A 57,671-nucleotide genomic window follows, 5' to 3' on the forward strand; every position below is an offset into this window, starting at 1 on the left:
CGCTGAAAACGCCATCGAGGCGACGCTGCGCTTTTTCCTGTCGCCGCGCTCGGCCTATGTGTCCGGTCAGGTGGTGCGGATCGCGGCACATGGCGCGCTGCCGCACGACGCGCCCGCGTTCGACTGGCGCCAGCCGCTCGGCGGCCGGCGTGCGCTGGTCACGGGCGCGGCACGTGGCATCGGCGCGGCGATCGCGAGCGTGCTCGCGGCCGAGGGCGCGCATGTGATCGGCCTCGACATTCCGTCCGCGCGCGACGCGCTCGATGCGACGATGCTGCAGCTGAACGGCAGCCCGCTCGCGTTCGACATCGCCGCGCCCGAAGCGCCCGCGCAGATCGCCGCCGCGCTCGACGAGCTCGGCGTCGACATCGTCGTGCACAACGCCGGCATCACGAAGGACAAGACCATCGCGAAGATGACCGACGCCGTCTGGCAAAGCGTGATCGACATCAACCTGAGCGCGCAGGAACGCATCGACGACGCGCTGCTCGCGGGCGGCATCCTGCGCGACGGCGGGCGCATCGTCGCGGTGTCGTCGATCAGCGGCATCGCGGGCAATGCCGGCCAGACCAACTACGCCACGTCCAAGGCTGGCGTGATCGGCCGGGTGCAGAGCATGGCGCCGCCACTGCGCGCGCGCGGCATCACGATCAACGCGGTCGCGCCCGGCTTCATCGAAACGCAGATGACCGCGAAGATTCCGCTCGCGATCCGCGAGGCCGGCCGCCGCATGAACTCGATGAGCCAGGGCGGCCAGCCCGTCGACGTCGCGCAGACCATCGCGTGGCTCGCTCATCCGGGCTCGGCCGGCGTGACGGGCCAGGTCGTGCGCGTGTGCGGTCAAAGCCTGATTGGCGCCTGAACGGGAGCATGGGTATGGACGAACCGCGTGATCCGTTCGGCAGCCGTCAGCTCGCTCCCGCGCCGGGCGACGGCGCGCGGCCGAAAACCGTCGTCATCGAAACGCTGCCCGCGCCGGCCAAGCTGTACGGGCGCGCGCTCACGGGCATCGTCAAGCGCGGCCGCGACACGCGGCTGCCGCCGTTGCGGCTCGTGCGCCCCGCCGTCGTGCTCGAGCCCGGCCCCGTGTGGCGCTATGCGCGCGTGTGCGGCTTCATTCCCGAGCACGGCGTGCCGCTGACCTACCCGCACCTGCTCGCGTTTCCGCTGCATCTGCTGATGCTGACCGACCCCGCGTTTCCGTGGCCCGCGCTCGGTCTCGTGCATCTGGCCAATCACGTGCGGCTGCGCCGCCCGCTCGCCTACAAGGACCTGCTGCGCATCGAGGTCGAATTCGGCGCGCTGCTGCGTCACGACAGAGGTCAGGCGTTCGTCGTGCATACGCGCATCTATCGGCGCGGCGAGGCGGTGTGGGACGGCGACAGCGTCTATCTGAAGCGCGCGGTGCCGGCGCTCGGCCATCCGCTCGAAGCGTTGACGCTCGGTCCCGATGCGCTGCAACGGATTGCGCGCTGGCAGCTCGCGCCGCAACTGGGCCGCGACTACGCGAGCGCGTCCGGCGACTACAACCCGATCCACATCAGCGCGCTGTCGGCGAAGGCGTTCGGCTTTCCGCGCGCGATCGCGCATGGCATGTGGACGCTCGCGCGCGCGGCGTCGTCGCTGCAGCCGCCGAAGCCGCTCGCCGAAGCAACGCTCAGCGCCGAGTTCAAGGTGCCGATGCTGCTGCCGGGCGAAGCGTCGCTGTGGAGCGCATCGCCTTCGCTGATCGAACGCGATCTCGAGGTGCGCGATATCGCCGGGGAAAAGCCGCATTTGCGCGGGCGCATGCAGTGGCGGCTGCTGTGAACCGCGAGCGCGCCGTTCGCATCGACCAATAATCCGGGAACGACCCAAAGGAGCCGAGCATGTCCCACCCGCAACCTGCCGTGCGCCGCGTCGCCGTCATCGGGGGCAACCGGATTCCGTTTGCCCGCTCGAACACCGCGTACGCGAGCGCATCGAATCAGGACATGCTGAGCTTCACGCTGCAAGGGCTGATCGATCGCTATGACCTGCACGGCGTGCGTCTCGGCGAAGTCGCGGCGGGCGCCGTCATCAAGCATTCGCGCGACTTCAACCTGACGCGCGAGTCCGTGCTGTCCACCACGCTCGCGAAGGAAACGCCCGCCTACGACGTGCAGCAGGCCTGCGGCACCGGCCTCGAAGCCGCGATCCTCGTCGCCAACAAGATCGCGCTCGGGCAGATCGACGCGGGCATCGCGGGCGGCGTCGATACCACGTCCGACGCGCCGATCGGCGTCAACGAGCGCATGCGCAAGATCCTGCTCGAAGCGAATCGCGGCAAGAGTACCGCTCAGCGTCTCGCCGCGCTCAGCAGGCTGCGGCCCGGCATGTTGTTCAAGCCGCTGTTGCCGCGCAACGGCGAGCCCCGCACGGGGCTGTCGATGGGCGAGCATTGCGAGCTGATGGCCAAGCGCTGGAACATCTCGCGCGAGGCGCAGGACGTGCTCGCGTACGAGAGCCATCGCAAGCTCGCCGATGCGTACGCGCGCGGCTTCGTCAACGATCTGATGACGCCGTACAAAGGCCTCGCGCGCGACAACAACCTGCGCGCCGACCTGTCGCTCGAAAGGCTTGCGAACCTGAAGCCCGTGTTCGACCGCGACGCGGGCACGCTGACCGCCGGCAACTCGACGCCGCTGACCGATGGCGCATCCGCGGTACTGCTCGCGAGCGAAGCGTGGGCGGCCGAGCGCGGCTTGCCCGTGCTCGCGTATCTGAGCTGGTCGGAAACCGCGGCGGTCGACTTTTTCGACCAGCAGGAAGGCCTTCTGATGGCGCCCGCCTATGCGGTGCCGCGCATGCTCGCGCGCGCCGGCCTCACGTTGCAGGACTTCGATTTCTACGAAATCCACGAAGCGTTCGCGGCTCAGGTGTTGTGCACGCTCGCGGCATGGCAGGATGACGAATATTGCCGCACGCAGCTTGGCCTCGCCGGCGCGCTCGGTGCGATCGACCGCACCAGGCTCAACGTGAACGGCGGTTCGCTCGCGACCGGCCATCCGTTTGCGGCGACGGGCGGACGTATCGTCGCCGCGCTCGCGAAGATGCTGGCGCAACTCGACAAGCCGGCCGGCAGCGCACGCGGGCTGATCTCGATCTGCGCGGCGGGCGGCCAGGGGGTCGTCGCGATTCTGGAACGCTAGCGCGGCAGCGCATACCAACATTTTCAGGAGGCAACCGATGACCGAGCCCACCCAAGCCCCGCTGCACATGCCGGACGCAGGCGGCACGCCTCGTCGAAACCCGGTGCCCCACCCCGCTCCGAACACCGACGGCATCTGGTACGCGTCCTATCCGGACGACGTGCCGCGCGACATCGACGTCACGCAATACGAGTCGATCGATCAGTTCTTCGACGAATGCATCGCACAGTTCCGCGAGCGCGTCGCGTACGTGAGCGTCGGCGCGAACCTGACGTACGGTGAACTGGGCCGCAAGGCGAGCGCGTTCGCGGCGTACCTGCAAAGCATCGGCGTGGAGCCGGGCGAGCGCGTCGCGATCATGCTGCCGAACACGTTCCAGTATCCGGTCGCGCTGTTCGGCACGATCAAGGCGGGCGCGGTGGTCGTCAACGTGAATCCACTCTACACGGTGCGCGAACTCGCGCACCAGCTAAAGGACAGCGGCGCGCAGACGATCGTCGTGTTCGAGAACTTCGCGAAGACGCTCGAAGATGCATTGCCCGGCACCAAGGTGCGCAACGTGATCGTGACCGGGCTCGGCGATCTGCTCGCCGACGGCGCGAACCTGAAGGGCCACCTGCTCAATTTCATGCTGCGTCACGTGAAAAAGATGGTGCCTCCTTACAAACTGCCGCAGGCGGTGCCGCTCCTGACAGCGCTTTCGGCCGGTTATGCGCGGCCGCACACACCGGTGCGCGCGACCCACGAAGACATCGCGTTCCTGCAATACACGGGCGGCACGACCGGCGTCGCGAAAGGCGCGATGCTCACGCACCGGAACATCCTCGCCAATCTGTTGCAGGCGAAGGCGTGGGCCGCGGGGCAACTGTCCGGCGAGGGCGAAACGGTGCTCACGCCGCTGCCGCTTTATCACATCTACTCGCTGACCGTGAATGCGCTGATCTTCATGGGGCTCGGCGGGCGCAACATCCTGATCGCGAATCCGCGCGACATGAAGCGCGTGATGATGATCATCCGTCACGAAAAATTCACCGGCATGACCGCGGTCAACACGCTCTATAACGCGTTCCTCGACAACGAGGAATTCTGTCGGCGCGACTTCTCGGACCTGAAGCTCGCGATGGCGGGCGGCATGGCGACGCAGAAAGCCGTCGCCGAGCGCTTCAAGGCGGTGACGGGCAAGCCGATCATCGAGGGCTACGGACTCACCGAGTGCTCGCCGATCGTCTCGATGAATCCGGTCGATCTGACCAATCTACGCGACTTCGAGGGCTCGATCGGCTTGCCCGCGCCGTCCACGCAGGTGCGCTTCAGGAAAGACGACGGCAGCTGGGCCAATATCGGCGAGGCGGGCGAGCTGTGCGTGAAGGGCCCGCAGGTCATGAAGGGCTACTGGAACCGCCCCGACGAAACCGCGAAGGTGATCGACGACGACGGCTGGCTCGCGACCGGCGACATCGGCGTGATGGACTCGCGCGGCTTTATCCGTCTGATCGATCGCAAGAAGGACATGATCCTCGTGTCGGGCTTCAACGTGTATCCGAACGAAATCGAGGACGTGATCGCCGCGCATCCGGACGTGCGCGAAGTCGCCGCGATCGGCGTGTCCGACCCCGCGCAGGGCGAGCGCGTGAAGGTGTTCATCGTGCGGCGCACGCCGACACTGACCGCCGAGCAGGTGATTGCGTACTGCCGCAAGAATCTGACTGGCTACAAGGTGCCGAAGCTGGTCGAGTTCCGCGACGAGCTGCCGCAAACCAACGTCGGCAAAATTCTGCGCCGTGCGTTGCGCGACGAGGAACTCGCGAAACAGAAGTCCGCCTGACGGGAATAAGCGTTGCTTCAAAGCGTTATTGCTTTGTTGCTTCGCGTTATTGCCTTGCAGGTTGCATGAGCGGCCGCGTCACTTTCTGGAGAAATTCATGAAGCACCGCATGTCCGCCCGTTCGCATCGCCGGCGACAGCGCTTGCTGGGTGCGCTGCTCGTCGCGCTCGGTCTGCTGTCGGTGCCGACGGCCTTCGCCCAGAACGACGACCGCCCGCCCCCGCTCAACACCGCGAGCGCCGTCAAGCCACCCACCACGCCGGCCGCGCAGGTCGGCAAGCTGACGCTCGACCAGCAGGTCAAATGGCTGCGCGCCGCGCAGCAAAGCGGCACGCTCGAAAAGCTCGACGACGCGCAACTGGTCGCGCTGTTCCAGTCGCTCGATCCGCTCGCGCTGCCGCGCTATATCAAGGAAGGGCCGAACGACTACCCGTCGTACGAGTTCACGATGTCGCGCTTCGAGCGCATTCGCGGCATATGGCCCGACAAGCCCGATCACATGCTGGTGCGCGTCGCGCACGACCCGCTGCGCATCTACGCGAAGTGGCTGCCCGACGGCGCGCACGCGGGCCAGGAAATCATCTACGACGAATCGAAACGTAGCGACGAAACCTACGGCCACCTCGGCGGCATCATGAACGTGATGCCGTTGTGGACGTCGCTGACCGGCGCGCTCGCACGCTCGCAATCGAATCACAGCGTGCGCGATCTCGGCACCGAGTACGTTGCCGATCAATACCTGAGTGAAGGAAAAAAATACACCGAGGCCGGCTTGCCGCGTTCGGTGCAGATCGAAGTGAAGACCATCGACGGTGTGCGCGTCGTTGCGTTCACGTTCGAAACACCGGTCGGCCAGCCACGGTTCTACGCGAAAAAGGAAACGCTCGGGCTCGATCTGCGTCATCCGTTCTTTCGCAGCGTCCAGTCTTACGACAACGACGGCAAGATTTTCGAGCAGATCGTGTTCGAGAGCATCACGCCGAGGACATTCGACGATTCGACCTTCGATCCAAAGAACAAGGACTATAAGTTCTAGCGCGCGCTGCGCGGCGTCAGCGCGAAGGCCACGTGGGCGGGTTGCGCGTCCAGCCCCTCGCGCGCTTCGTGACGATGCTCGACGAAGCGTCCCGTGCGAAGCGCGAGGTGTTGCAGGACGAAGTAATCGGACGCGCGCGTGAAGCCGATCAGTGCGGGCATCGCGTGCGGGGTCCGCCCAACGTCGAGCAGTGGCGCAAGTGTGGTGAACCAGAGCGCGCCCGCATCGTCGCCGGTTTCGAAGGTCGGCAAGCGAAGATGCGCGGCATAGCGTGCGAACGACGCGCCGCATTCGAGCGTCGAGTCGACGATCGCGAACGCGCGCGCATCGTCAGCGCACGCGGCGGCTCGTGCGAGCCACGGCCATGCGCCGCCCGCGGCCGTCGCGAGGCATGCACCGGTGAGCATGAAAGTGCGTCGATCCATTGGCGTGTACGTTCCGTTCTGTTTGCGCTTCGGTCTGCCGTGCGTGTCCGCACGCGTCGTTCACGTGTACCCCCGCCGGTCGCGCCATGCCGCCGGCCAGATGCCCTGCTTGCCCGGCGCGAGAATGCCGTTCGGGTCGAGCGCATCCTTCAGCATTTCGGCGAAGCGCAGCGACGCACCGTCGTTGAAGCTGTATTGCGCGGCCGCGAAATCCATGTACGCGAGATGCGCGCGATATTCGCCGTAGCCGGCCGCGCGCGCGTCGCTCATCAGCGAGCGCAGCAGCGCGCCGGCCTGCTCCACCTGGTTCGCGTCGTCGCGATCGAAAATCGCCGCGAAAATATGATGCAGATGCCGCGCGCCCGCGGTGAAGCCACCGTAGTAGTCGAAGCCGTATTCGGCGGCGCGCGCTTTCACCATCGTGTACTGGCGCATCGCGTCGCGCCCGGTCGCCGGACAGATCGGCGCGAAGTCGACGTGCGCGCCCGCGCCGCCGCGCCAGTCGAGCATGCGAAACGCGGTCATCGCGGGAATGCCGGCCATGTTGCGATCGCCGCCGCCAGTCGGCTGAGCATCGCCCGCATAGCGCGCCGCCGTGAGCCGCGCCTCTGGCACCCGCGCGAACGCGCGCTCGATCAGCGCGTAGCGCGCATCGATCAACTCGGGCGTGCCGTACAGCGCGAAATGCAGGTTCCAGCGCCCGACGCCGAGTTTGTCGAGCATCGCCTGCACCGCGCTCCCCGGCATCGGGCCCGCGCCGTCGTACCACTGCCGGCGTGGCGACAGGCTCGCCGCGCGCCGCAATCCGCCCTCGATCACCGCGTGATTGCGGATCGTGCCGTCGAGCCGCAACGGCCGCAGAATCTCGACGATCTCCTCCAGATCGGCCTCGCGACGAAACTGGATTTCGCCGAGCAGATACGCGGGCGGCGCGGGCATCAGCCACACGCCGAGCTTCGTCACGATGCCGTAGTTCGACTGCATGAACATCGCATCGAACGACGGCCCGTAGCCCGGCTGATACAGCTGCCACGCAGTGCCGATCTCGACGCCGCCCATGCCGGTGCGCAGCACGTCGCCGTTGGCGAGCACGACCTCCATCCCGCATTGGGCCGCCGCGTGATCGCCGTAGTCGGTATAGCCGAAGCCGCGCTCCAGCGTGTTGCCGACCACGCTGCCCCAGCCGGCAGCCGGTGGATCAACCCACAGCTTGTAGCCCTTGTCGCGCAGATGCGCGTACAGATCGAAATAGCTGACGCCCGGTTCGACCAGCGCATAGGCGAGCGTTTCGTTGACTTCGAGGATGCGGTTCATGCGCTGCAAGTCGAGCACGACCGAGCCGCTGAGACGCGGCGCCGCGCCGCCGTACGCGAAGTTGCGCCCGGTCGACACGGTCCACAGCGGAATCCGGTACTGATTGGCGATGCGCAGCACCGCGCGGATTTCATCGACCGACGCGGGCAGCAGCGCGGCGCTCGCGACAAACGCCCCCGGCTCACCAGGCGCGAACGGATCGCCATAGGCGGCGAGGTCGGCGTCGGAACGCAGCACGTGCGCTTCACCGACGATCGCGCGCCAGCCGGCGAGCGCCCGGTCGAACTGTGCGGCGGACAGGTTGGGCGGCAGCGTCTGGGGCAAGGCGTCTCCTTGTCGGTCGGGCAATCCGCGGGTGCAGTCGCGCGGGCAGCTATGCGTGCGTCGCCGCTAACGGCCTTGACGACACGCTACCGCCCGCTACTGCTGCCACGTCTCAGGCTTACCACCGAGCTCGCTGCACACGTCGATCGCGACGGCGCGCTTTCGTCGTCGACGGCGATCTCGCGGCGCCCGCGCAGCTGGTCGATGTACAGATGCCGCAGGATCGTCAGCAGCCACGCGCGCAGGTTGCTGTTCGGCCGGAATGCCTACCAGCGCGCAAGCGCGCGCTTCGCCGTATCCTGCACGAGATCGTCGGCCCAGGCGCGGTCGCCCGTCAGTGCGCGCGCATAGCGGCGCAGCTGGGGCAGCCACGCGATCACTTCCGCTTCGAATGTCACCCGGCGTGCCAGGCCCGGTCGCGGCGTTAGTAGCCGCCGCCGCTGCTGTTGCTGTTGTTGCTCGAACCCGACGCGGCGTTGTCGGTATCGGCCGCGTGCGCGAGGGAGCCGCACGCGAGCGCGAGCAGGACGAAGAGCGCTGACAGAATACGGGATGCTTTCATGGTGAGCCTCCTGGCAGATGCCCGGCACGCGATCGACCGACCGGCGCGGCGGGCGGCAGGCCGCGGAATGCGGTACTGCCATACTGGACTTAACGCCGCGATCGCGTGGTTTATTCCATCGCCGTCGTGGCGCTGTTTCGCTGCGCTGTTTCTCCGGGCTTTTTCGCGGCGCTTCGACGCCGCCGCCGTGGTCGCGCAACATGCCCCTATGTTCTTCCTTTTCCGCCAACCATGCCGGCAATGCCTGGAGAGACCGGAAGTAGACGACATTGACCAGCAGATTCGTAACTCAACGTTACAGTCCCGCGTTATCGGATGCTTATGTGCTCACAAGTCGTTATAGTGGACAAAGTTCGCCCCCGTCGACGCGTTCTGCCCCCGCATAGGGTAGAAAGGGTAAAATCGCGGCGAACCACCGTCTACCTAACCTGAATTGTCCATGGCTTCCGCAGAATCGCATCCGCAAAACGACTTCATGAACGCTGCGCGCAAGGAACGAAAGCGCGTCGAAATCTATCTGGTCAACGGCATCCGCCTGACCGGATGCATCGAGTCGTTCGATCAGTACCTGGTGATGCTGCGCACGCCGGTTGGCCTGCAAGGCATCTACAAGCGCGCGATCTCCACGATCCAGCTCGACACCGGCACGCGGCCGGCGCCGCGCACGGGCCGAACGTCGCATGGCGAACATGGCGCGCGCGGTCCCCATGGTTCGCGCGAACATCGCGAGCCGCGCGAAGGGCGTGAATCGTACGGCACGCCGTCGGCGGAACGCGCGCCGAGCGAGCGCAGCGGCAACTCCGAAGGTCCGGTGGTCGTCACGCGGCGGCGGCGTCTGTTCGGCAACGGCGGCGAAAGCGGCAATCATGGCGGCAACCACGGCGGCGGCAGCCCCGGCGGCAATCAGGAATAAATACGAAGAAGCTGTAGCGGCCGCGCCTCGCTACTCCGTGGACGGACCGAGGCGCCGCAGAATTTTCTCCAGTTGGGTCAGCTGACGCTCGGTCAGCTCGAATCTCCCCTTGACCGCCAGCACGCGGCGCCGCCAGTAGCCGGCGTCGAACAGGTGCAGCGCCGGTTGCCGCGTCGCCCAATCCAGGTGTTCCAGTTCGGCTTCCATGACGTGGGCTGCGAGCACTCGTCGCGAGCCCGCCGGCTTTTTCCCGTTCATCTGGTTCGCTGTGTGATGGATCGATGGAGGTGTCGTTCGCGGCTCGAGCGCGGCTCGAGCGCGGCCGGGACACCACTCGGAGAAAGAATCGATGCCGGCCGGCTTTAAACGACGCGCCTGCGCCATCTGGCGGTCGTTCGCCGATAGCCGCGATAGGCTATGCTGAATGATGACCCTCTACCGATGGAGCACGCCATGACCAGCAAAAACCAGCATGCCTCCCGACCGGCGCGCACGCGCCGGACGCCCCCGACGTCCGCCGATACGCGGCTCGACGAAGCGCTGATGGAAAGCTTTCCAGCCAGCGATCCGATCGCCGTCGACGTGACGCAGCCGCCTCGCGAACAGATGCGCAAAACGCAAGCGGATACGCGCAAGCGGCATTGAAGTCGCGCCGTCTTGCGTCGTACGACGGCGGCGCACAACGACGCGGCAACGAGCCGTCAGGGCTCGCGAAAAATGCTGAGTGCAAACGCCGAAAAGCCCGGCGGTAAAAGTGCGATGCGCGGGCTGGCGGGGTGTGGAAAGCACCGATCAAACATAACAACGGTAACGCCCGCGGACGAGCCGGACGGCGCACCGATTTCCGCGCCGTCCCGCCACTCCACCCAGGCTCACACCGTCGTGCTCAATGCACCGGCAAGCCGCTATTGAGCTGACGCTGCAGGTCGCGCACCTGGCGCTGGGCGACGCGCAACTGATCCTGCGCGGCGGCCTTCTGCTGCGCCAGTTCGGTCGCCTCGGCGCGCTTCTGCTCCTGCTGGCTCGCGACGATGCTTTGCTGCTGACGCGCGACGTCGAGGTCGGCCTGCAGCCGGCTCGCGCGTTCCTGCGACAGCGCGACCATGCGCTGCGTGAACGCCTTCTGCGCTTCGAGTTGCGTACGGCGGATCTCGATGTCCGACAGTTGCATCGTCTGCCGCGCGAAATCCTTGTAGATCAGCTCGGCGCGCGCGGCGTCCTGCGACTTGATCACGCGCCAGAAGTTTTTCTGCTGGAACAGCGCGACGTAGTAGGTCATCTCCTTGCCGTAGAACAGCAGGCTCGCACCATAGCTGCCGTTATACGTGGTGCGCAATTCGCTCAGATCCGGGCCGTGGATCATCTGCTGCAATTCAGCCACGTTCCCGGTGGCGGATTGCCGGTTTTCATCCGGCGTCAGTGCAGTGGTTTCCGCCTGGCCGGCCTGCGAGGTGTCGGGCAACGCACTCGTCGTACCCGGCTGGGACACGACCGTACCGCTCGCACCACTGTTCTGCAGAGCCTGTGCATTCGCGCCCTGAAGGGCCCCCAATACGATGCATGCGGCCAGAGCAATCTCTCGTAGCTTCGACTTTCGGTCCATGTGATACCTGTTGAACAGATTTTGTTTTAGTAGAAAACGGGGAATTATTACTCACTTTGGCGGGTTTCGGGCTCTTCGTCGAAAATATGGTATTTGCGCGTTTGCTTCTATAACAGGCACAAGCGTAGTCCCGCCTCACCGGCGCGGCGGTAGACGACGATCCGTTCGATTCCCTGCCGCTGATCGAGGCGCCCCACCGCGGTCCGAACCTGAGCGTGCAGGTCGACGGCGGGAAGTCGATTTCGTTCGACGAAGTCGCGCCACGCTTCACACCGCTCGTCGGCGAGGACATGCCATGAGCCGGGCGATGCGTCGGGCGATTCCGGCTGGGGCGCGACGGTCGAGGCCAACCGGCCGATCACGCTCGGCTTCACATATGCGCACTGCGACAGCCTCGATGTGTCCGTCGGAAAAGCGGTCGGTGATGCGCCGGTGGAGAGCGCATCGCACAGTCCGCGCATCAACGCGAGGTTCTGCTACCAGCTGAATTGACACGCTTCAGAAGTGCCGCGAGCGGATTAGAAGCTCCACTATCAAACGACGCATGCACTTTCGCGTATTCTGCGCTGACGATGCAAACGGCACACCGCTGGCATCGTTGCGCATCGCGAGGGCCGGTACCGCACATCCGACCACGATGCCCATAACGCCGCGCGACCATGATCGCGCTGTCTCATATCAAGGAGGAAGGCAATGACGCAATTCACTCGACGTGCCGGCGCGCTTGCGCTGCGCACCGCCCGTCACGCCGCGCTCGCCGGCGCCCTGCTCGCCAGCGCCGTGACCGCGATGGCGCAGACCGATACACCGATCGGCACGTGGCAAACCATCGACGATCACACCGGCCAGCCGAAGGCGCTCGTGCAGATCGCACAAGACAGCAATGGCGAACTGAACGGCAAGGTTATCAAGGGTCTCGGCGCGAACGACCAGCCGGATCGCCGTTGCACCGAATGCACCGACGCGCGCAAGGATCAACCGGTCCTCGGCATGACCATCATCAACAGCATGAAGAAGGATGGCGACGCGTGGGATCACGGCCAGATTCTCGATCCTGAAAACGGCAAGGTCTACAAATGCAAGATGCATCTCGAGGACGGCGGCAACAAGCTCGTGGTGCGTGGCTACATTGGGGTCGCGCTGCTTGGCCGCTCGCAAACGTGGATACGGCAGCAATGAGGGTCGACGTGCGGCGCATGCGTGGCGCCTGGCACGTCGCCTGAATGTGCGCATGATGCTGCAACGATGCGCGCTCTGCGCCAGGAGGTGCGACATAAAAAACGGCCGGCGATCAAGAATCGCGCGGCCGTTTTCATTGGGGCAAGCTGTTTGCGATGCTCATGCTGCCTGCTTGAGCGGTGCAGCGTAAGCGATCGGCGACGCCGGCACCGACGTGGCCGGTACCGGATTGTATACGGCGGCCGGAACACGAAACGCCGCGGGCACGCGCTTGGACGCGGCGCGCTTGTGCCGCACGCTCGCGTGCGTGCGCATACGCGCTTCCATCAATCTGCAGAAATCTTCGCTCGCGGTGTCGAGCAGTTGCTCCGTGACGTGCTTGAGCACGCCCGATTCGTACCACGACTTGAAGCGGCGATGACAGGTCTGATATGGCGGGTAGCGGCGCGGCATTTTGGACCAGGTGGCGCCGCTATACATGACCCAAAGCACGCCGTTGAGCACCGAGCGGGTATCGGCAAGTGGACGGCCACGCATTTCGGTACGCGGCCGGAGTTCGGGCAGCAGTGGCGCAACGCGCTGCCATTCTTCATCGGTGATTTCGCGATACGGGTTCATGCTTCCTCCTTTGTCAGAACAACGACAAAAGATAGCCAGTTATCCGTGCGCGGAATATCAGACCACTCCGAATCCTGAAAATGTGTCGTGCGCGGTAACTCAGGTTAGGGACGTGTCGACGATCCGGCGCGGCGTGTCGAGATACTCCTTCGACTGCATCTCGACGATGCGCGACACTGTACGCGTGAATTCATTAGCCATCGGACCGTCGACGTACAACTGCTCCGGCGGCACCGCAGCCGACATCAACAGCTTGACCTTGTGGTCGTAGAACACGTCGATGAGCCACGTGAAGCGGCGCGCTTCCGACGCCATGCGCACCGACATCTGCGGCACGTCCGACAGGATCACCGCGTGAAAGCGGGTCGCGAGTTCGAGGTAGTCGTTCTGCGAGCGCGGGCCCCCGCACAGCGTCGCGAAGTCGAACCAGACCACGCCGTCCGCGCGGCGCAGCGCCTTCAGCTCGCGCTTCTCGATATGCAGCAGCGGGCTTTCGTCGGGCACCGCGGCGAGGCGCGCGAAGGCGTCGCGCAGCGCCTTGCCGGCGGCGGCGTCCAGTGGCGTGTGATAGACCTCCACCTGCGCGAGCGTGCGCTGGCGATAATCGATCCCCGCGTCGACGTTGATCACGTCGAGCTTCTGCTTGATCAGTTCGATCGCGGGCAGCATGCGATCGCGATGCAGGCCGTCCGGGTACAGCGTGTCGGGCGCGTAGTTTGACGTCATCACGAACTGCACGCCGTTCTCGAACAGCTTGTCGAGCAAGCGATACAGGATCATCGCGTCGGCGATATCCGACACGTGGAATTCGTCGAAACAGATCAGCCGATAGCGCTTCGCAATGCGCCGCGCGAGTTCGTCGAGCGGATCGGCCCGGCCTTTGAGTTCTTCGAGTTCGCGATGCACTTCGCGCATGAACTCGTGGAAGTGCAGACGGGTTTTGCGATGCAACGGCACGATCATGTAGAAGCTGTCCATCAGGAAGCTCTTGCCGCGGCCCACGCCGCCCCACATGTACACGCCGCGCGGCAGATCGGGGTGAATGATCAGCTTCCTGAACGCGTTCGAGCGGCGCGACTTGTATGCGACCCACTCTTCATAGCACCGCTGCAGGCGGTCGACCGCCGCGCGCTGCGCCGGATCGGATTGATAACCGCGCGTCTGCAGTTCTTTTTCGTAGTATTCGGTGACGTTCATCGTGTTGCTGCAAAAAGAAAGGCGGGAGGGATTGAACCCCGCCCGCCTTTGGTGATGCCAAGGTTGCGTTTCGCTCAGGCGTGCGTGCTTACATGTTCAGCGCGCGCTTGTCGACGGCGAGTGCCGCTTCGCGCATGACTTCCGACAGCGACGGGTGCGGATGGCAAATACGGCCGATGTCTTCCGACGCCGCCTTGAACTCCATCGCCACCACGGCTTCCGCGATCAGGTCCGATGCGTTCGCCGAGATGATGTGCACGCCGAGCAGTTCGTCGGTCTTCGCGTCGGCGATCATCTTGACGAAACCGTCCGCCTTGTTGATGCCCAGCGCGCGGCCGTTAGCCATGAACGGGAACTGGCCGGTCTTGATCTCGCGGCCTTCCGCCTTCAGTTGCTGCTCCGTCTTGCCGACCCATGCGATTTCCGGTTCGGTGTAGATCACCCACGGAATGCAGTTGTAGTCGATGTGCGGCTTCTGACCGTCGATCACTTCGGCAACCAGCACGCCTTCGTCCTCAGCCTTGTGCGCGAGCATCGGGCCACGCACCACGTCACCGATCGCGTACACGTTCGGCACGGCCGTCGCGCAGTGGTCGTCCACGTCGATGAAGCCGCGCTCGTTGGCCTTCAGGCCGATCGCTTCGAGGCCGAGGTTGTCGGTGTTCGGCACGCGGCCGACCGACACGACCAGGCGGTCGGCTTCGAGCGTCTGCGCGTTGCCGTCCTTGTCCGTGTAGGCGATCGTCACGCCGTTTTCGCTCGTCTTCACTTCGCCGACCTTCACGCCGACGTGGATGTCGAGACCTTGCTTCTTGAACTGCTTGGCCGCTTCCTTCGACAGCGCCTGGTCAGCCACGCCGAGGAATTCCGGCAGCGCTTCGAGCACGGTCACGTCCGCGCCGAGGCGGCGCCACACCGAGCCGAGTTCCAGACCGATCACGCCTGCGCCGATCACGGCGAGCTTCTTCGGTGCCGTGTCGAACGAGAGTGCGCCTTCGTTGTCGGCGATCAGCTTGTTGTCGACCGGAATGCCCGGCAGATGACGCGCCTTCGAACCCGTTGCGATGATCACGTTCTTCGCCGTGACGACTTCGCTGCTTGCACCATCTTCGCCTTCGCCGCTCACTTCGATCTGCACGCCGGCGTCCGTCTTGCCGGTGAACTTGCCATGGCCCTTGAGCCACGTGATCTTGTTCTTGCGGAACAGGAATTCGATACCCTTGGTCATCTTCTCGACGATGCCGTCCTTGCGGCCCATCATCTTCGAGATATCGACCGAGACGTTTTCCACCGAGATGCCGTGGTCGGCAAGGTGATGCGACGCGTTCTCGAACTCTTCCGACGAAGCGAGCAGCGCCTTCGACGGAATGCAGCCGACGTTCAGGCAGGTGCCGCCGAGCTTCAGCGTGCCGGCCGGGTTCTTCCACTTTTCGATACATGCGACGGTCTTGCCGAGCTGCGCTGCGCGGATGGCGGCGACATAACCGCCAGGGCCTGCGCCGATCACGACGACGTCAAATTCTTTGGACATGACAATCCCTTTGATGGCGGAACGGCGCCGGGCCACCCGAGGTGGCGCGCGCCGTTCCTGTACTGCGAAATGCTAAAGACGTGCTACGGATGACGCCGGCCCGCGCAAACCGCGGGCCGGCGTCGGTGCAACGTGCGCTTACAGGTCGAGCAGCAGGCGAGCCGGATCTTCCAGCGCATCCTTCATCGCGACCAGCGACAGCACTGCTTCGCGGCCGTCGATGATACGGTGGTCGTACGACAGCGCGAGGTAGTTCATCGGGCGGATCACGATCTGGCCGTTTTCGACCACTGCGCGTTCCTTGGTGGCGTGCACGCCGAGAATCGCGGACTGCGGCGGGTTGATGATCGGGGTGGACAGCATCGAGCCGAACACGCCGCCGTTCGAGATCGAGAACGTACCGCCGGTCATTTCTTCGATGGACAGCTTGCCGTCCTTCGCCTTCTGGCCAAATTCGGCGATCTTCTTCTCGATGTCGGCGAGGCTCAGCTGATCTGCATTGCGCAGGATCGGCACCACCAGACCGCGCGGCGAACCGACAGCGATACCGATGTCGAAGTAGCCGTGGTAGACGATGTCGTTACCGTCGATCGACGCGTTCACGAGCGGGAACTTCTTCAGCGCGTGAACAGCTGCCTTCACGAAGAACGACATGAAGCCGAGCTTCACGCCGTGTTCCTTCTCGAACTTGTCCTTGTACTTGTTGCGCAGCTCCATGACCGGCGCCATGTTCACTTCGTTGAACGTCGTGAGGATGGCGTTGGTTTGCTGCGACTCGAGCAGACGCTCGGCGATACGAGCACGCAGACGCGACATCGGCACGCGCTGTTCCGGACGGTCCTTCAGCCATTGATCGGCCGATGCCGGGGCCTTGACGTCCGGCAGCGACGGCTTCGCAGCCTTCGGTGCGGCAGCCGGAGCCGGTGCAGCCTTGGCAGCCGGAGCAGCCTGGCCGGCGACGAGCACGTCGCCCTTCGTGATACGGCCGTCGCGGCCGGTGCCGGCGACGTCGCCCGCAGCCAGACCCTTCTCTGCCATCAGCTTGCCGGCAGCCGGCGAAGCAGCGGTGTTCGACCCCGTTGCGACAGCGGCCTGAGCCGCCGGTGCGGGAGCCGCGGCAGCGACCGGAGCCGGCTTCACTTCGGCTTCGACAGCGGCGGCGCCTGCGGTGCCTTCCGTGTCGATCTTCGCGATCACCTGCTCAGCCGTGACCGTGTCGCCGTCGTTCGAAATGACTTGCGCGAGCACGCCTGCTGCCGGTGCCGGCACTTCGAGCACGACCTTGTCGGTCTCGATTTCGATGAGGATTTCGTCCTGAGCGACAGCCTCGCCGGGCTTCTTCTTCCACTGCAGCATGGTTGCCTCCGAGACCGACTCGGAGAGCTGGGGAACCTTGACTTCAACAATAGCCATTATGAGTATCCTGAATACGTATCGGGTGACGGCGCTTCTTCACGACCGCCTGCGAACCGTGAACGCCGCGCCTGAACCTCATGGGAAACGTTCGGCGCGGCGCGGGAAAGCGCACTGCGCTTTCCCGGCTCGTCTGTTTCTTTATTTAGCGATCGACGCGCTCTTGAGACGGCCGAAAGCGCCTTCGATCAGCGCCTTCTGCTGCTCGTAGTGCTTCGCGTAGTAGCCGACTGCAGGCGAAGCCGAAGCCGGACGGCCGCTGTACGCCAGCTTCTGGCCTTCCTTCATGCCTTCCTTCAGATGGTGCTCGATGTAGAACCACGGGCCCTGATTCTGCGGCTCGTCCTGCACCCACACCACTTCGGTTGCGTTGTCGTACTTCTTCATTTCCGCTTCGAACTGCTTGTGCGCGAACGGATAGAGCTGTTCGATACGGATGATCGCGACGTCGTTCACCTTCGCTTCGCGGCGATGCGCGACCAGGTCGTAGTACACGCGGCCCGAGCAGGCCAGCACGCGCTTGACCTTCTTCGCGTCGATGGTTTCGTCCACTTCGCCGATGACCGGCTGGAACGAACCCTTCGCGAGTTCCGACAGATCCGACACGGCTTCCTTGTGACGCAGCAACGACTTCGGCGTCGCGACGATCAGCGGCTTGCGGAACAGGCGGATCATCTGGCGACGCAGCAGGTGGAAGACCTGCGCCGGCGTGGTCGGCTGAACGACCTGCATGTTGTGGTCTGCGCACAGTTGCAGGAAACGCTCGATACGCGCCGACGAGTGCTCCGGACCCTGGCCTTCGTAGCCGTGCGGCAGCAGCATGGTCAGGCCCGACACGCGGCCCCACTTCACTTCGCCCGACGAGATGAACTGGTCGATCACGACTTGCGCGCCATTCACGAAGTCGCCGAACTGCGCTTCCCACGCGACGAACGTGTTAGGTTCAGCGGTCGAGTAACCGTATTCGAAGCCGAGCACCGCTTCTTCCGACAGCACCGAGTCGATCACCGTGAACTTCGCCTGACCTTCGGCGATGTTCTGCAGCGGCACGTAGGTGCCGTCGTTCCAGCGCTCGCGGTTCTGGTCGTGCAGCACTGCGTGACGGTGCGTGAACGTGCCGCGGCCCGAATCCTGACCGGTCAGACGAACTGCGTAGCCCGAAGCGACCAGCGACGCGAACGCGAGGTGCTCGCCCATGCCCCAGTCGAGCTTCGCTTCGCCGCGGCCCATGGCGCGACGGTCGTTGATCACGCGCTCGACGAGCGGGTGAACCTTGAAGTTTTCCGGAATCGTGGTGATGCGTTCGGCGAGGCGCTTCAGTTCCGCGAGCGGCACGGCCGTGTCGGCCGCGTCGGTCCACTTGCGGTTCAGGAACGGCACCCAGTCCACCGCGTACTTGCTCTTGTAGTTCGAGAGCACCGGGTCGACCGTGTGGTGGCCCTCGTCCATCGCCCTGCGATAAGCCTTGACGAATTCCTCGCCATCCTCGGCCTTGATGACGCCCTGCTGAACGAGCTTTTCAGCGTACAGCGCGCGCGTGCCGGGGTGCTTCGAAATCGTCTTGTACATCAGCGGCTGCGTGACCGCCGGGGTGTCCTGCTCGTTGTGGCCCAGCTTGCGGAAGCAGACGATGTCGACGACGACGTCCTTGTGGAACTGCATGCGGAAGTCGATCGCCATCTGGGTGGCCAGCACGACCGCTTCGGGATCGTCACCGTTCACGTGCAGCACCGGCGCTTCGATCATCTTGACGACGTCCGAGCAGTACAACGTGGAGCGCGAGTCGCGCGGGTCCGACGTCGTGAAGCCGATCTGGTTGTTGATGACGATGTGCAGCGTGCCGTGCGTGCCATAACCGCGCGTTTGCGCGAGGTTCAGCGTTTCCATCACGACGCCCTGGCCGGCGAAAGCCGCGTCGCCGTGGATCTGCACCGGCAGCACCTGAACGCCGTTTTCGTCGCCGCGACGGTCCATACGCGCCTTCGCCGAGCCCTCGACCACCGGGTTGACGATTTCGAGGTGCGACGGGTTGAACGCGAGCGACAGGTGAACCGGGCCGCCTTCCGTCGCGACGTCCGACGAGAAGCCCTTGTGGTACTTCACGTCGCCAGCCGGCAGATCATCGACGTGCTTGCCTTCGAATTCGGCGAACAGGTCTGCCGGCATCTTGCCGAGCGTATTGACCAGCACGTTCAAACGGCCGCGGTGAGCCATCGCGATGACGATTTCCTGAACGCCGCGCAGACCGCCGTGACGCACGACTTCGTCCATCGCCGCGATGAAGCTCTCGCCGCCTTCGAGCGAGAAGCGCTTCTGGCCGACGTACTTGGTGTGCAGGAAACGCTCGAGGCCTTCGGCGGCCGTCAGGCGATTCAGGATGTGCTTCTTCTTGTCGTTGTTGAAGCTCGGCGTCGAACGGATCGATTCGAGGCGTTCCTTCCACCAGCGCTTCTGCTCCGGATCGCTGATGTACATGTACTCGGCGCCGATCGTGCCGCAGTACGTGTCGCGCAGGGCTTTGACGATCTCGCGCAGCGTCGCGCGCTCGAACCCGAAGTACAGATTCGTTGCGCTGAACTCCTGGTCCATGTCGGCTTCGGTGAAGTCGTAGAACGCGGGTTCAAGTTCGGGGATCGCGGGACGCTCGCGGCGCTTCAGAGGATCGAGATTGGCCCATTGCGAGCCGAGGAAGCGATATGCGCCGATGAGGGACTGGACGTAAACCTGTTTGCGGGCGGTTGCGAGATCTTCGCCGCCGGCCGTTGCGCGCGGCAGGAAGGCATTGGCCTTGGCGCGCTGGGCAAACGATTCGACGATCGGGCCATGGGCCACGTCGTTGGCGTTGCTGCCGTCCGATGCGGGCACGTTCTGCAACGCATCGAAATAGCTGCGCCAGGTCTCGGGCACTGACGCCGGATTATCGAGATACGCTTCGTACATTTCTTCAACGTACGGAGCATTGCCGCCGAACAGATAAGAGTTCGACTGGAATTGCTTCATCATTTTTACGCTCACCTTTCTTCGAGTTTCTCGAGAAATAGCGGGTTACCGAACCTTCCGCGACACGGCCTGACCGTTTAGCGGATTGCGCGAATCAAGTCTTGCTTGGAAGGACCTAAAACTTTGCACCCGGGAGCATAGCACAGAACGAATAGCCCAGATAGCGAACGACACAGGCGCAAAGCCTGTGATGGCGGGCGTTTCGCGGGCGACGGGGTGCCTTTTCACAGCGCGCAACAGTGTTCTGTGAGAAATGAAGGCGAACGGCGCGATGGGTGTCTACATGTGTGCCGCCCCGGAAAGTGGCAGGCATGATGCAGCGCCAAACGTTTTGATGCGCCAAAAACAAGGAAGCCACCCGAAGGTGGCTTCCGCTTCCTGCTATCCAGACGGATATTCGAGTCCGGCTTATTCGCCCGCAACCTTGTTGCGGCTCGCGCTGCGGCGCTCGTGTTCCTTCAGGTAGCGCTTGCGCAGACGGATCGACTTTGGCGTGACTTCGACCAGCTCGTCGTCGTCGATGAACTCGACCGCGTATTCGAGCGACAGCTGAACCGGCGGCACGAGACGCACGGCTTCGTCGGTGCCAGATGCGCGCACGTTGGTAAGCTGCTTGCCCTTGATCGGGTTCACGACGAGATCGTTGTCGCGGCTGTGGATGCCGATGATCATGCCTTCATACAGCGCTTCTCCCGGCGCCACGAACATGCGGCCGCGGTCCTGCAGCTTCCACAGTGCGTATGCGACTGCCGCGCCGTCGTCCTGCGAGATCAGCACGCCGTTGCGACGTTCGCCGACCGCGCCTTCCTTGACCGGCTGGTAAGAATCGAACGTGTGGCTCATCAGACCCGTACCGCGCGTGAGCGTGAGGAATTCCGACTGGAAGCCGATCAGACCACGCGCCGAAATACGGTACTCGAGACGCGTGCGGCCACGGCCGTCCGATGCCATGTCGAGCATTTCGCCCTTGCGGCGGCCAAGTTCTTCCATCACGCCGCCCTGGTGGGGGTCTTCCATGTCGACGGTCAGATTTTCGTACGGCTCGTGCTTCTCGCCGTCGATTTCCTGCATCACGACGCGCGGACGCGACACGGCCAGCTCGTAGCCTTCGCGGCGCATGTTTTCGACCAGAATGGTCAGGTGCAGCTCACCGCGGCCGGCCACTTCGAACGTCGTTTCGTCGCCGGTATCGCGCACGCGCAGCGCGACGTTGTGATTCAGTTCCTTCATCAGGCGGTCGCGAATCTGGCGGCTCGTGACGAACTTGCCTTCACGGCCCGCGAGCGGCGACGAGTTGACGAGGAAGTTCATCGTCAGCGTGGGTTCGTCGACGGTGATCATCGGCAGCGCTTCCGGCTGTTCCGGCGAGCAGATCGTCACGCCGATGCCCACTTCCTCGATACCGTTGATCAGCACGATGTCGCCCGCCTCGGCCGAGTCGACCTGCACGCGATCGAGACCCTTGAACGACAGCACCTGGTTGATCTTGCGATTGAGGATTTCGCCTTCCGGGCCCGTTCGCACCGCGACGGCCATGCCCGGCTTGATGCGGCCGCGCGTGATACGGCCAATGCCGATACGACCAACGTACGACGAGTAGTCGAGCGACGTGATTTGCAGTTGCAGCGGACCTTCCGGGTCGGCCGGGCGCACCGGCACGTGCTGCAGGATTGCCTCGAACAAAGGACGCATGTCGCCGTCGCGTACATCAGGCGTGAGACCCGCGTAGCCGTTCAGGCCCGATGCGTAGACGATCGGAAAGTCGAGCTGCTCTTCGCTGGCGCCGAGCTTGTCGAACAGGTCGAAGGTCTGGTTGATCACCCAGTCGATCCGCGCGCCCGGACGGTCGACCTTGTTGACCACGACGATCGGCTTCAAACCCAGTGCGAGCGCCTTCTTCGTGACGAAGCGGGTTTGCGGCATCGGGCCTTCCACCGCGTCAACGAGCAGCAGCACCGAGTCGACCATCGACAGCACGCGCTCCACTTCGCCGCCGAAGTCGGCGTGCCCCGGCGTGTCGACGATATTGATGTGCGTGCCCTCGTACTCCACCGCGCAGTTCTTCGACAGGATCGTGATGCCGCGCTCTTTTTCGATGTCGTTCGAGTCCATCACGCGCTCGGCGATCTGCTGGTTCTCGCGGAACGTGGCGGTCTGACGGAGGAGCTGGTCGACGAGCGTGGTCTTGCCGTGGTCGACGTGAGCAATGATGGCGATGTTGCGTAGGGCGCGGGTCATAGGAAACCTGAAGACGGTTGAGTGCGCCGCTTGCTTATGCTGCTGGTTGAGGAGCCAAACCACGACAACAAGCCCAAAGCGCACTTTTGGGAACCCAAAATTATAGCACGCACGGATGATCCTTTTCTGGTATTCCCCGATAGACCGTCCGCTCTCCGCGCCTGCGCGAGTTGCGCGAATCGCGCCTTGCCCCGCCCTACGTCATTCCGTACGGTTTGTTGCTTGAGCGCGAAATAATCCTTGCCTAAGCTGTATCAACGCTTGTCGCGTCAATCAACAGCCAGCTATACTAATGCCTAGTCAACCATTGCATTCGCACGAGAATCATGACGGAGCCGTCCAACGAATCCACGCCGGATCTCAGCGAGTACCAGCTCGGCGAAAGCGTCGGCTATCTCATCTCACGGGTGAGATCGACGCTATCAAACCTGATCACGCAGCGCAGCATGGCCGAACTCGGCATCACCAGCCAGCAAGGCAGCATCCTGTTCATGGTGGCGAGCGGCAAATGCCTGCTCGCGGCTGAGTTGGCGCGTGAATACGGAATCGACGCAAGCGCCGTCACGCGCCTGATCGACCGGCTCGAAAAGCGCGGCCTGCTCACGCGGGTGCGCAGTAACGAAGACCGGCGCGTCGTGCGCCTCGCGTTGACGCCGGAAGGCCATGCGATCGCGGCTCGCATGCCGGCCATTTTCAATGGCGTGCTCGATAACCTGCTGAACGGGTTCACCCCGGAAGAAGTGGGCTTCCTGAAGAGCATGCTGCGTCGCGTGCTCGTCAATTCCGGCGAACACACGGGCCTTTCCCGCGACGCCGCAAGCCATCTCGATAGCAAATCGTAATAGCTTGCTTGCTGCGTCCATCAATACATTCCACTCAAAGAAGAGTCGAGCGATGAAATCCCTTTCCCTGTCCGCGCCCGCGCTGTCGAGCCGGGCCGCTGTCGCCGCAGCGGTGACGGCGCTCGCCCTCACGGGGTGCGCGAACTACTTCGGCGTCAAAAGCGACAAGCAGATCGCGTCGCCGACGCAGTACGAGTCGACGCAGAGTCTGCCCAACGAGGGCGGCCAGTGGCCATCGCTCGACTGGGCCAACCAGTTCGGCGACCCGCAACTGCCGAAGCTGATCGCGGAAGCGCTCGAGGGCAGCCCGTCGATCGCCCAGGCGCAAGCGCGGCTCGCAAAGGCTTCCTCGTATATCGAAAGCTCGCGCGCAGCGCTGTTCCCGAAGGTCAGCGCGAGCTATTCCTGGACCCGCGAGCTGTATTCGGCAAACTCCCTTTACCCGCCTCCGTTCGGCGGCACCTGGTATAGCGAGAACAACGTGCTCGCGAGCGCGTCGTGGGATCTCGACCTGTGGGGCAAGAACCGTCAGCGGCTAGGCCAGGCCGTGTCGCAGCAGAAAGCCGCCGAGGCCGATATGCAGCAGGCGCGCGTGACGCTCGCCGCGTCGGTCGCGAGCACCTACAACCAGCTCTCGCAGCTGTATGCGTTTCGCGACATCGCCGCGCGTGAAATCGCGAACCGCCAGGACGTCGGCCGTATCACGAATGACCGCGTGACGGCCGGCCTCGACACCAACGTCGAGAAGCAGACCGCCGCCGGCAACGTCGCGACGAGCCAGTCGAACCTGACCGACCTCGACGGCCAGATCACCGTCGTGCGCTACCAGTTGGGCGCGTTGCTCGGCAAAGGCCCGGACCGTGGCCTGCAGATCGACAAGCCGGTGCTCACCGGCGGCGACGTGGTCGCTCTGCCGGACAACATCCCGGCCGACCTCGTGGCGCGTCGCGCGGACATCGTCACCGCGCGCTGGCAGGTCGAAGCCGCGATGCATGACGTGAAGGAAGCGAAAGCCGAGTTCTATCCGGACGTGAATCTCGCGGCCGGCTTCGGCTTCGACGCGTTCGGCTGGGGCCGTTTCCTGACCGCGTCGAGCCGTCAGATCCAGTTCGGCCCGGCGATCCATCTGCCGATCTTCGACGCCGGCGCGTTGCGCGCGCAGTTGAAGGGCCGCTACGCCGACTTCGAGGGCGACGTCGCGAACTACAACCAGACGCTGATCAACGCGCTGCAGGACGTCTCGACGCAGGTGTCGTCGATCCGCTCGATCGACCGCCAGGAGGGTGACGCCCAGCGCGCGCTCGACGCGTCGAGCAAGGCGTACCAGCTCGCCGTAATCCGCTACAAGGCCGGCCTGTCGCCGCAGCTGCAGGTGCTCACCGCCGACGAAAACCGCCTTGCCGCCGAGCAGACGGTCACGGGTCTGCAGATGCGCCGCCGTAGTCTGCAGATCGGTCTGATCAAGGCACTGGGCGGCGGCTTCGACGCAACCCAGACCGGTCTCGTCGTGCCGACCGATGCTCCCGCATCGGCCAACGCCGCGAACCACGCCACGAGCACCGCCGCGAACTGAGCGAGCCCGCCCGCGCCGACGCACACGCATACACACGAACACTCGAATAAACGACGACGTTCAAAAGAACCCGGAGCACATCAATGAGCACCCCCCAGCAGCCCGCCACTCCACCGCAAGCGGCGAACAACGGCAAACGCAAGCGCATGATGACGCTGCTCGTCATCGTGATCCTGATTGCCGCGGTCGCGTACGGCCTGTACTACTTCCTCGTCGCGCGCTTCCATGAAGACACCGACGATGCCTACGTGAGCGGCAACGTCGTGCAGATCACCCCGCAGGTCACGGGCACCGTGATCGCGGTCAACGCGGACGACACCCAGGTCGTCAAGGCCGGCGACCCGCTCGTCGTGCTCGACCCGGCCGACGCGCGGGTCGCACTCGAACAGGCCGAGGCCAATCTTGCGCAGGTGGTGCGCCAGGTGCGCGGTCTGTTCGCCGACGACAGCCAGTACGAAGCGCGGGTCGCGGCGAGCCAGGCCGATCTGTCGCGCGCCCAGGACGACCTGAAGCGCCGTATGACGGTCGCGCAGACCGGCGCGGTATCGCAGGAAGAAATTTCGCACGCACGCGACTCCGTGAAGAGCGCGCAGGCCGCGCTCGACGCCGCCAAACAGCAACTCGCGGCAAACCGCGCGCTGACCGCGAACACCACGATCGCCGATCACCCGAACGTGCAGGCCGCCGCCGCGAAGCTGCGCGACGCATACCTGAACCACGCTCGCAATACTCTGCCGGCGCCGGTCACAGGCTATGTCGCAAAACGCTCCGTGCAGGTCGGCCAGCGCGTATCGCCCGGCTCGCCGCTGATGGCGATCGTGCCGCTGCATGACGTGTGGGTCGAGGCGAACTTCAAGGAAGTGCAACTGAAGCACATGCGCATCGGCCAGCCGGTCGAACTGACGGCCGACGTCTACGGCTCGTCGGTGCCGTATCACGGCAAGGTGGTCGGCTTCTCGGCCGGCACGGGTTCGGCGTTCTCGCTGCTGCCCGCGCAGAACGCGACCGGCAACTGGATCAAGGTCGTGCAGCGTCTGCCGGTGCGTATCTCGCTCGATCCGCAGGAGCTGGAGAAGCATCCGCTGCGTATCGGTCTGTCGATGCAAGCTGACGTGAACATCAAGGACGACACCGGCGGCCAGCTCGGTCAGGCGCCGTCCACGGTTTACCAGACCAACGTCTTCGACAAGTACGGCGCGGAAGCCGATGCGGAAATCGCGCGCATCATCTCGGAAAACGCCGGCACGAACGCGAACGGCGGCGCGCAGAAGTCGACCGCGGCGAGCGCCGCGGCCGCCGCGAAACCGGCGGCCCATAAGAGCTGAGGGTCCGCCCGATGATTCATGGAAGGCTCTTTTAATGGCTCAGGCTCAGGCGCAAGTCCCTCACCCGCCGCTCGAGGGCGCGCAACTGGTGATCGGCACCATCGCGGTGTCGCTCGCCGTGTTCATGAACGTGCTCGACACGTCGATCGCGAACGTGTCGATCCCGTCGATTGCCGGCGACCTCGGCGTATCGTCCGACCAGGGCACGTGGGTGATTACGTCGTTCGCGGTGGCCAACGCGATCTCGGTGCCGCTGACCGGCTGGCTCACCGACCGCATCGGCCAGGTGCGGCTGTTCATGGCGTCGATCGTGCTGTTCGTGCTGTCGTCATGGATGTGCGGGCTGTCGCCGAACCTGCCGTTCCTGCTTGCGTCGCGCGTGCTGCAAGGCGCGGTGGCCGGCCCGATGATCCCGCTGTCGCAGACGCTGCTGCTCGCGAGCTATCCGCGCGCGAAAGCGCCGATGGCGCTATCGATGTGGGCGATGACCACGCTGATCGCACCGGTTGCCGGTCCGATCCTCGGCGGCTGGATTTCCGACAACATCTCGTGGCCGTGGATCTTCTACGTCAACATTCCCGTCGGCGCGGTCGCGGCCGCCGCGACGTGGATGATCTTCCGTAACCGCGATTCGGTCATCAGGAAGGCGCCAATCGACGGCGTCGGCCTCGGTCTTCTGATCGTCTGGGTCGGCTCGCTTCAGGTCATGCTCGACAAGGGCAAGGACCTCGACTGGTTCTCGTCGACGACGGTCGTCGTGCTCGCGCTCGTCGCGGTGATCGCGCTCGCGTTTTTTATCGTGTGGGAGTTGACGGCCGAGCATCCGGTGGTTGATCTGTCGCTGTTCAGCCGGCGCAATTTCACCGGCGGCACGATCGCGCTGTCGATCGGCTATGGGCTTTACTTCGGCAATCTCGTGCTGTTGCCGCTGTGGCTCCAGACCGATATCGGCTACACGGCGACCGAAGCCGGACTCGTGATGGCACCCGTCGGTGTGTTCGCGATCCTGTTGTCGCCGCTGACCGGCAAGGTGCTGCCGCGTACCGATCCGCGTTATATCGCGACGCTGTCGTTCCTGATTTTCGCGCTGTGTTTCTGGATGCGCTCGCGTTATACGACGGGCGTCGATACGTACTCGCTGATGCTGCCCACGCTGATTCAAGGTATCGGTATGGCCGGCTTCTTTATTCCGCTCGTGTCGATCACGCTGTCGGGCTTGCCGGGCCATCGGATTCCGGCGGCCTCGGGGCTGTCGAACTTCGTGCGGATCATGTGCGGCGGTATCGGCACGTCGATCTTCCAGACCGCCTGGGATCACCGCACGATCATGCATCACGCGCAACTGACCGAACAGGCGAATGCTTACAACCCGGCGTTCGGTCAATCGATTCATCAGATGGGCGCGGCGGGTCTGGATCAGCAGCAGACCTATGGTCTCTTCAACACCATGGTCACGCAGCAGGCCGCGCAGCTCGGCGTAAACGATCTGTTCTTCATTTCGGCCGGTATTTTTGTCGCGCTGATCGCGCTGATCTGGATCACACGGCCGGAACGGGCAGGCGGCGATGCGGGAGCGGCGGCGGCCACGGCGCATTGAGGGGGTGTTTGTGGTGTTGCTTTAGTTCGACACCGCTCCACCGGAGGGCATGATCAAAACGGGATCGCTCGATGGCGATCCCGTTTTTTTATTGTCCGCGCCGGGCTGGCAAAACGGCGACCTCTAGCTCTCCGTCGTCACGATCAGACGGTCGGGTGCGAGCACGCCTTCGCCCGGCTTCGCGACCCCCAGAAGCCGCCCCTGCGCCGAGTACACCCTCACGCGCGGGGCATTCACCGCGTCGGCGGCGATCGTCAGCGACGACAGCTTCAGGCGCTGGCCGTGAAGGAAGCGGCGCGTGTCATCGTCGTTCAGACAGACCTGCGGGAACGTGGACAGCAGCGCGTCGACCGGTTGCAGCCATGCGTCGCGTTCGAGTTCGGTCGCGTAGGACAACGCGTCGAGCGTGACCGAATGCTCGAGCGTCAGCGCGCCGACGCCCGTGCGCCGCAGCGCGACCAGATGCGCGCCGCAGCCGAGCGCTTCGCCGATATCCTCGGCAAGCGTGCGCACATAGGTGCCCTTGCTGCACGTCACGCGAAACGTCACATCCGGCAACGCGCACGCAATCAGCTCGAGCGCGCGAATCGTCACCTGCCGCCCTTCCCGTTCGACCGTCTGGCCGGCGCGCGCGTACTCGTACAGCGGCTTGCCATCGCGCTTGAGCGCCGAGTACATCGGCGGAATCTGAACGATCTCGCCGATGAATTTCGGCAAAGCCGCCCGCACCGCCGCTTCGTCGCAGTCGACGGCACGGATGTCGAACGCCTCGCCTTCGGCGTCGCCGGTGGTCGTGCGAATACCGAGGCGCATCGTCGCCTCGTAGGTCTTGTCGGCTTCGAGCAAGTCTTGCGAAAACTTGGTGGCCTCGCCGAAACACAGCGGCAGCAGGCCGGTTGCCAGCGGATCGAGCGTGCCGGTGTGGCCCGCCTTTTTCGCCAGATAAAGACGTTTCGCGCGAACCAGCGCGTCGTTGCTCGACAGGCCGAGCGGCTTGTCGAGCAGCAGCACGCCATCGAGCGCGCGACGCGGCACGCGGGGGCGTTGAGGTGCGGTCATGTCGAGGGAGGCAGAACGTTCGGGAAATGCGAAAAACGGCGCCGCGCGCTACATGGAACGCCACGGCATGGCAGACGCTCAGTCGTCTTTCGCGCGCGTGGAATTTGCCTCGTCGATCAGACGCGACATCTCCACGGCGCGCTCGATCGTCTTGTCGTAGTGGAAATGCAGCGTCGGCACCGTGTGGATATGCAGGCGCTTGAACAGCAGATTGCGCAGATGGCCGGCAGCGTGCGTCAGCGCTTCGAGCGTTTGCTGCGGGTCGCCCGTCAGCGTCGTGAAGTAGACCTTTGCGTGCGCGTAGTCGGGCGTCAGCTCGACGCTCTGAAATGTGACGATGCCGATGCGCGGATCCTTGACCTCGCGCAGCAGCTCAGCCAGGTCGCGCTGGATCTGATCGGCGATCTGCACATTGCGATTGGGAGTAGTACGTTTCTTAGGCATGGTGTTGTGTGCTCCGCTAAGACGGATGCAAAAAATTGGTTCGCGCGAGCCGTGTTCGATATTCGTTCGATACGACGGCGTCGCGGTCGCCGCGGCGGGGTGAGAGTCCATTTGCGACGAACGCGGCAGCCAAGCCAGCAACAAACTCGACACTGCGGGCTCAAAAACAACGGGCGGAGCGGGCGTCAAGCCCGTTCCGCCCGTTGTGCCGTGCCGCGTGAATTACAGCGTACGCGCGACTTCGGTGACCTCGAAGACTTCGAACTGATCGCCTTCGACGATATCGTTGAAGTTCTTGATCGACATACCGCACTCGAAGCCCTGACGGACTTCCTTCACATCGTCCTTGAACCGCTTGAGCGAATCGAGCTCGCCCGTGAAGATGACGACGTTGTTGCGCAGCACGCGCACCGACGACGAGCGCTTGACGAAACCGTCCGTGACCATACAGCCGGCCACCGTGCCGACCTTCGGCACCTTGAATACCTGGCGTACTTCCACCGTGCCGGTCACGACTTCGCGCTTCTCCGGCGCCAGCATGCCCGACATTGCCGCCTTCACCTCATCCACGGCGTCGTAGATGATGTTGTAGTAGCGGATGTCGACGCCATTAGCTTCCGCGAGCTTGCGAGCCTGCGCATCCGCGCGGGTGTTGAAGCCGATGATGACCGCCTTCGACGCCGTCGCGAGATTGACGTCCGACTCGCTGATGCCGCCGACCGCTCCGTGCACGATCTGCACGCGTACTTCGTCGGTGGAGAGCTTCTGCAGCGACTGCACCAGCGCTTCCTGCGAACCCTGCACGTCGGCCTTGACGATGAGCGGCAGGTACTGCACTTCGCCCTCGCCCATCTGCTCGAGCATGTTCTCGAGCTTCGCGGCCTGCTGCTTTGCGAGCTTGACGTCGCGGAACTTGCCCTGACGGAACAGCGCAACTTCACGCGCCTTGCGCTCGTCCGGCATCACGATTACTTCTTCGCCAGCCTGCGGCACTTCCGACAGACCCTGGATTTCGACCGGGATCGACGGACCCGCGGACTTGGTCGGCTTGCCGGTTTCGTCGAGCATGGCACGCACGCGACCGTAGGCGCTGCCTGCCAGCACGACGTCGCCGCGGTTCAGCGTACCTGACTGGACGAGGATCGTTGCGACCGGACCCTTACCCTTGTCAAGCTTCGCTTCGATGACGAGACCCTTGGCCGGCGATTCGACCGGTGCCTTCAGCTCCAGCACCTCGGCCTGCAGCAGCACGTTTTCGAGCAGATCGTCGATGCCCGCGCCGGTCTTCGCCGACACCGGCACGAACGGCGAGTCGCCGCCGTACTCTTCCGGCACGACGCCTTCCGTGACGAGCTCCTGCTTCACGCGCTCCGGATTCGCTTCCGGCTTGTCGATCTTGTTGATCGCGACGACGAGCGGCACACCGCCAGCCTTCGCGTGGGAGATCGCTTCCTTCGTCTGCGGCATCACGCCGTCGTCGGCCGCCACCACCAGGATCACGATATCGGTCGCCTTCGCACCGCGGGCACGCATTGCCGTAAAGGCTTCGTGACCCGGCGTGTCGAGGAACGTGATCACTCCGCGCGGCGTTTCGACGTGGTAGGCGCCGATGTGCTGCGTAATACCGCCCGCTTCGCCTGCCGCAACCTTCGCGCGGCGGATGTAGTCGAGCAGCGAGGTCTTGCCGTGGTCGACGTGGCCCATCACCGTGACGACCGGCGGACGTGGCAGCGCTTCGGCGTCGCTCGCTTCGCCTTCGACCAGCATGGCTTCCGGATCGTCCAGCTTCGCCGCGAGCGCATGGTGGCCCAGTTCCTCGACGATGATCATCGCCGTTTCCTGGTCCAGCATCTGGTTGATCGTGACCATCTGGCCGAGCTTCATCATCACCTTGATGACTTCCGAAGCCTTCACCGCCATCTTGTGCGCGAGATCCGCGACCGTGACGGTTTCCGGCACATGCACTTCACGCACGATCGGTTCGGTCGGCGCCTGGAACGTGGTGCTCTGCTCCTGATGCTTGCCACGCCCCTTCGGACCGCCGCGCCAGCCACGATCGACGCCGCCGCTCGAATCGCCGCGCGTCTTGATGCCGCGGCGCTTCGCTGCATCGTCCTGCCAGCCGCTCTTACCGCCGCCCGGCTTCTTCTTGTCGCCCGCCGACGGTGCGCTCGCGGGCGCCGGAGTCGCGGCGGTTGCCGGCTTTCTCGCTGCCGGGCGCGCCGGTGCTTCACCAGCCGGACGCGCCGGCTTATGCAGCGTGCCCTTGGCTTCGGCCGCCTTGGCCGGCTCGGCGGGCTTCGGTGCCGGTTCCGGCGCCTTCACCTGCGCCTTGCGCGGCGTGTTCATCATTTCGCGAATCGCGCGCGCTTCGGCTTCGGCCGCCGCGCGGCGCTTGGCGATTTCTTCCTGTTCGGCGCGCGCCTTTTCGGCGGCCACGCGCGCGGCGTCTTCCGCTTTCTTCGCGGCTTCGCGTTGCGCGGCGCGTTCCGCTGCCGCGCGTTCGTCGTCCTGCTCGTTTGCCTTCTCGGCAACCGGTGCAGCGGCTTTCGCCGCCGCCTGCTGGGCCTTCTCGCGAGCCGCCGCCTCGGCCGCAGCCGCTGCGCGCTTCTTTGCATCTTCTTCCGCGCGCTGACGCTCGGCTTCCGCGGCCTGCTCGCGCGCCTGACGGTCGACTTCTTCGCGCTCGAGCTGTTCCTGGCGCGCCTTCAGCTCCTGCGCCTGCTTTTCGAGCAGTTCAGCTTCGTGACGTGCTTCTTCCTCCCGACGCTGCAGTTCGAGATCTTCTGCGTCCGCGTTCTCGGCCACATGATTCGATGCATCCCCGCCTTCCGCGACAGTCTCGTCGCGGCGGACGAACGTGCGCTTCTTGCGCACCTCGACCTGAATGGTGCGAGCTTTGCCCGTCGCATCGGACTGCTTGATCTCCGACGTATGCCGTTTCGTCAGCGTGATCTTGCGCTTGTCTGCATCAGTCGAGCCGTGAGACTTGCGCAAGTGGTCGAGCAGACGCGCCTTGTCCGTTTCGGACAAGGAGTCGGCTTCGCTCGCTTTTGTGACGCCAGCTGCCTGCAGCTGCTCAAGCAGCACGCCTGCAGGCATTTTCAGTTCCGCGGCAAATTGGGCTACGTTGTTACTCGCCATTCATTCCTCTTAATGCAAGGACCGATTCCTTGCGGTTAGCATCGGGTCATGCGGCCTGACGGCCGCGTTCAATTCAGTGCGCCATGGTCATTTCTCACTGGAACCAGTGTTCACGTGCTTTCATGATCAACGCCTTAGCGGCATCCTCTCCCATCCCAGTCATCTCGACCAGTTCATCCACGGCCAGCTCGGCGAGTTCGTCGCGCGTCTGGATCTGATGTTCGGCCAGTTTCGCGAGCAGGTCGGCGTCCATGCCGTCCAGGCTCTTCAGGTCGAGCGCTACATTCTCGACCTTTTCTTCGTTCGCGATCGCCATCGTCAACAGCGCGTCGCGCGAGCGGTTGCGCAGTTCGTGAACGGTGTCTTCGTCGAATGCCTCGATTTCGAGCATTTCGTTGAGCGGCACGTAGGCGATCTCTTCGAGGCTCGTGAAGCCTTCGTCGATCAGGATGTCGGCGACTTCCTCGTCGACATCGAGACGCGCCATGAACAGGTCGCGCAGGACGCCGCGCTCCTGATTCTGCTTCTGCGCAGATTCGTCCGGCGTCATGATGTTGATCTGCCAGCCGGTGAGCTCGCTGGCAAGCCGCACGTTCTGGCCACTGCGGCCGATCGCGACCGCGAGTTCGTTCTCGTCGACGACGACGTCCATCGAATGCTTTTCTTCATCGACGACGATCGACTGCACGGCTGCCGGCGCGAGCGCGCCAATCACGAACTGGGCGGGGTCTTCCGACCATAGCACGATGTCGACGTTTTCGCCACCGAGCTCGTTGCGTACGGCCTGCACGCGCGAGCCGCGAATACCGACGCAGGTGCCGATCGGATCGATGCGCTTGTCATAAGCCACCACGCCGATCTTCGCGCGCACGCCCGGATCGCGAGCCGCCGCCTTGATCTCGAGCAGGCCCTGCTCGATTTCCGGCACTTCCATCTCGAACAGCTTCATCAGGAATTCCGGCGCGGTACGCGACAGCTCGATCTGCGGACCACGCGCGGTGCGGTCGACCTTCGCGATATACGCGCGCACGCGGTCGCCCACCCGAAGGTTTTCCTTCGGGATCAGCTGGTCGCGGCGCAGCAACGCTTCGACGCGGCCCGATTCGACGATGAAGTTGCCCTTGTCGAGGCGCTTCACCGAGCCGGTCATGATGTGTTCGCCGCGCTCGAGGAAGTCGTTCAGGATCTGCTCGCGCTCGGCGTCGCGCACCTTCTGCAGGATCACCTGCTTGGCGGCCTGCGCGCCGATACGGCCGAATTCGATCGACGGCACCGGCTCCTCGATGAACTCGTCGAGCTGAATATCGGGCTGCTGCTCGCGCGCCTCGAACAGCAGAATTTCCTGATCCGGTTCCTGCAGACCTGCTTCGTCCGGCACCACCTTCCAGCGGCGAAACGTTTCGTGCTCGCCGCTTTCACGGTCGATGTGGACGCGGATATCCGCATCTTCTTCGAAGAGTTTCTTGGAGGCCGAAGCGAGAGCCGCTTCGAGCGCGGCAAATACCACGTCCTTATCGACATTCTTCTCGCGTGCCAGCGCATCCACCAGCATCAACACTTCGCGACTCATTGTTTGCGGCTCCTAAAGTCAACTTTCGGAACAAGGCGCGCCTTGTCCATGTCCGCGAGCGTGAAATCGAGCATCGCGGCCCCTTCTTTTCCTTCAAATTCCAGACCGATCGTCTCGCCTTGCGGAGCACGCAAAATGCCCCGGTACGATTTCCGACCGTCCAATGGCTTTTTCAGTGTGATAACCGCTTCGCTGCCCGCGAAACGTTCAAAATCCGCCAGTTTCTTCAGCGGGCGATCGAGACCGGGTGACGATACTTCGAGCCGCTCGTAATCGATATTTTCGACCGTCAGAACGTGCTGGAGCTGACGCGTGACTTTCTCGCAGTCTTCGATTGCGATGCCGGCTGGCTGGTCGATATAGATACACAACATGCCGCGCCCGGTGCGCTCGAGATCGACGAGCTCGTAGCCGAGTCCCACGACCGTGGTTTCAATCAGTTCCGTCAGTTGCACAGTGCCCTCTTAGATGTTCGCGCAGCGAGCCTCGCCTCTTCTGCAAACAACCAATGCGGGCCGCGCGCCAAGCCGGCGCACGTTCGTGCGAACCCGAGATGCCGAACCACGATGAACTGAGCGGCAAAAAAAAAATGGGCTGAACGCCCATCATCTTATTGCCGGTGGTCGCACCTGAGCCGCACATGAAACCGTACGCCCAGCGACTTCGCGATTGTAGCCATTTTCCGGCCCAAACGCAATCCGCGGAACGCCGGGCGATGTGCATTTCCGCTTGAATTGATAGGAATCTTTTGACGATGTGGCGGCAAATCCGGGCTTTTGCAAGGTCGCCCGAGCCGTCGGGAAGGGGAGCCGGACGGGGGCTACGCCAACACTTTGCGGCGATGCGTCCTGTCGGTCTTCAGCGCAGTTTCGCACGGCGTTTGACGCATCGGAACGCCGTGCGTACGCGGCAAACAAGAGGCGGCATGAAATCGCCAAAAACGATAAACGGCTCGGCCGGGAAGCACTCGACATTGCTAGTCAGTATGCAGTATGACTCCCGTGAGGCAATGGCTGGCCCGCCGTAAGGAATCAAGCGCGGGTTAGCATTGCAGCCAGAGCAGCACAGTGCGGACACGGCCGCTCCCGGCGATTTCCGGCACGGAGGCCAGCATGGAAGACGATAGCACGCTGTGCGTCCGTCTCGATGTACACAAGGACTCGATCACAGTCGCGTATGCGCCGGGCTCGGGCGAAGTCGAACTGCTGGGCAAGATCGGTATGACGCAGACTGATATCGATCACCTGTGCAGGCGCCTGCAGTCGAATGTGCGGCACATCTGCGTTGTCTGCGAGGCCGGTCCATGCGGCTACGGACTTTACCGGCAGTCCGTGCAGAAGGGATTCGGGTGCATCGTGTGCGCCCGATCGCCGATTCCGAAAAAACCGGGTGAACGGGTCAAGACTGAGCGGCGTGATGCGATCAAGCTTGTGCGGTCTTTGCGCGCCGGTGACCTCTCCGCGGTGTACGTGCCGAGCGACGACGAAGCGTTCCGCGATCTGGCACGGACGTGGGTGGCGCCAAAGACGACCTGAAGCGCGCACGGCAACGCGTGAAGGCCTTTCTACTCTCGCTTGGGACGAGTAAGCCGCGACCAGGCTACGCAACGGACTACTGCATCCGACTTGCGGTTCCAGATAGCGGCAGGCTCATTGGGCGGACATCTGTAGTGCGGTACCCAACCCGCGGATATCAGCTTGATCCACCGCCGAAATGTACTGCTACGCCGCCCTGAGGAAATTCCGGCAACATGAATTCGAGAAACTAAAAACCCGATCCCGATTGACACCGGAAGTCATATCAGCCTGGCAGGTCATGCGAACTGCACCAAAGGGTATGGCCGTTCAACGGCCACCCCTCAAACGCGGTACAGCGCTCCGCTCAACGGCCGCGCGAGCGACCGCGCGCCGTGCCGCCGCCACGATTCGCGCCGCCCGAACCCGCGTTGCCGCCGGCACGGTTGGCGTTGCCGCCACGATTGCCGCCCGGCCCGCGATTGCCGCCGCTGTCGCCGGACGCGCCGGCACGCTTGCCGCCAGTGCGCGCACGGTTGCCGTTGGGCGACGACGCGCGATTGCCGTCGACGTCGCGGCCGCGCTGCCCCCCGACGCCACGATTGCCCACACCGACACCAGAACCAGTGCCGCCCCCCATGCCCGCGCCGAAGCCACCGCCCGCCGCGCCACGGCGACCCTGTCCGCGCGGCTGCTGCTCGAAGCGGCTGTGCGACATCAACACCGGCTCGCGGTTGATAAAGCCCATCGACGTCTGCATCGGATCCGGCTGACGACGCTCCGGCGCCGCATTGCGGCTACCGCGTTCCTCAGCCGGCGCCTTCAGGCCGACCGATGCCATCAGTGCGCGCACCTGATTGTCCTCGAGTTCTTCCCAGCGGCCGCGCTTCAGACCACGCGGCAGGGAGATCGGGCCGTGGCGCGTACGGATCAGCCGGCTGACCATCAGGCCGGCCGCTTCGAACATACGGCGTACTTCGCGATTCCGCCCTTCAGCGAGCGCGACGTGGTACCAGTGATTCGTGCCTTCGCCGCCGCCGTCGCGGATGCGCAAGAAATTCGCCGGGCCGTCCTCGAGTTCGACGCCGTTTAGCAGCTTCTGACGCATACCCTCGGCGAGTTCGCCGACGACACGCACCGCGTATTCGCGCTCGACGCTATAACGCGGATGCATGAACCGGTTCGCGAGATCGCCCGAGGTGGTCAGCATCAGCAGACCTTCAGTGTTGAAGTCGAGACGCCCGACCGCGACCCACTTGGCGGTTTTCATCGGTGGCAGCTTGTCGAACACCGATGGACGGCCTTCCGGGTCCGCGTGGCTGACGATTTCGCCGGTCGGTTTGTGGTACAGCAGCACGCGCGGAGGCTTGCCGGCGACCTTGCGCTTGACCGGCTTGCCGTTGATGCGGACCTGGTCGGTCGGCATGATGCGCTGGCCGATGTGCGCCGGTTCGCCGTTCACCGACACGCGGCCGGCGATGATCAGCTCTTCCATGTCGCGGCGCGAGCCCATGCCCGCCTCGGCGAGCACCTTGTGCAGCTTCGGCGCGTCGTCATCGGGCGACAGCACGCGCTTCGGGGCCGCTGCCTTGCCATGGCGCAGCATCGGCGCGCGTACGCCGCCAGTCGTGGTGTTGTCGGCATCGAATGCGGGCGACGTCACGTATGAGAACAGATCGTCCTGAGCTGACTCCGCGGCCGCATCGGCGCCGCGGCGATTCTGGCGCTGGCCCTCACGTTGACCTTCGCGCGGCTGACGTTCGCGCTGGTCTTCGCGTGATGCGCCCTCGCGCTTCGCACCGCCAGCGTTACGACGCCCGCCCTGTTTCGCGCCCGCGTCCTTGCGCGGCGTGCGCACCTGGGCGACGACCTCGCCGTCCGGCGGCGTTTCGGCGACGACCGGCGCGCCTTGCGCGGGCGCGCCCTCGGCTGCCTTCGTCTTCGCGCCGGCGCGGCGTCGCGCGATCAGGCTGCGCGGCCCGCGACGCAGACCGCGGCGGGGGCGCTCTTCGCCCTCTGCTTCCGCGCCATGAGCCGGGCGCTCGCCCTCGCCTGTCGCCGCTTGCGTAGTGCGTTCGTCGGGCCGCGCCGACGGCACGGGGCGCTCGGATTCGGACGAATCGGTGTCGTGGGTATGTGTCAAAACAACCTCAAAATGTCAGGTCGCGCGCGCCCGTTGCGGGCGCGGCAAAAAAGTTCGGTTACGTCAGGCGCTGCGCGACTCGGTTTCGTCGTCGGTCAGAAAGCCTGCGTCCTGCGCGGCATCGCGGCGATCCTCGGGATCGTCGTGCGCCGCCTCGATCGGGTTCGGCTCGGCAGCGTGCTCCGTATTGCGAGCCACGCCCGAGCCGTGCGCGGGTGTTGCCGGATCGGTCTGGGCGACCGGATCGTAATGCTGTGCCGAGCCGGCGACGCTGGCATGCGCTGCCGCGGGTGCCGGTCCGGGCTGTTGTTGCATGTCGTGCGGCGCGCTCGACGCGTCTGACGCACTCGTCGTGCCGGCCTGCCCGGTCGCTTCCGCACGGGGCTCCGGTTCGAGCGTCGACTCGGCTACCGTCTCGGGCGGCGCTGCTTCAAATCCCGACGCGGCGTGCTGCGCCGCTTCCGGCGGAGCCGGCTCGCCAGCCTCACCCACGATGTCGTGCCCGGCATCCTGCACCGGCTGCTGCATGCTTTGCGCGTCGCCCTCGGCAAACTCGATCGCGTGCTGACCCAGCAGATCCGCGTTCAGTTGTGCGGACGGATCGGCAAGCGGAGGCAACTCGTCAAGCGCCGTTAGACCAAGGTCATCGAGGAACTGGCGCGTGGTCGCATACAGCGCCGGACGCCCCGGCACGTCGCGATGACCGATCACCTCGATCCAGCCGCGATCCTCGAGCTGCTTGACGACCTGCGTATTCACCGTCACACCGCGAATTTCTTCGATATCGCCCCGTGTCACCGGTTGCCGGTAGGCAATGATCGCGAGCGTTTCGAGCACCGCGCGCGAATATTTCGGCGGTTTTTCCGGATGCAGCCGATCCAGGTACGAACGCATCGCGGGCTTGCTTTGAAACCGCCAGCCCGACGCCAGCCCGACCAGCTCCACACCGCGCCCAGACCAGTCCCGCTTCAGGTCTTCGAGCAAGGTCCGAACAGTGTCCGCCGACACGCCGTCGGCAAAGAGCTTGCGCAATTCGCCGAGCTTTAACGGCTCCTGCGCGCAGATCAAGGCAGTCTCGAGGACGATCTTCGCCTCTTGGGTATTCATGCAGCTAGGTCAGACCCTGTGGTCAAAGAACCGGATCAAACAGACGATGTGGAACTGAAGACGCGCTCGCCCGATTCTGATCGGTCATATTGATGGGAGCACGCACCGGGGGGTGGCGAACAGACTTATCGAGCCAGACCCAGCCGGACGGAGCGGCGATATTCCTGAAAGGAATCGCGTGACTGAGCGCCATATTACGCAAAAACGACCGGGGCGTAAAGCCGCGATCTGCCGTGCATCTTCTGCTGCGGCGCCGACCGGTGTAGCCGCGCCCGCCCGCGTCGAGTCGAGTCGAGTCGACAGCAAGAAGATTCTCACGATTCGCGGCTTTTCGCCGCTCGCGGTGCGTCAACACGAAGCGCGGGGGGCGTACGAGCCCGCATGATCAGGCCCCGGCGTGGCGCGCCAGAAACCGCGTCAAGCGCTCGACGCCGGCATCGAGCCGCACCGTATCGCACGCATAGCACCAGCGCACGAACCCCTCGCCCTGCGGCCCGAACGCGCTGCCCGGTGCCACGCCGAGCCCGACCTCCCGCACCATCGCCTTGCACAAATCGAGACTGCGCGTCGAGCCCGGCATCGAGAAGAACAGATACATCGCGCCCAGCGGGGCCTTCACATCGACGCCGGGAACCGCCGACAGCGCGCGCACCAGATGGTCGCGCGACGTCCTCAGGTCGCGCACCAACTGCTGCGTAAAACGCTCGCCCTGCTGGAGCGCCGCGATGCCCGCCTGCTGCACGAACGACGGCGCGCACGACGTGTTGTACTCGACCAGCTTCGCCAGGTCGTCCATCAACGCGGTCGGCGCGACGATCCAGCCGAGCCGCCACCCCGTCATCAGCCAGGCTTTCGAGAACGAATTCACGCAGATCACGCGTTCGTCGCGTGTCGCGAGGTCGAGAAACGATGGCGCGGTGCGCACACCGGCCGCCTGGGCGGCGTCATCGCCGGGATAGTAGAGCCGCTCATAGACCTCGTCCGCGACGATCCAGATGCCGTGCCGCCGGCAGTGTTCGAGCACGCTGCGCTGGTCGTCGCGATTCATCACCCAGCCGGTCGGGTTGTTCGGCGAGTTGATCATCAGCATCTTCGTGTCAGGTCTCAGCGCGGTCAGCAATTGCCCGACGTCGAGCTCCCAGCCGCGTTCGCCGTAGCCGAGCGCGACGGTTTCGACATGCGAGCCGAGAATCTTCGGGATTTCGACCAGATTCGGCCATAGCGGCGTCACCGCGACGACGCGGTCGCCGCCGCCGACCACCAGCTGCGCGGCGAGCATCAGCGCGTTGACGCCCGCGCTCGTGACCGCGACGTGCTCGGGCCACGTCGCCCCGTGCAACTCGCTGACGTAGCCCGCAAGTGCTGCGCGCAATGGCGCGATGCCGAGATTGTGCGTGTAAAACGTCGCGCCGGCGGCGAGCGCGGCGCTCGCGGCGTCGCGAATGAATGCGGGAGTGACGCGATCGGACTCGCCGAACCAGAACGGCAGTACGTCGTCGACGCCGAAACCGGCGTTCGCGACTTCACGGATTTGCGATGGACGCAGCGCGCGTACGGCGTCGCGCGCATTCGGGATGGAGGGCACGGGCAGGTCCAATTCGCTCATCGAGGCTTCCGGGTGGGTGAAGGATAAGAGGCTCGAAGCGCAACCGCGAAGGCGTGCGCGATGAAGATGGTAGTTTAGCGCGCCGGGTAACCGGACAGCGGCGCAGCGAGTAGCGGCAGGCGGCGTGTGGGCGGCGGGCCGCGCCCGGCGCCAATCCACCAGTCGAACGGATCGCACGCGATCCCGCCCGTTAATTCAACTCCTCGGCCCGGCCCGGCAACTGGCGGATCAGATTCCACACCGCCTCGGCCGCGGGCGACAGCGACCGGTCGCGCCGCCGCACCAGTTCGACGAGGCGTTCCGCGCGCGGCACCAGCGGACGCGCGACCAGCGACGCCCCCGCCGGCAGCGGCAGCGCGAGCCACGGCAGCACGCTGATCCCGACGCCCGCCTCGACGAGCCCGAACACCGTCGCCGAATGGCCGAGTTCCTGCACCACGGTGGCGTTCACGCCCTGCGCCTGCATCACGGCATCGATGAGGGGGCGGCTGCCGGACGCATAATCGAGCATCACGAGTTGCTCGCCGTCGAGGTCCTTCCACGTAACCTGCTTGCGCGCGGCGAGCCGGTGATCGTCACGCGACACGATGCAGAACGAGTCCGTCATCAGCGTCTCGCTGAGCAGATCGTCGTCGGAGAACGGGCCGATGATCACGCCGAAGTCCACTTCACCCGACTTCACCTTGCGCACTACGTCGCTTTGCACGTCGTCGCGCAGCCCAAGCGTCACATAAGGAAACTGCTGTCCGCACGACGCGACTACGCGCGGCATCAGCCGACACGCGACGGTCGGGCTCGCCGCGACCACCACGCGTCCGCGGCGCTGCTCGCCGATTTCGCGGATCTCGCGCAACGCGTCGTCGAGATCCCCCAGCAGTCGCGACACACTCGCCACGAGGTTGCCGCCTACGTCGGTTAGTTGCACTTCGCGCGTCGTGCGATCGATGAGCTTCAGGCCGATCTCGCTTTCGAGCTCGCGTACGCAGCGACTGACCGCCGACTGCGTGAGGCCGATTTCGGCGCCGGCCCGACTGAAGCTTTGCAAGCGCGCCACCTCGATGAAAACCCTGAGCTGTCGCAGCGTCACATTCATTTGTTCACCTCATCAATAGCGCAGCTTGATGCGCATTGTACGACCAAATACATGCGGCAAAGCACCGTCCGCGCAGCCGCTGCAATGCAGCAAAAAAGCGCGAACGCACGCCGGCCGGGCTTTTCTGCCCCAGATTGGTGATTGTCCCGATTTGCGAGATGGGTTTTTTGGATTCTTATACGGCCCTGGCTGGCGCCCGCGTTGGCCCGCCGCCACGGGGCTTTCAGGCAATCGGCAGCAGATTGGCACACTTCGTGCGTTGTGAAACGCACAGGGAGGGCGCCATGATTTCCGATGGCAATCCGTGGCAAGCCCGTCCCCTTTGGCACTCGCCTATCGAGTGCGTGAAGAGTGCGCGGCGCGGGGCAGCGCACCGGAGTTAGCTTCGCTGAGGTGAAACATGATGCTGTTCGACGATTTGAGAGATAACGAGTGGGCGCTGGTCGAGGCTTTGTTCTGCGCCGAACCGGCGCGCAGCGAACGGCGCGGTCGACCGCGCGTGGAAGCTCGGGCGGTGGTCAACGCCGTGCTTTGGGTGTTGTCGACAGGCGAAGGCTGGTCCAAGTTGCCGGGCCGCTACCCGTCCCCCCCGACTTGCCGCCGGCGCTTCGACGAGTGGCAAGCCGATGGCACGCTCGCTGAAATTGTGAAACGGCTTGGCACGAGCGGCCGCGAAATCTCGCTGCGCGGCCGGATCGGCGCAACGGCCGCGAAACCGCCGGCACCGCCGAGCCGCGACCGCCTACGCGGCGCGTTCTGGACCAATCCGGAATCGTGGCGCGCGCCGGTCAAGATGGCCTGACGCGAAACTACGCGGTCACCGGGCGCCTGTAGGCGCCCGGTTTTTTATCCAGCCACTTTTCCACGATTGCGTGCGCGCCCACGACCCGCCAGCATTTGACGGTCGCCGCGAGACGCTGTCTTCTCCGCTTCGCGCGCCCCTTCGTCGCGCCTCCCGCACGACCGCCACAGCGCTCCTTGCGCGCTGCCTCAGACTGCCAAACTACCCGATAGCTCCGGGTGAAACATCCATTTACTATTAATTACAGCGTGCTTTCGTCCTCCGGCATACGTTAATACTTATGCAAACAGGCCTTGAGTCGAGGGGCTCGAGGTTGAGGGGGATTTCGGAATGAAACCAATGTCACTGGTGTGGTGCGGCATTGTGATTTCATCGATGGCCGCGCCCGCAATTGCGCAACAACGCCCGCAAGGGTGGAACTGGCGCCCGGACCGCCAAGCCACGCTGGAAGCGTGGCAGCAGAGCGAGGCCCATAATCGCGACTTCACGCCGCCGACGCCGCGTGGCGATCTGCGCGGCGATATCGCCAGCAATGTGCGGGCTCGGCCCGATGCGCCGCGTGAGGATCAGCGGCGGCGTTGATTTGCCATTTGCCAAGTCGCCGCTCGGACGGCGCGTCGCGTGACGCGGTGCCCAGTATCTTGCATTGCGCACTTACGATCGGGGAACCACCGGACGCGGCACCAGTCTGACTCAACGCCATTAGCACAGCGTGGCAGTAGTAATTCCGGTATGCCCGTATCTTCGTGATACGGGCTTTTTTTCGCCCTCGAGGCGTTGATGGCATGAAAGGCGCGCAACGACGACCTGCGCGGATCGCGTCGCCGCCTTGTCGATGGGAAGCCGAGATTCGCCCCCGGACGCGCACGACGACCGGTCGACGTCAGCGACGGCCCGCCGAGGGGGCGACAGGCCCGGGCGGACAGTGACTCAGTTCAGGTAAGCGATGAACCTTGAGCTAAGATCTGACTTCGGCTGTCGCGGCGGACTGCGGTTCGGCCGCGCCGAGAACATAATCGTTCATGCGTTGCGCTGTCCATGTGAGCAGACGCTCGTCGTGCTCGAGCCGCGCAAACTCCGCTTTGCCGCGTTCGGTGAGCACCGCGATGTCGACGGGAGCATGAAAGCCTGGCGCCGGTGCGACGGTTCGCTGACGAACGGTGTCCATCAGCCCCAGCGCGCGAAGATATTGGAAGACACCCGGCCTTCTGGCCCAGGGAACCTGACGATATTGCGCTCGCCGCAGCGCTTCAAGTACCGCTTCGTTGGAATACGTGGTCATCTCACTTCTTTCTTAAAGTGCAGCTATGACACATTCATGCCCACGCGTCACTGCGCCACCGGCGACGCGCGTAGCACCCGCGCCTGGTCGGAAGCTCGCCGCCTGTCTGACGGCGGATTTCCGCCAGGTGCTGCCTGGTCTCGTTTTCGGAACCCCCGTCAGAACGGCATGTTAGCGTTCTCTCCATGAACCGACGATGCAACCGCCGCGGCGCGATGGCAGGCCCGTGGATTTGTCCCGAAAGACATACGTTACCCCATTTAAATTGATTCTATTCACTTTATTAGCGCTTTTTTTTGCAGCAATCGTGCTATGGAAACGTGCGCGCCGGCCGCTCATCGTCTGCATGATCGCGCTGTTCTGGCTGCTCGCGGCCGGCTGGCTAACCGCGCCACTGCTCGATCTGGCGCAACCGCAACGACAGAGCGCCACGGCCGCCACCTTCGCGCCACGCACCGCGATCATCCTGCTCGGCGGCGGCACGGTCTACGACCACGACCATGTGCTGGTGCCACCGCGCGACGTACTCTCGCGCATCGAGGTCAGCGCGCAGAACTACGCGGCCTGCAAGCGCACGGCGAGCACGTGCCGGGTGATCGTCAGCGGCGGCAATCCGCAGCGGCATAGCGCGACCGAAGCCGACACCTACCTGCCCTATCTGCTGCGTCAGCAGGTGGCGCGCTCGGACATCGTGCTCGAGCAAAGCAGCCGCACGACCTATGAGAACGCGCGCAACGTCTCGGTTATTGTCGGTCAATCACATTACGACACGTTGATACTTGTCACCTCCGCGTATCAGATGCCGCGTGCGCTGCTCGATTTTCAGCGCTTCGGCGTTGAGCCGCAGCCGCAGATTTCGAGCGCGCGGCGCGCGCGGATCGGCGTGCTGCCGCGCTTCGCCAATCTCGTGGCCGCGGAGATAGCGTTGCATGAGCTAATCGGCCTCGCGCAATTTCACCTGTATCGCGCGATCGGCTGGTTCTGACGAACGATGTAGGCCGCTGCGCTCTCGCATTCGAGGACGTCGCGGTTTATTCAACCAGCGTCCAGTTATTACAAAACGTAACAAGTGTTGAGCACGGTTACAAAGCCATCGGCTGGAGAAGAGTTTGCTCGATAGAATGCATTGTCTTTCCCACTGGACAGGCAATACTCGGGTCCACCACCATTCTACGGAGGTAACGATGAAGAAAGTGTCCATGGCGATCCTGGTTTCCTTGTGTGCCGCAGCCGGCGCGGCTCACGCGCAGGACAACGGCATCACGACGAGCACCGATCCGGCGAAGGCCGCCGACGTCGAGCAGCGTGCGCAAGATTTGCAAAACCGCGAGCAGTCGATGGGAAACGCACCGGCCGCGCCGGCCAAGCATCACAAGATGGCTCCGCATCATCCGAAGAAGGGTGCCGACGCGTCGGGCACCTGAACGACTTCGCGGATCTCGCCTCGCGGCCTCGTCGTGAAGGTGAAAAAGCCGAAGCTGGCAGCGCCGGTTTCGGCTTTTTTATTTGTGCGACCCGCTCGCTGCTGGCAAGGCACTCCGAGCGCGCACCGGCCTGGCAAGCCGCCGGCGCTCTGCTCTCTGTATGCTAAAGTCGCGCACCGACCGGCGAGCCGCCGGCATCCCCTAACCCGTGCGCACCCTGGTGCGGAGGACAGCATGAGCAACATCCAGCTTGATATCGAATGGACCGAAGCAGCATCTCGCAAGATCGAAAAACTGATGCCGCGTGGCGGTCAGGAAGCGTACCTCGCGCTGCCGCCCGTCGAATGCCTGCCGATGGAAGGCGACGTGCTGTTTCTCGGCCCGGCTGACAAGCAGCAGCCGTTCATTGTCGCGGAGCGCCAGTATCACCATGACGGCGACGCCGACTGGACCATCATCCTGATTCTCGATGTCCCGCAAGCAACCCACTGATCGCTGACGGCGCGCCGGCGGCCTCAGGGCCGCCCCACCTGTCCAGCGTGTCCGCGCGCCGCTAACGCCCGCGCCCGACTTCAGGCGATCTTACACCACGCGAATCTCCGCGTGCTCGATCCAATCCGCGGCCGCCTTCTTATAAGCCTGGATATGCGCGGATTTCGCATGCGCCGCGAGCGCATCCTGGCTTTCCCACCGCTCGATGAACACGAACCGGCGCAGCTCCTGCATGTCGCGCCAAAATCCGCCCGGCAGAGCAGTGCCAAGCCCGCCGCCCGAATGGCCGCATCAGTGCCTACAGCGGCACTAGCATGTGAGCACCGTCGGCCTGGAGTTTGGCGGGCGACCACCGGGCGCCCTGCTACCCTCGGCGTGGTACGGTAACTCATTGCGATTGAGAATCGGTTTCGCGCGTGGCAAGCGCGCGGGACGCTCCGGCGCATTACCGCAACGGATTGCCGCACGGCCGTAGGCAGCCGTTTTGCAGACAATTTTCGCGCCCATGCGTTTGTGATAACCCGCACATTGTCGCGCGCTGCAAACTGCTAGACTCATTTTGACCAATTCGCCGGAGTCCAGCGTGGCTGGCACCGCCCTTCGTGTTCGCGGGATGCATTCGTTTCGTTCCGGCGGCGCTTCGGGTGTGCGAGCGCTACGCGCCGAATGGGTTTGCGTGCCCCTTCATTCCCTTGCCGCAACGATCCCATGTCAGCTTTCATGCCCGCTTCTATGCCATCCGTCAGCGAATTGACCGTGAGCGGCCTGCTCCCGCACCTGGTCCGCGGCGAGTCGGGCTGGACCGCGACCTGGCGCGCGTTGACATTGCACAGCGTGTTCCAGCCGGTGCTGTCGGTCACGCATCAGTGCGTGGTCGGCTACGAGGGGCTGTTGCGCGCGTTCGATCCGGTCGGTCTGCCCGTCTCGCCCGAAGTATTGTTCTCCGGCACGCGCTCGGCCGCCGAAGCGCGCGAACTCGATCGCATCGCGCGCTGCCTGCATGTGGCGAACTTCATGGAGCAAGGCATCAGCACCGGGTGGCTGTTTCTGAACACGCGCCCTCAGGTGTTCGAAACCGGCTGGCCGCAGCGCGCTTTCATCGACGAGTTGTCCGCGCATTTCGGGCTGCCGCAGGAGCGCATCGTGATCGAAGTGCTCGAGCAGCCCGCCGACGATGAGTCCGCCGTCGCCAGCATGCTCGCCGCCTCGCAGCCGCGCGATTTTCTGATCGCGATCGACGACTTCGGCACCGGCTTCTCGAACTTCGATCGCGTGTGGCGCTTCCGCCCCGACATCGTCAAACTCGACCGTTCGCTCGTCGCGCGCGCGGGCAAGCGCGAGGGCGACGAATCGATGATCAGCCATCTGATCGCGATGCTGCATCAGTCGGGCACGCTCGTGCTCGCCGAAGGCGTCGAAACCGATGAAGAGCTGATGATCCTGATGCAGGCCGACGTCGATTTCGTGCAGGGGTTCTGGTTCGGTCAGCCAAAGAGCAGCGTGCTGGCCGCCTGCACGAAGGTGCCTGAGCTCGTCGCGTCGATCTGGAGCAAGTTCGCCGAGTACGAGCGTGCGCACGCCGGCCACCAGCGGCTCGGGTTCGAGGGCTTCGCGGAAGCGGTGCTGGCCGCCGCCGACACCTACAAGGCGACCGGTGACCTCGAACAGGCCGCGCAAAAGGTCTGGCATCTGCCCGAAGCGCGCCGCGTGTTCCTCACCGACGGCCTGGGCGAGCAGACCCAGCCTTCGGTGACGGCGGCGTCGGTCCCGCCGCCTCCGAAGCGGCTCGCGCCGCTCTATACGGAGACGCGCAGCAACTGGTCGCGTCGCGCGTATTTCCGGCACGCGCTCGCGGCGCCGGGCCGCGTCGCGATGATGGGGCCGCATTATTCGCTCGCCGATGGTCAGGACTGCTACACCGCGGCGATCGCGTTCGAGCGCGACGGCACGCACGTGCTGTGCGTCGACTTCGTGCCGGAGGCGTCGCCGCCGGATGTGCGCACCGGCAGACGCGGCGCGAGACGTTAGCGACCCACGCCGCTACTCGTGCACGCGGCCGCGCCCCGACTTGACCTCGCCGCGCCTGGCCTTGCTGTCGAGCCGCCGCAGGTTCGACCCGCGGGTCGGCCGCGTCGCGACCCGATGCTTGCGGGTCACGCTGACGCTTTCGATCAGTTCATCGAGCCGCGCGAGCGCCGCCGCGCGGTTCATCTCCTGGGTCCGATGCTCCTGCGCCTTGATGATCACGACGCCGTCGCGCGTGAGCCGGTGGTCGGACAGCGCGAGCAGACGCATCTTCAGCACTTCCGGCAGCGACGAGGCACGCACGTCGAAACGCAGATGGATCGCGCTCGACACCTTGTTGACGTTCTGACCACCCGCCCCCTGCGCGCGCACGGCGGTCAATTCGATTTCGTTGGGCGGGACCGGATAGCGGGATGTCATAGGTGGTCGGCAAGGAAGATGCGTCAGTGTACAAGCGCTCGACGCGAGATGCCCGAACTCGCGGGAAGGCGGCGGAGCGCCGGGTGCGGCGCCCGGCGGCACCGGCTCGCGAACGCTACGAAAAAAACCATTTGCGTCGGCCCGACCGGTTCATCGATACTGGTTCTTTCGCTTACGGCGTAAATTCATATGAAAATCCGTCCCGGTTTCGTGCTCGAACTGGCCGTCAACTTTCTGCTGCCGTGGCTTGCTTACCGGCTCGCGTTGCCGCGGGTCGGCGAGACCGGCGCGCTAATCGCGTCCGCCGTGCCGCCGCTCGTGTGGAGCGCGATCGAGCTCGCGCGCTTCAGGCGCGTCGATGCCCTCAGCGTGATGGTGGTGGCGGGCATCGTGCTGTCGGTCGCGGCCATGGCGCTCGGGGGCAGTCCGCGCATGCTGCTGTTGCGCGAGTCGCTGGTGTCCGGCGCGGTCGGCGTCGTGTTCCTGCTGTCACTGCCGATGCGTCGTCCTCTGATCTTCTACCTCGCGCGCGCGACGGTCGCGCGCGAAATGGAAGGCGGCGCCGCGCATTTCGAGGCGCTATGGCGCGAGCGCCCCGGTCTCGCCACCGCGATGCGAACCATGACGCTCGTGTGGGGCATCGGGCTGACCGCCGAAACCGCGCTACGCGCGTGGATGGCGCTGACGTGGCCGATCGAACGCTTCCTCGTCGTGTCGCCCTTTATCGGCTACGGCATCTACGCGGGACTCGCGCTGTGGACACTGTGGTATCGCAGGACGATGCGCAGCCGCGTCGAGGCCATCGAGCGGGCGAGCGGGATTGCCGGTTGAGCGCCGCTCGCACCACAAGTCCGCCACTCCGCTTTTTCTGCCTGCTGCCGCGCGATCAACGCGATGCTTCGGCAATCCGCGCGGCCAGCCCCGAATCACGCTGCGTCGGCGTCGCGATCGCCTGCGCGAGCACGGCCCGCGCGCCGATCACCTCGACGCGTTCGCGCGCGCGAGTAATCGCCGTATACACGAGCTCACGCGACAACACCCGGCTGAACGCCGACGGCAGCACCAGCACCGCTTGCTCGAACTCCGAACCTTGCGACTTGTGGACCGTCAGCGCGAACGCGGTGTCGTGCGGCGGCAGCGCGGCCGGCGACACCGCGCGCACACCGCCGTCGCCGGTGCGGAAGTACACGCGCAGCGCGCCGACCGCGCCCGGCAGCGCAATGCCGATGTCGCCATTGAACAGACCCAGCGCGTAATCGTTGCGCGTCACCATCACCGGACGTCCGGCAAACCACTGCGCGCCGACCGCGAGCGTGACGCCCGCGGCGCGGCGCACCTCAGCCGCCATCGCCGCGTTGACCTGATCGACGCCGCGAGGTCCGAGCCGCGTCGCACAGAGGATGCGGAAGCGGTTGAGCGCGTCGAAGAGCGGCACTGGATCGGGCGTATCGACGGCGAGCGCCCTGGCAAGCGCGTCGGCGTACGGCGCGAAGCCCCCGGCAAGTCTTGCGGTGGTGCGCTCAGCCAGCGTCGTGTGAGCGTCCTCGTGCAGCGCCGCGGCGCAGACCTCGGTCGGGTCGATCTGCAATACGTCGAGCGCCGCGCTCGGTGAGCCGTTGCGAATCGCGACGGACAAACGGCCGATCGGCGACTCGAGGCCGAACCGGTAGTTGCGCTCGAGCCAGACGACGCAGTCCGCGAGCGGGTAGCGTTCGATCGCCGATCGCTTATCGCGATCGGCCTGCTCGCCAGTCGCCGATGTCACGCCGTCACCGAACAGATCGCCCGACGCGGCTGACTCGAAGGTTTGCGGCGCCTCGGGCGGCGCAAATAAATCGTCCAACGGTGCTTCATCGACTTCACGCAACGCGCGCGGCAAAGCCCGCGCGAGCCGCGCCTCGTCGATGTCGAGCGCCTGCGCGACCCATTGCAATCCGCGCGCGCTCAACGCCGGCCGCGCGCTGAGTTCGGCGAACACCGCGCCGGCTTCGACCGCGGCGAGTTGGTCCTTGTCACCGAGCATCACGAGCCGCGTTTGCGGCCCGATCGCGTCGAGCAGATGCGTGGCCATCGCCACGTCGATCATCGACGCCTCGTCGATCACCACCACGTCATACGGCAACGGATTATCGCGATGATGCCGGAAGCGCCCGCCCGGCCCCGACCCCAGCAAGCGATGCAGCGTGTACGACGTCTGCGGCAAACGCGCGGCGAGTTCGGGCGGCAGGTCGCGCGCGCGCGCGAGCAACGCTTCCTGCATCCGTTGCGCCGCCTTGCCGGTCGGCGCCGCCAGCGCGATGCGCAAATCGGCCCGCGCATCGAGCAGACACGCAAGCACGCCGACCACGGTCGTGGTCTTGCCGGTCCCCGGGCCGCCGCTGACGATCGTCAGCCGCCCCGACAGCGCCATCACGGCCGCGACGCGTTGCCAGTCGACGTCGTCGTCTCGCGGCGGACCGAAGTAGCGCAGCAGGCGTTCGCGCAAAGCGGCGGGGGCGGTGTCGGCGTCGGCCTTCGCGGTGCTCGCCTCGCCCGTCGCATGCGCGACCAGGGCGTGGGCCAGGCGCCGCTCGTAGTCGTAGTAGCGCGCGAGATAGAGACGCCCCTGCGCGTCGATCACGAGCGGGCGCAACGCCGCCGCGCCCGCCGCGGCCGCTGCGCCATCGCTTGCCATGCCGCTCGCGAGCAGCGCCGCGCGCACTTCGGCGCTCGACGCGTCGAAGCGGCGCGCGAGCGTCGCGAGCGGCACGCACACGTGCCCTTCGGCGGTCGCGCGGCTCGCTGCGAACGCGCCGCGCGCCGCCCACTTCACCACCTCGGTCGATGCGCCACCGCGCCGCGCGAGCATGCCGATACGGCGCGCGAACCCTTCGGCGAGCGCGATGCTGAAATCGGCCGGCGCGGGCAGGTTGACGCCGATGTCTTCGAGCCCGAGCGGCGCGGCCGCGCGCTCATCAAGCGTGCCGGGCGTGCTCATGCGCCACCTCCGATCATCGCCGCGTCGAGCAGCGCCACCAGTTCAAACGGCGCACGCCGCCTGTGCACACCGGCGGCGCCGTCGACATCGCGCCAGTCGGGCCGCACGCCGCGCACGAACAGATACAGGTAGCCGCCGATATGCGTGTCGTATGCATAGTCGCGCACGCGCGTCTTCAGATAGCGATGCAGCGCGACCGTATAAAGCAGCGCCTGCAGGTGGTACGCGTGACTCGCCATCGCCGCTTCGAGCGACGCGGCCGCGTAGTCGGCGGCGGTGTCGCCGAGATGGTTCGACTTCCAGTCGACGATCCAGAAGCGGCCGTCGTGCTCGACGATCATGTCGATAAATCCTTTGACGAACCCGCGCAGCACGCCGGGCTCCAGCGCGACGTCGGGATAGCCGTATTCGATCAGCAGCTCGCGCAGCGCCGGAAAATCCAGCGACGGCGCCGCGAACAGAAACTCGAGTTCGTTCAGGCGCCGACGCGGATCGAGCCGCGCGAGCGTCATGCCCGGCACGAGTTCGGTCGAGACGACGTCGGCGATCAGCCGATGCATCATCGCGGGCAAGCGCACGGCGAGCTCGGGCGCGGCCGGCGCTGGACGCTCGCGCAGCGCGCCGCGGATCGCGTCGGGCCAGGTGCGCGCCTCGGTGAAATCGGCGAGTTCGAACATCCGATGCAGGCAATCGCCGGCCGCCGCGCCGCGCGGGAACCCGAGGATGTCGTCGTCGGCATGCGCCGGGGCGCTCGACGCGGCGAGCGGCGTGAGCAGCGGCGCGGAGGGTAGCGCATCGGCGATTTCATCGTGGTCGGGCCGCACGTCTTCCTGCGGCGCGTGCGCGTGCGCATCCGCGCTCCTGCCGCCGGCCGCGATCAGCCCGCTGAAACTTGCCATGCGCCACTGATCGCGCAACGGCCGCCGATTCGCGCGCGCGTGCAGATGCGCGCCCTGATCCCGCAGACTTTCGAGCGGCACGCGGCGCGTCACTTCGGGCAGCGCCCGCAACGTGACCGGTCCGCCCGCGAGCGCCTGCCAGCTCGCCGCGAGCGCGGCTTCGTCGGGCGGCTCGGCGAGCCAGGCGTCGAACGTGTGGCCGCTGCCACCGACGAGCCAGTTCAGCACGCTGCGCCGCGACTCCTTCGTCGAGCGCGACGACAGATACGTGCCCGCCACCAGGTAGCAGCGATACACCGCGCGCGTGAGCGCCACATAGACGAGCCGCGCGCGTTCCGCCGCCTGCTCGCGCACCGCGTAACGCGAGGCGCGCTCGGCTTCCTCTTCGTCGCAACCGTAGTGCAGCACCGCGTCGCCGCTGTCGTCGTGATACTCGCGCGCATCGGGCAAGCCCGACGAGGGCGGCTCGCGCAAGCCGCCATCGTTCAGAAACGGACAGAACACGACCGCGTATTCGAGTCCCTTCGATTTATGGACCGTGACGATCTGCACGAGATTGCGATCCGACTCGAGCCGCAGTTGCGCCTCGTCACCGCCGCCCTGCTCGCGCTGCGCGGCGAGCCAGCGCAAGGTAGGCGCGATGCCGGGCTGGGTGGCCGCGCGCGCCTGTACGAGCTCGGCGAGATGGTTCACGTTGGTCAACCGACGCTCGCCGTCGACACCCGCGACGAGCCGCTGCGCGACGCGCAGCTCGCGCACCAGCGTGCGCCACATCACCGCGAAGCCGCGTTCGTGCCACAGCATCCGGTAGCGCGAAAAACGCTCGACCCAGCCCATCGCGTCGGCGGCGTCGAGCGCTGGCGCGGGTTCGTCAACGGCCGCGGCCGCGGCCGCATCGGCGACCTGCGTGAGACGCCACAGCGCGGCGGCATCGAGCCCGAGCCAGTCGGTGGCGAGCGCGGCGCGCAGGCGACGCAGATCGCCGGGCGTGTCGATGGCGGCCAGCACGCGCTCGATCTGCTCGGCGTCGAGCGTCGCGAACACCGACGCCTGCGCAAGCTCCACGCTGCCGACGCCCCACGCCGCGAGCACGCGTTTGACGAGGCTGCCCTGCTTGTGCGTCTGCACGAGCACGGCGATATCGCCCGGTGCGAGCGGCTTGTCGCCGATCGTCACGACACCTTCGCGCGCCCCTCGCAAAAGCCCCACGATCTCGGCCGCGCACGCTTCGCTCGCGGCGCGCTGCGCGCTGCGTTTGTCCAGCGGCGTTGCGCCGCGCGGCAACGTCCAGATGCGGAAATCGCCGCCGCTCGCGTCGGGATCGGTAAACGGCGCGCGGCGCCGCTCGCCCGCACGCACTGGCTGATAGTCGAGCCCGTCGAGCACGAACGCCTGGCGGTTCGCTTCGAAGATCCGGTTGCACGCCTCGACGATCGGTGCGGTCGAACGCTGGTTGACCGCGAGCGTGTAGCACGCGGACGCCGACTCGCGCGCCGCGAGATACGTATGCAGATCCGCCGCGCGAAAACTGTAGATCGCCTGCTTCGGATCGCCGACGAGGAACAGCGGTCCCGCCGGCGCGAAGATGCGGCTGAAGATCGCGAATTGCAGCGGATCGGTGTCCTGGAACTCGTCGATCAGCGCGGCCGGATAGCGGCTACGCAATGCATCGGCGAGCCAGGCATGCGCGGCCAGTGCGCGATACAGATTCGCGAGCAGATCGTCGAACGATACAACGCGGCGCGTGCGCTTGCGCGCCACCAACTCGGCCGGCGCGTAGTCGAGCCATGTCTGCACCAGCGCGAGCCAGCGCGCGCGCTGCGCGGCCTCGGCGGCGACCACGGCCGCGGCCAGCGCGTCGGCATGCTCGAAGAACGGATGTGCGGGCGGCTCGAACTTGACCTTGGTTGCCTTCTTCAACGCCGACGCCGTCAGCTTCAGCGCGGCGCGCGGCGGCGGCGCATGGCAATCGCCCTGCGCGAAGTAGTCGGTCCACGCGGCGATCGCGGCGCTCACGTGATCGGGCTTGTGCGTGGTCTTGCTCAGGCGCTCCTGTGCCTCGGCCAGTAGCGCGACGATCGCGTCGCGTTCGGCCCGCCAGATCGCGCACGCGACATTGAAGCCGGCCTGCGGATCGGCGCTTGCGCCGGCCGCGTCGACGCTGCCCCAGCGCAATTGCGCGAGCGGCTTTTTCAGGCGCCGTGCCAGCTGCTCGTCGAGCGACGCGGGACCGGCGCGCTTGGCCACCAGCCACGCGGCGAACGCCGGATGCGCATGCGCGACCGGCTCGACCTGCTCGCGCCAGAAATCGGCGGCGAGTTCGAAACGCAGCGCCGCGTCGTCGGCTTCCATCTCGAACGCGAATGGCATCGCGGCCGCGAACGGCGCTTCCTGCAAGGCGCGCTGACAGAACGCGTGGATCGTGTGGATCGCGGCCTGATCGAACGTGCGCAGCGCGCGGCGCACGACCTTCAACGCGGCCTCGCGCTCGATACCGCGCTCCGGCGCGAGCGTCGTTTCGAACAGCCGGCGGATGAACGGATCGTCGCCGTCGTCGTCCATCTCGATCGCGCGATGCAGTTCCGCGAGACGGCCGCGTATGCGCTCGTGCAGCTCCGCGGTCGCGGCCTTCGTGAACGTGACGACGAGAATCTGATCGGCGTTCAGGTTCTTTTCGAGCAGCAGCCGCACGTACAGCGCGCAGATGTTCCACGTCTTGCCGGTGCCCGCCGACGCTTCGATCTGGTTCACGCCGTCGAGCGGACATGCGAACACGTCGAGTTCGTCGGCGGCGAGGCTTTGATGGCGCAGCGCGTCGCTCATGAGGCGCTCCGCAGATGCTGGATCAGTGGCTTGAAGACGATCGCGGCGAGGCTGCCGAACGGTTCGTCGAGCGTGAGCGGTGTGCCGCGCAGCGCGATGCGCAACGCGGGGTCGTCGGATTCGCCGCGCACGCGGTCGTTGACCCATACGCCTTGCGCCGCCGATTCGCTTTCGCTGAGCCGCGCCCATGCGCTTTTCGGGAAAAAGCGCAGCGGCAGCCGGCGGCCGGCATTGAAGAGCGCAGCCAACGGCGCGAGTTCGTCGAGCGGAGCCGCGACGGGCGCGAGCTCGAAGCTCTCGCCGCTGCCGTGCCATACGGTGCGGCGCGGGCCGTCCGGCTGCGCCGCGCAATAGACCAGATGCGCGAGCCACGCGGACAGATAGTCGCGCGCGCTGGCTTTGGCATAACGAAAGATCACTTGTCCCGTTCCGGTCAGCAGGTTCAACGTGCCGCGCAATTGCAGCGGCGTTTCGGCGGACTCGCGCAGCAGCGCGTCGTAGTCGCCAAACAGGGAGACGGCGCTGTCGGTGCCAGCGCCGCCTTGCGGCCAGCGCGGCGAGACGTCGAGCACGAACGGCAAACGCTCGACGCCCGCGGCCACTTCGCGCCGCACGCTTTGCGCCAACTGCCGCAGCGCGGACAGCTCGCGCGCGCGCCAGACCGCGCCGGTCGCGCCGCCGGGCAACTCGGGGCTCGCCTCGGCGACGCGCTGCACGCGGCTATAGATCACCTCGTCGTCGGTGCCGGCGTCTAGCAGGACCGGCAGCAGGCGCTCGGCGAGTGCGTCGCGGCCCGCATAGTCGAGATCGAACGGCTCGGTGTCGAGCAACTCGCCCTGCGCATCCGACAACGCGATACCGAGCCGGTCGCGCAGCAGTGCGCGCGCCGGATGACGCCAGAAGCGCACGAAGTCGTCGAACGCCACGTCGTGCATGTCTTCCGGCGGCAGCGGTTGATCGAAGAACGGCGTGGCGGCGGCATGCTGCGGTTCGGCAAGCAGCGTGGCCAGCTCGGCGCGATTGGCGTCGTAGGTGAACAGGTCGGGCTTCGCCGCGAAGTAGTCCGACGCGAACGCCTGCAACGGATGCTCGACGATGAACTCGCGCCGCGCGCTGTCGACCTCGGCCGGACTCGCGCCCTCGCCCGCCGACACCTGCGCGAGATGATCGAGCAGTTCATCGACGAGCGCGGCCGGCGGCAGCGGCGCGTTATCGCGAATGCTGCGGCCCGTGTAGGCGATGAAGAGCCGCTCGCGCGCGGCGAGCAGCAGATCGAGGAACAGATTGCGCTCGTCGTCGCGGCGCTGACGGTCGCCGGCCTTGCCAAACGCGGCCATCAGATCGAACTCGTCGGCACGCGCGAGCGACGGCAGCACGCCGTCGTCCATGCCGAGCAGGCAGACCACGCGGAACGGCAAACCGCGCAAGCTCGTCAGCGAAGAAAACGTCACGCTGCCCCACGGCACGCCACCGCGTGCGGGGTCATCGAGCGCTTCGGTGAGCGCGGTGCGCACCACCGACGCCGGCAGCAACACATCATGCGCGCCGGCCTGCATCGCGGCGCTCATCGCATCGAGCGCGTCGCGCACGGCCGCGAGCGAATCGGCGAACTCGACACCGCCGTCGAAGCACTGCCCGAGCGTTTCGAGCAGCAGTTGCGACCAGTCGGACGGCGTGCGCTCGATCGCGCAGCTCGCCGCGAAGCTGTCGATGTCGTCGACGAAACGCGACAGACGGCCGAGCAGTTCAGCATCCGAACCGCCCGCGCCTTCGACCGGCAGCCACGCATCGACCGGTTCGCCGCCTGCCGGCATCGCGTAGCCGAGGTACAGGCGCGTCAGCGCATCGGCGAACGTATGGCGCGCGACCGGCACGTGTTCACCCAACGGTTCGAGCGGCGCGAGCCCGCGCCGCGCGCCGGCGGCCGCGAGCCATTCCTGCGCGGCTTCGAGCGAATTCGCATCGATGCCGTAGCGCACCGCGACCGCGTCGACGCGCAGCCATTCGATCAGATCCGGCGCGCCGACGCTGCGCTCGGGCAGCGCGAGCCAGTCGAGCAACAGACGCGCGACCGGATTGGCCTGCGACGGCGGCAGGCCGGTAATGCGGTACGGAATGCGACGCGTGTCGCCGGCGGGCGTGGTGCCGAACACCGCATCGATCAGCGGACCGGCCGCCGCGAGATCGGACACCGCGACCAGCACGTCGGACGGCTGTAGATCGTCGAATTCGTCGAACCAGCCGAGCAGGCGATCGTGCAGCACTTCGAGCTGCCGGGACAGGCTATGACAGACGTGCACCTCGATACCGCGCTCGATAGGCAACTCGTCGGCATCGGCCTCATTGCGCAAAGCGAGGATGCCGTTCTGCACGGCGGCGAGCCAGCTCGGCTCCGGGTTTTCGGTGAAGTCGCCGGTCTCGGCCGATGCGGCGCTTTCGGTCAGCTCGTGCAGCATATGCAGCTGCGCCTGAGTCTGGCGGCCCCATTCGGCGAGCAGCGGATGACCGACTTCCTGATAGTCGAGCTGCCCCGCCGCGTCGAGTGCCTGCACGCGCCCTTCGCTGACCACGTCGAACCAGAACTCGCGGCACGGGTTCATCACGTACAGACGCACGTCGATCCAGCGCGACAGCGCGCGCAGCAACGCGATATGCAGCGGCGGCATGGTGGGCAGCGCGAACACGCTGACCGCCTCGGGCCATCGCGCGTTCGAGATCGCCTCGAGATCGAGCGCCGCGATTTCATCAAGGAACCGATACGCGGGCGGCAGCGCGGCCGCGGATGTTTGCGCATGACCGCCGGCTTGCGCGAGCTCGGCGAGCACCGCGCGCCACAGCGCCGCCTGCCAGCGCTCGTCCTCGCGCGCCGCGTCGCTCGCGCCGGTCAGACGCGGACCGGTGTCGTCAGCCGCGCCGCTCGCGAAGATCGAGCCGCCCTTGTGCCATTGCAGCAGCCATTCGGGACGATAGGTCAGATAGTGATCGAGCACGGTCGCGACGCGCCGCGCGAGTTCGTAGCGCATCGACGCGTCGGCCGCATCGAGATAGGCGCGCAGACGCGGCGACGCGTTCCACGGCAGCGCTTCGTCTGAGTCGTCGAGCAGCCGGTAGCAGCGCCACACGAGCCGGTCCGGCGCGAACGGCGAATGCTTCGGCACCTCG

The 57,671-nt window shown here is 65.4% G+C and carries 43 protein-coding genes and 5 pseudogenes (2 of these 48 running past the window's edge); 21 read left to right on the plus strand and 27 right to left on the minus strand.

From position 1 onward, the window contains the following. The 5 genes from F6X37_RS03860 to F6X37_RS03880 all read left to right on the plus strand — a co-directional run. Window positions 1-862: the 3' portion of a 3-oxoacyl-ACP reductase gene (locus F6X37_RS03860; protein ID WP_187610383.1), read on the plus strand. The gene continues 554 nt to the left of window position 1, outside the view; 862 of the gene's 1,416 nt are visible here — the last part of the coding sequence; the start codon falls outside the window, past its left edge; it ends in the stop codon at window positions 860-862. A gap of 14 nt (window positions 863-876) precedes the next feature. Continuing rightward, a complete protein-coding gene (locus F6X37_RS03865; RefSeq protein WP_184066841.1) occupies window positions 877-1,809 on the plus strand; it encodes a MaoC/PaaZ C-terminal domain-containing protein in 933 nt (310 codons plus the stop codon). 59 nt (window positions 1,810-1,868) lie between these two features. Beyond that, window positions 1,869-3,170, plus strand: coding sequence for an acetyl-CoA C-acetyltransferase (locus tag F6X37_RS03870; protein WP_187610384.1), 1,302 nt, complete (start codon window positions 1,869-1,871; stop codon window positions 3,168-3,170). Between the two features lie 37 nt (window positions 3,171-3,207). Further along, the gene (locus tag F6X37_RS03875) at window positions 3,208-4,995 is read left to right on the plus strand and encodes an AMP-binding protein (RefSeq protein WP_187610385.1); all 1,788 of its coding nucleotides are present in this window, start codon (window positions 3,208-3,210) and stop codon (window positions 4,993-4,995) included. Between the two features lie 97 nt (window positions 4,996-5,092). Continuing rightward, window positions 5,093-6,031: a DUF1571 domain-containing protein gene (locus F6X37_RS03880; protein WP_187610386.1), complete on the plus strand. Its 939-nt coding sequence runs from the start codon at window positions 5,093-5,095 to the stop codon at window positions 6,029-6,031. On the opposite strand, the gene F6X37_RS03885 is transcribed toward F6X37_RS03880, so the two are convergent. The 4 genes and pseudogenes from F6X37_RS03885 to F6X37_RS03900 form a co-directional block, all read right to left on the minus strand. Continuing rightward, entirely contained in the window at window positions 6,028-6,456 is a 429-nt protein-coding gene (locus F6X37_RS03885) for a hypothetical protein (protein ID WP_187610387.1), read from the minus strand. The two genes, F6X37_RS03880 and F6X37_RS03885, sit on opposite strands and share 4 nt — an antisense overlap. Before the next feature lie 60 nt (window positions 6,457-6,516). Beyond that, complete coding sequence (locus F6X37_RS03890) at window positions 6,517-8,094, minus strand: FAD-binding oxidoreductase (protein ID WP_187610388.1); 1,578 nt, start codon at window positions 8,092-8,094, stop codon at window positions 6,517-6,519. Window positions 8,095-8,237: 143 nt separating this feature from the next. After that, window positions 8,238-8,492 (minus strand): annotated as a pseudogene (locus F6X37_RS03895) (sigma factor); the annotation flags it as partial. A gap of 26 nt (window positions 8,493-8,518) precedes the next feature. Then, on the minus strand, window positions 8,519-8,656 hold the full coding sequence (locus F6X37_RS03900) for a hypothetical protein (protein WP_167368637.1): 138 nt from the start codon (window positions 8,654-8,656) through the stop codon (window positions 8,519-8,521). Window positions 8,657-9,095: 439 nt separating this feature from the next. On the opposite strand from F6X37_RS03900, the gene hfq reads away from it, so the two are divergent. Continuing rightward, window positions 9,096-9,569, plus strand: coding sequence for an RNA chaperone Hfq (gene hfq, locus F6X37_RS03905; protein ID WP_090804149.1), 474 nt, complete (start codon window positions 9,096-9,098; stop codon window positions 9,567-9,569). 30 nt (window positions 9,570-9,599) lie between these two features. Here the strand turns inward: hfq and F6X37_RS03910 are convergent, their stop codons facing one another. Next, entirely contained in the window at window positions 9,600-9,827 is a 228-nt protein-coding gene (locus F6X37_RS03910; RefSeq protein WP_187610442.1) for a hypothetical protein, read from the minus strand. A 195-nt stretch (window positions 9,828-10,022) separates the two neighbouring features. Here F6X37_RS03910 and F6X37_RS03915 point away from each other — a divergent pair, with 195 nt between their 5' ends. Next, entirely contained in the window at window positions 10,023-10,214 is a 192-nt protein-coding gene (locus tag F6X37_RS03915; protein WP_187610389.1) for a hypothetical protein, read from the plus strand. A gap of 241 nt (window positions 10,215-10,455) precedes the next feature. Here F6X37_RS03915 and F6X37_RS03920 read toward each other — a convergent pair whose 3' ends face one another. Further along, entirely contained in the window at window positions 10,456-11,172 is a 717-nt protein-coding gene (locus F6X37_RS03920) for a DUF2968 domain-containing protein (protein ID WP_184066800.1), read from the minus strand. Between the two features lie 294 nt (window positions 11,173-11,466). Here F6X37_RS03920 and F6X37_RS36660 point away from each other — a divergent pair. Together F6X37_RS36660 and F6X37_RS03930 are read left to right on the plus strand one after the other, a co-directional pair. Next, a pseudogene (locus tag F6X37_RS36660) lies at window positions 11,467-11,664 on the plus strand (ShlB/FhaC/HecB family hemolysin secretion/activation protein); the annotation flags it as partial. A gap of 201 nt (window positions 11,665-11,865) precedes the next feature. Then, a complete protein-coding gene (locus F6X37_RS03930) occupies window positions 11,866-12,351 on the plus strand; it encodes a DUF2147 domain-containing protein (RefSeq protein WP_090804143.1) in 486 nt (161 codons plus the stop codon). Window positions 12,352-12,510: 159 nt separating this feature from the next. Here the strand turns inward: F6X37_RS03930 and F6X37_RS03935 are convergent, their stop codons facing one another. The 6 genes from F6X37_RS03935 to typA form a co-directional block, all read right to left on the minus strand. Continuing rightward, complete coding sequence (locus F6X37_RS03935; protein WP_187610391.1) at window positions 12,511-12,969, minus strand: transposase; 459 nt, start codon at window positions 12,967-12,969, stop codon at window positions 12,511-12,513. Window positions 12,970-13,068: 99 nt separating this feature from the next. Beyond that, window positions 13,069-14,166, minus strand: a complete 1,098-nt coding sequence (zapE, locus tag F6X37_RS03940; protein WP_090804139.1) for a cell division protein ZapE — start codon at window positions 14,164-14,166, stop codon at window positions 13,069-13,071. A gap of 88 nt (window positions 14,167-14,254) precedes the next feature. Next, on the minus strand, window positions 14,255-15,697 hold the full coding sequence (gene lpdA, locus F6X37_RS03945) for a dihydrolipoyl dehydrogenase (protein WP_187610392.1): 1,443 nt from the start codon (window positions 15,695-15,697) through the stop codon (window positions 14,255-14,257). A gap of 138 nt (window positions 15,698-15,835) precedes the next feature. Beyond that, entirely contained in the window at window positions 15,836-17,110 is a 1,275-nt protein-coding gene (odhB, locus tag F6X37_RS03950; RefSeq protein ID WP_184029896.1) for a 2-oxoglutarate dehydrogenase complex dihydrolipoyllysine-residue succinyltransferase, read from the minus strand. Window positions 17,111-17,251: 141 nt separating this feature from the next. Continuing rightward, window positions 17,252-20,113: a 2-oxoglutarate dehydrogenase E1 component gene (locus F6X37_RS03955; protein WP_184029901.1), complete on the minus strand. Its 2,862-nt coding sequence runs from the start codon at window positions 20,111-20,113 to the stop codon at window positions 17,252-17,254. A 405-nt stretch (window positions 20,114-20,518) separates the two neighbouring features. Further along, on the minus strand, window positions 20,519-22,348 hold the full coding sequence (gene typA, locus F6X37_RS03960; protein ID WP_187610393.1) for a translational GTPase TypA: 1,830 nt from the start codon (window positions 22,346-22,348) through the stop codon (window positions 20,519-20,521). A gap of 326 nt (window positions 22,349-22,674) precedes the next feature. On the opposite strand from typA, the gene F6X37_RS03965 reads away from it, so the two are divergent. The 4 genes from F6X37_RS03965 (at window position 22,675) to F6X37_RS03980 (ending at window position 27,685) form a co-directional block, all read left to right on the plus strand. Then, window positions 22,675-23,190 (plus strand): MarR family winged helix-turn-helix transcriptional regulator, encoded by a 516-nt coding sequence (locus F6X37_RS03965; RefSeq protein WP_187610394.1) that lies wholly within the window; start codon window positions 22,675-22,677, stop codon window positions 23,188-23,190. Between the two features lie 52 nt (window positions 23,191-23,242). Beyond that, entirely contained in the window at window positions 23,243-24,763 is a 1,521-nt protein-coding gene (locus tag F6X37_RS03970) for an efflux transporter outer membrane subunit (RefSeq protein WP_187610395.1), read from the plus strand. Window positions 24,764-24,846: 83 nt separating this feature from the next. Beyond that, a complete protein-coding gene (locus F6X37_RS03975; protein WP_184029918.1) occupies window positions 24,847-26,088 on the plus strand; it encodes an EmrA/EmrK family multidrug efflux transporter periplasmic adaptor subunit in 1,242 nt (413 codons plus the stop codon). Between the two features lie 34 nt (window positions 26,089-26,122). Beyond that, the gene (locus F6X37_RS03980) at window positions 26,123-27,685 is read left to right on the plus strand and encodes a DHA2 family efflux MFS transporter permease subunit (RefSeq protein WP_187610396.1); all 1,563 of its coding nucleotides are present in this window, start codon (window positions 26,123-26,125) and stop codon (window positions 27,683-27,685) included. Window positions 27,686-27,808: 123 nt separating this feature from the next. On the opposite strand, the gene truB is transcribed toward F6X37_RS03980, so the two are convergent. The 5 genes from truB to rimP all read right to left on the minus strand — a co-directional run bounded on the left by truB (window position 27,809) and on the right by rimP (window position 34,357). After that, complete coding sequence (gene truB / locus F6X37_RS03985; protein ID WP_187610397.1) at window positions 27,809-28,744, minus strand: tRNA pseudouridine(55) synthase TruB; 936 nt, start codon at window positions 28,742-28,744, stop codon at window positions 27,809-27,811. Window positions 28,745-28,822: 78 nt separating this feature from the next. After that, window positions 28,823-29,188: a 30S ribosome-binding factor RbfA gene (gene rbfA / locus F6X37_RS03990; protein ID WP_008922231.1), complete on the minus strand. Its 366-nt coding sequence runs from the start codon at window positions 29,186-29,188 to the stop codon at window positions 28,823-28,825. A 222-nt stretch (window positions 29,189-29,410) separates the two neighbouring features. Beyond that, on the minus strand, window positions 29,411-32,332 hold the full coding sequence (infB, locus tag F6X37_RS03995) for a translation initiation factor IF-2 (protein WP_187610398.1): 2,922 nt from the start codon (window positions 32,330-32,332) through the stop codon (window positions 29,411-29,413). Window positions 32,333-32,426: 94 nt separating this feature from the next. After that, entirely contained in the window at window positions 32,427-33,902 is a 1,476-nt protein-coding gene (gene nusA / locus F6X37_RS04000; RefSeq protein ID WP_176120042.1) for a transcription termination factor NusA, read from the minus strand. Then, complete coding sequence (gene rimP, locus F6X37_RS04005; RefSeq protein WP_184066771.1) at window positions 33,899-34,357, minus strand: ribosome maturation factor RimP; 459 nt, start codon at window positions 34,355-34,357, stop codon at window positions 33,899-33,901. The genes nusA and rimP overlap by 4 nt, the downstream gene beginning before the upstream one ends. 657 nt (window positions 34,358-35,014) lie before the next feature. On the opposite strand from rimP, the pseudogene F6X37_RS04010 reads away from it, so the two are divergent. Then, window positions 35,015-35,481, plus strand: a pseudogene (locus F6X37_RS04010) (transposase); the annotation flags it as partial. A 302-nt stretch (window positions 35,482-35,783) separates the two neighbouring features. Here the strand turns inward: F6X37_RS04010 and rluB are convergent. The 4 genes from rluB to F6X37_RS04030 all read right to left on the minus strand — a co-directional run bounded on the left by rluB (window position 35,784) and on the right by F6X37_RS04030 (window position 41,365). Further along, window positions 35,784-37,559, minus strand: a complete 1,776-nt coding sequence (gene rluB, locus F6X37_RS04015) for a 23S rRNA pseudouridine(2605) synthase RluB (protein ID WP_187610399.1) — start codon at window positions 37,557-37,559, stop codon at window positions 35,784-35,786. Window positions 37,560-37,622: 63 nt separating this feature from the next. Next, a complete protein-coding gene (gene scpB, locus F6X37_RS04020) occupies window positions 37,623-38,666 on the minus strand; it encodes an SMC-Scp complex subunit ScpB (protein WP_187610400.1) in 1,044 nt (347 codons plus the stop codon). A 385-nt stretch (window positions 38,667-39,051) separates the two neighbouring features. Further along, entirely contained in the window at window positions 39,052-40,272 is a 1,221-nt protein-coding gene (locus tag F6X37_RS04025; RefSeq protein WP_187610401.1) for a pyridoxal phosphate-dependent aminotransferase, read from the minus strand. Between the two features lie 190 nt (window positions 40,273-40,462). Continuing rightward, window positions 40,463-41,365 (minus strand): LysR family transcriptional regulator, encoded by a 903-nt coding sequence (locus F6X37_RS04030; protein ID WP_184029942.1) that lies wholly within the window; start codon window positions 41,363-41,365, stop codon window positions 40,463-40,465. 403 nt (window positions 41,366-41,768) lie between these two features. Between F6X37_RS04030 and F6X37_RS04035 the strand changes: the two are divergent. Together F6X37_RS04035 and F6X37_RS04040 are read left to right on the plus strand one after the other, a co-directional pair. Then, a pseudogene (locus tag F6X37_RS04035) lies at window positions 41,769-42,164 on the plus strand (transposase); the annotation flags it as partial. 333 nt (window positions 42,165-42,497) lie between these two features. Continuing rightward, on the plus strand, window positions 42,498-42,749 hold the full coding sequence (locus tag F6X37_RS04040; RefSeq protein WP_187610402.1) for a hypothetical protein: 252 nt from the start codon (window positions 42,498-42,500) through the stop codon (window positions 42,747-42,749). A 376-nt stretch (window positions 42,750-43,125) separates the two neighbouring features. Here the strand turns inward: F6X37_RS04040 and F6X37_RS04045 are convergent, their stop codons facing one another. Further along, entirely contained in the window at window positions 43,126-43,449 is a 324-nt protein-coding gene (locus F6X37_RS04045) for a hypothetical protein (protein WP_018418368.1), read from the minus strand. 265 nt (window positions 43,450-43,714) lie between these two features. Between F6X37_RS04045 and F6X37_RS04050 the strand changes: the two genes are divergently transcribed. From F6X37_RS04050 to F6X37_RS04060, 3 genes are all read left to right on the plus strand, one after another. Further along, window positions 43,715-44,434, plus strand: coding sequence for a YdcF family protein (locus F6X37_RS04050; protein WP_410451202.1), 720 nt, complete (start codon window positions 43,715-43,717; stop codon window positions 44,432-44,434). A gap of 199 nt (window positions 44,435-44,633) precedes the next feature. Next, a complete protein-coding gene (locus F6X37_RS04055) occupies window positions 44,634-44,873 on the plus strand; it encodes a hypothetical protein (protein WP_187610403.1) in 240 nt (79 codons plus the stop codon). A gap of 234 nt (window positions 44,874-45,107) precedes the next feature. Beyond that, window positions 45,108-45,365 carry a DNA-binding protein gene (locus F6X37_RS04060; protein ID WP_187610404.1) on the plus strand — a complete coding sequence of 86 codons (258 nt, stop codon included), beginning with the start codon at window positions 45,108-45,110 and terminating at the stop codon, window positions 45,363-45,365. Window positions 45,366-45,455: 90 nt separating this feature from the next. Here the strand turns inward: F6X37_RS04060 and F6X37_RS04065 are convergent. Next, window positions 45,456-45,605: pseudogene (locus F6X37_RS04065) on the minus strand (putative quinol monooxygenase); the annotation flags it as partial. A 492-nt stretch (window positions 45,606-46,097) separates the two neighbouring features. Between F6X37_RS04065 and F6X37_RS04070 the strand changes: the two are divergent. Beyond that, window positions 46,098-47,393 (plus strand): EAL domain-containing protein, encoded by a 1,296-nt coding sequence (locus F6X37_RS04070; protein WP_187610443.1) that lies wholly within the window; start codon window positions 46,098-46,100, stop codon window positions 47,391-47,393. A gap of 12 nt (window positions 47,394-47,405) precedes the next feature. On the opposite strand, the gene arfB is transcribed toward F6X37_RS04070, so the two are convergent. Further along, window positions 47,406-47,810 carry an alternative ribosome rescue aminoacyl-tRNA hydrolase ArfB gene (arfB, locus tag F6X37_RS04075; protein WP_187610405.1) on the minus strand — a complete coding sequence of 135 codons (405 nt, stop codon included), beginning with the start codon at window positions 47,808-47,810 and terminating at the stop codon, window positions 47,406-47,408. A 189-nt stretch (window positions 47,811-47,999) separates the two neighbouring features. On the opposite strand from arfB, the gene F6X37_RS04080 reads away from it, so the two are divergent. After that, window positions 48,000-48,641, plus strand: a complete 642-nt coding sequence (locus F6X37_RS04080) for a VC0807 family protein (RefSeq protein ID WP_187610406.1) — start codon at window positions 48,000-48,002, stop codon at window positions 48,639-48,641. Window positions 48,642-48,696: 55 nt separating this feature from the next. On the opposite strand, the gene F6X37_RS04085 is transcribed toward F6X37_RS04080, so the two are convergent. The 3 genes in view from F6X37_RS04085 to recC are tightly spaced (each overlapping or abutting the next) and all read right to left on the minus strand, a layout consistent with a single transcriptional unit that may run on beyond the window. After that, on the minus strand, window positions 48,697-50,787 hold the full coding sequence (locus tag F6X37_RS04085) for an AAA family ATPase (protein WP_187610407.1): 2,091 nt from the start codon (window positions 50,785-50,787) through the stop codon (window positions 48,697-48,699). Further along, window positions 50,784-54,509, minus strand: coding sequence for an exodeoxyribonuclease V subunit beta (gene recB / locus F6X37_RS04090; RefSeq protein ID WP_187610408.1), 3,726 nt, complete (start codon window positions 54,507-54,509; stop codon window positions 50,784-50,786). The genes F6X37_RS04085 and recB overlap by 4 nt, the downstream gene beginning before the upstream one ends. After that, window positions 54,506-57,671: the 3' portion of an exodeoxyribonuclease V subunit gamma gene (gene recC, locus F6X37_RS04095; protein ID WP_187610409.1), read on the minus strand. The gene runs 227 nt beyond the window's last position; only the last 3,166 of its 3,393 coding nucleotides appear in the window; its start codon lies off the right edge, out of view; the stop codon is at window positions 54,506-54,508. The genes recB and recC overlap by 4 nt, the downstream gene beginning before the upstream one ends.

The organism is Paraburkholderia sp. 31.1, assembly GCF_014397645.1.
Classification (GTDB): domain Bacteria; phylum Pseudomonadota; class Gammaproteobacteria; order Burkholderiales; family Burkholderiaceae; genus Paraburkholderia; species Paraburkholderia tuberum.

What these genes read in the sequence shown, in the direction of transcription:
- F6X37_RS03865 (WP_184066841.1), top strand. Translation starts at nt 877, where the DNA reads ATGGACGAACCGCGTGATCCGTTCGGCAGCCGTCAGCTCGCTCCCGCG.
- F6X37_RS03870 (WP_187610384.1), top strand. Translation starts at nt 1,869, where the DNA reads ATGTCCCACCCGCAACCTGCCGTGCGCCGCGTCGCCGTCATCGGGGGC.
- F6X37_RS03875 (WP_187610385.1), top strand. Translation starts at nt 3,208, where the DNA reads ATGACCGAGCCCACCCAAGCCCCGCTGCACATGCCGGACGCAGGCGGC.
- F6X37_RS03880 (WP_187610386.1), top strand. Translation starts at nt 5,093, where the DNA reads ATGAAGCACCGCATGTCCGCCCGTTCGCATCGCCGGCGACAGCGCTTG.
- F6X37_RS03885 (WP_187610387.1), bottom strand. Translation starts at nt 6,456, where the DNA reads ATGGATCGACGCACTTTCATGCTCACCGGTGCATGCCTCGCGACGGCC.
- F6X37_RS03900 (WP_167368637.1), bottom strand. Translation starts at nt 8,656, where the DNA reads ATGAAAGCATCCCGTATTCTGTCAGCGCTCTTCGTCCTGCTCGCGCTC.
- hfq (WP_090804149.1), top strand. Translation starts at nt 9,096, where the DNA reads ATGGCTTCCGCAGAATCGCATCCGCAAAACGACTTCATGAACGCTGCG.
- F6X37_RS03910 (WP_187610442.1), bottom strand. Translation starts at nt 9,827, where the DNA reads ATGAACGGGAAAAAGCCGGCGGGCTCGCGACGAGTGCTCGCAGCCCAC.
- F6X37_RS03915 (WP_187610389.1), top strand. Translation starts at nt 10,023, where the DNA reads ATGACCAGCAAAAACCAGCATGCCTCCCGACCGGCGCGCACGCGCCGG.
- F6X37_RS03920 (WP_184066800.1), bottom strand. Translation starts at nt 11,172, where the DNA reads ATGGACCGAAAGTCGAAGCTACGAGAGATTGCTCTGGCCGCATGCATC.
- F6X37_RS03930 (WP_090804143.1), top strand. Translation starts at nt 11,866, where the DNA reads ATGACGCAATTCACTCGACGTGCCGGCGCGCTTGCGCTGCGCACCGCC.
- F6X37_RS03935 (WP_187610391.1), bottom strand. Translation starts at nt 12,969, where the DNA reads ATGAACCCGTATCGCGAAATCACCGATGAAGAATGGCAGCGCGTTGCG.
- zapE (WP_090804139.1), bottom strand. Translation starts at nt 14,166, where the DNA reads ATGAACGTCACCGAATACTACGAAAAAGAACTGCAGACGCGCGGTTAT.
- lpdA (WP_187610392.1), bottom strand. Translation starts at nt 15,697, where the DNA reads ATGTCCAAAGAATTTGACGTCGTCGTGATCGGCGCAGGCCCTGGCGGT.
- odhB (WP_184029896.1), bottom strand. Translation starts at nt 17,110, where the DNA reads ATGGCTATTGTTGAAGTCAAGGTTCCCCAGCTCTCCGAGTCGGTCTCG.
- F6X37_RS03955 (WP_184029901.1), bottom strand. Translation starts at nt 20,113, where the DNA reads ATGATGAAGCAATTCCAGTCGAACTCTTATCTGTTCGGCGGCAATGCT.
- typA (WP_187610393.1), bottom strand. Translation starts at nt 22,348, where the DNA reads ATGACCCGCGCCCTACGCAACATCGCCATCATTGCTCACGTCGACCAC.
- F6X37_RS03965 (WP_187610394.1), top strand. Translation starts at nt 22,675, where the DNA reads ATGACGGAGCCGTCCAACGAATCCACGCCGGATCTCAGCGAGTACCAG.
- F6X37_RS03970 (WP_187610395.1), top strand. Translation starts at nt 23,243, where the DNA reads ATGAAATCCCTTTCCCTGTCCGCGCCCGCGCTGTCGAGCCGGGCCGCT.
- F6X37_RS03975 (WP_184029918.1), top strand. Translation starts at nt 24,847, where the DNA reads ATGAGCACCCCCCAGCAGCCCGCCACTCCACCGCAAGCGGCGAACAAC.
- F6X37_RS03980 (WP_187610396.1), top strand. Translation starts at nt 26,123, where the DNA reads ATGGCTCAGGCTCAGGCGCAAGTCCCTCACCCGCCGCTCGAGGGCGCG.
- truB (WP_187610397.1), bottom strand. Translation starts at nt 28,744, where the DNA reads ATGACCGCACCTCAACGCCCCCGCGTGCCGCGTCGCGCGCTCGATGGC.
- rbfA (WP_008922231.1), bottom strand. Translation starts at nt 29,188, where the DNA reads ATGCCTAAGAAACGTACTACTCCCAATCGCAATGTGCAGATCGCCGAT.
- infB (WP_187610398.1), bottom strand. Translation starts at nt 32,332, where the DNA reads ATGGCGAGTAACAACGTAGCCCAATTTGCCGCGGAACTGAAAATGCCT.
- nusA (WP_176120042.1), bottom strand. Translation starts at nt 33,902, where the DNA reads ATGAGTCGCGAAGTGTTGATGCTGGTGGATGCGCTGGCACGCGAGAAG.
- scpB (WP_187610400.1), bottom strand. Translation starts at nt 38,666, where the DNA reads ATGAATACCCAAGAGGCGAAGATCGTCCTCGAGACTGCCTTGATCTGC.
- F6X37_RS04025 (WP_187610401.1), bottom strand. Translation starts at nt 40,272, where the DNA reads ATGAGCGAATTGGACCTGCCCGTGCCCTCCATCCCGAATGCGCGCGAC.
- F6X37_RS04030 (WP_184029942.1), bottom strand. Translation starts at nt 41,365, where the DNA reads ATGAATGTGACGCTGCGACAGCTCAGGGTTTTCATCGAGGTGGCGCGC.
- F6X37_RS04040 (WP_187610402.1), top strand. Translation starts at nt 42,498, where the DNA reads ATGAAACCAATGTCACTGGTGTGGTGCGGCATTGTGATTTCATCGATG.
- F6X37_RS04045 (WP_018418368.1), bottom strand. Translation starts at nt 43,449, where the DNA reads ATGACCACGTATTCCAACGAAGCGGTACTTGAAGCGCTGCGGCGAGCG.
- F6X37_RS04055 (WP_187610403.1), top strand. Translation starts at nt 44,634, where the DNA reads ATGAAGAAAGTGTCCATGGCGATCCTGGTTTCCTTGTGTGCCGCAGCC.
- F6X37_RS04060 (WP_187610404.1), top strand. Translation starts at nt 45,108, where the DNA reads ATGAGCAACATCCAGCTTGATATCGAATGGACCGAAGCAGCATCTCGC.
- F6X37_RS04070 (WP_187610443.1), top strand. Translation starts at nt 46,098, where the DNA reads ATGCCATCCGTCAGCGAATTGACCGTGAGCGGCCTGCTCCCGCACCTG.
- arfB (WP_187610405.1), bottom strand. Translation starts at nt 47,810, where the DNA reads ATGACATCCCGCTATCCGGTCCCGCCCAACGAAATCGAATTGACCGCC.
- F6X37_RS04080 (WP_187610406.1), top strand. Translation starts at nt 48,000, where the DNA reads ATGAAAATCCGTCCCGGTTTCGTGCTCGAACTGGCCGTCAACTTTCTG.
- F6X37_RS04085 (WP_187610407.1), bottom strand. Translation starts at nt 50,787, where the DNA reads ATGAGCACGCCCGGCACGCTTGATGAGCGCGCGGCCGCGCCGCTCGGG.
- recB (WP_187610408.1), bottom strand. Translation starts at nt 54,509, where the DNA reads ATGAGCGACGCGCTGCGCCATCAAAGCCTCGCCGCCGACGAACTCGAC.